Raw genomic sequence first — 57,671 nt, forward strand, 5'->3', positions numbered from 1 at the left:
AAAGGCTAAGGTAGCTGTTGATTCTTATGACGATCGTATTGATCCTGTAGGTGCCTGTGTAGGTATGAAAGGGTCAAGAATTCATGGTATTGTTCGTGAATTGGGTAATGAGAATATTGATGTGATTAACTGGACGGCAAATCCACAGTTGTTGGTTACTAGGGCATTGAGTCCGGCTAGGGTTTCTTCGGTGAAATTGAACGATGAGAAAATGACTGCCCAAGTGTACTTGAAACCTGAAGAGGTTTCTAAGGCAATTGGTAGAGGTGGTCATAACATTAGATTAGCTGGTCAATTAACTGGTTATGAAATAGATGTGTTCCGTGAAGGTGTAGAGGAAGATGTTGAATTAACAGAGTTCTCTGATGAAATCGATGCATGGATTATAGATGAGTTCAAGAAAATTGGATTCGATACAGCTCGTAGCGTCTTAGAGCAAGATGTTGACGATTTGGTGAAACGTACAGATTTAGAAGAGGAAACAATTTTAGAAGTTGTGCGTATCCTAAAAGAAGAATTAGAAGATTAGCTATATATTAGCACTTAAATAAAAGAACGGGAATCAGTATTTATGGCAGACAATGCGAAAATAAGGCTTAATAAAGTTCTTCGTGAACTTAATATTTCCTTGGACAGGGCAGTGGACTTTCTTAATGGGAAAGGGCATGATGTGGAAGCGAGGCCTACCACTAAAATTTCCGATGATGTTTATCAGGTTTTACTTGACGAATTCCAAACGGATAAAAGTAAAAAGGTTGCATCTAAGGAAGTTGGAGAGGAAAAACGTAAGGAGAAGGAGGCAATTCGAGTTCAATTGGAAAAAGAACAGGAAGATCGTCGCTTGGCCCGTGAGCGAAGAAATTCTGAAGCTGAAGACAAAACTTTGGTTGGCAAAGTAGAGTTGACAGGTCCTAAAATGGTCGGAAAAATTGACCTTAATCCAAAGAAAAAGGAAGAGGAAGAACCTGTGAAGGAAACTCCTAAGTCTGAAGAAAAGGTTGAAGAAAAAGCTGAGCCAAAGGCAGAGGTTAAAGAAACTAGAAAAGTTGTTCTTAAAGGTCCCAAAATAGTGTCTCAGCCTGTGCAAAAAACAGAGGACAAGAAAGAAACACCTAAAGTTGAGGCTCCAAAAGCTGAAAAGCCTAAAAAAGAAGAGCCTAAGAAAGAGGAGGCTAAAGCTGCTGAAACGGAATCTAATCCAGAGAATGAAGCACCAAAAACAATAGAGACTCAATATCAAAAATTATCGGGTCCTAAAATTGCAGGTGAAAAAATTGACCTAAGTAAGTTTGAGAAGCCTAAGAAGAAAAAAGAAGAAAAAAAGGCTTCAGATAAATCAAATACCGATCGTAAAAAGAGACGTAGAAGAATTGTTACAAAAAATCCTTCTGGTCCGGGTCAAAATAGAAACACTGGAAAACCAGGTGATAGAAATAAAGGTAGAGGTAGATTTGCACCAGTTGCAAAAGTAGAGCCTACCGAAGAAGATGTTCAAAAGCAAGTACGTGAGACCTTAGAAAAACTTCAGGGTAAATCTAAGAAAGGTAAGGGTGCTAAATATAGAAGAAGTAAAAGGGATCAGCACCGTGAACAGACGGAAAAAGATTTAGAGAAACAAGAATTAGAGAACAAAATTCTTAAGGTTACCGAGTTTGTTACGGCAAGCGAGGTTGCTACCATGATGGGTGTTTCTACGACCGAGATTATTTCGGCTTGTATGTCTTTAGGTATTATGGTGACCATGAACCAGCGTTTAGACGCCGAAACATTGTCTATCGTTGCTGAAGAATTTGGGTACGAAGTAGATTTCGTTACTGCAGATATTGAAGAAAGTATTGTTGAAGAGGAAGATGCTCCTGAAGATTTAGAACACAGGGCTCCTATCGTAACCGTAATGGGTCACGTGGATCATGGTAAAACTTCATTGTTGGATTACATACGTAAGGAAAATGTAATTGCTGGTGAAAGTGGTGGTATTACGCAACACATTGGTGCATATGGTGTTTCTTTGGAGAACGGAGAGCGTATAGCATTCTTGGATACACCAGGTCACGAGGCGTTTACCGCGATGCGTGCAAGAGGTGCTCAAGTGACTGATATTGCTATTATCGTTGTAGCGGCTGATGATGATATTATGCCACAAACGAAGGAAGCGATTAGTCATGCTCAGGCAGCTGGGGTTCCTATCATTTTTGCAATAAACAAGGTAGATAAGCCAACAGCTAATCCTGATAAAATTAAGGAAGGTTTAGCGCAAATGAACTTATTGGTAGAAGATTGGGGTGGTAAAATACAATCACATGATATTTCTGCTAAAACTGGTTTAGGTGTAAAAGAATTATTGGAAAAAGTATTGCTTGAGGCTGAATTATTGGAGCTGAAGGCAAATCCAGATAAACTTGCTACCGGTACGGTTGTGGAGGCTTTCCTTGATAAAGGAAAAGGTTATGTATCTACTGTGTTGGTGCAATCTGGTACACTTAAAATTGGAGATTATGTATTGGCCGGTACCACTAGTGGTAAGATAAAAGCTATGCAAGATGAAAGGGGTAATAATATTAAGTCCGCCGGTCCGTCTACTCCAATATCGATATTAGGTCTTGATGGTGCTTCGCAAGCGGGTGATAAGTTCTATGTATTGGAAGATGAGCGTGAGGCAAAACAAATAGCTTCAAGAAGATCTCAATTACAACGTGAGCAATCCGTAAGAACGCAGCGTCATATTACTTTAGATGAAATTGGACGTAGAATTGCGTTAGGTGATTTCAAAGAACTTAACATTATACTTAAAGGTGATGTGGATGGTTCTGTTGAAGCGCTTACCGATTCTTTCCAGAAATTGTCTACTGATGAAATTCAAGTTAATATTATACATAAAGCAGTAGGTCCTATTACGGAATCGGATGTGTTGTTAGCTTCTGCGTCAGATGCGGTAATTATTGGTTTTAATGTAAGACCGATGGGTAATGCTAAAGCAATTGCCGAGAAAGAGGAAATTGATATCCGTATGTATTCCATTATTTACTCTGCGATCAATGATCTTAAAGATGCAATGGAGGGTATGTTATCGCCTGAAATGAAAGAGGAGATTTCTGGTACTGCTGAAATTAGAGAGACATTTAAAATCTCGAAGGTGGGTACTATTGCTGGTTGTATGGTAACTAGTGGTAAAATCTTTAGAAATTCTAATATTAGATTGATACGTGACGGTGTAGTAATTTACACAGGTACATTGTCTTCTTTAAAACGATTTAAAGATGATGTTAGAGAAGTTGCTAAGGGTTACGATTGTGGACTTCAGATTAAGAATTACAATGATATCAATGAAGGTGATATTGTTGAGGCTTTCCAAGAGGTTGCTGTTAAGAAGAAGTTGAAATCCAAATAAATAATATCTAAAGAATTTAAACTCTAGGATATAAAGCAAAAAAAAAATCGACCTATTTGGTCGATTTTTTTGGTTTTAATAACATCGCATTAGGGTATTTGACCCTTACCTCATTAAATTTTCGCTCGGCGTCTAATTTCGAAGTAAACCTGCCAACTCTAACCCGGTATGTTGGTGAGTCGAAATCTATTTTTGAAACTAGGTCGGGGAAGTCTTCTTCTACATTTGCTTTAATTTCTTTTGCTTTTGCGTAATTACCAAAGCCAACCTGAATTCTATAATATTCATTATTACTTAAAGAAGTTTTATAAACTTCTAACAGTTCGTCTATTTTTTGATCTTGCTGAATAGTCACTTTAGCACCTTGTGCGTAGGTAAAATGAGTAATACATGCAAAAATTACGAGGGTACTTAGTGTTTTCATGATTTTTTTAGGGTTTTATTTTCCTTCATTGCAAAAGTAAATTATTAAGGTTCAAACAAATAAATCAATGTTTATTTAGAACATTTCTAAATTATAAATTATAGATACATTAACATTTTTCAAATAAAGTCTATGTCGTATTTTTGTCTCCGATTTAGGCATTTGGTGGATTTTAATTTGGTTTCATCTATGACCAAAATCATGCCAAGATTCCGATAGAAATATTCGATATATGAAAAAGGTTCCAAACCGAAATCAGTTTTCTAAAATTTTAGGTTTATCCCTAATTGCATTTTTGTTTTTTGCAAGTCCGTTAATAGCGCAGGATGATTCTGCTGCTGAACCTGCGGCTACTGAAGCCGAGGGTAGTGGAGATGCTAAAAAAGGTAAAGCTTTGTTCAACCAGAACTGTGCCGCTTGTCATGCGTTAAATCGCAAAATGACCGGTCCTGCGTTACAGAATGTAGAAAGCAGGTTAAGTGAAGAAGAAGGTTTAGATAGGGAGTGGTTGTATGCTTGGATTAAAAATAGTCCAGGTGTTATCAAATCAGGTGATGCTTATGCTAACAAAGTGTATGCTGAGTATAACCAAGCTGCGATGACCGCTTTTCCTACATTGTCCAATAGTGATATTGATGATATTTTGGCTTACACGGCTGCACCGCCACCTGCTGCGCCTGCCGCTGCTGCTGGAAGTGCTGAAACCGCTGCTGGTGGATCGGCGAATTCATCAGGTATTTCCAATGAAATCATTTTAGGTGCTTTAGTGCTTGTATTTGGTTTGTTGGTGGTAATGTTGTTATTGGTTAATAAAACTTTACAACGTATAGCACAAGCGAACGGAATTGTAGTTGAAAAAGCGGATGCTGCTAAAAGAACGCCTATTTGGAAAGCTTTTGCGCAAAATCAATTTTTGGTTCTGGTAACCGCAATAATATTATTATTGGGTAGTGCTTATTTTGCTTATGGTTGGATGATGCAGGTGGGAGTTGACCAAGGGTATGCTCCAATACAGCCAATTCATTATTCGCATAAGATCCACGCAGGTGATAATAAGATAGAATGTAAATATTGTCACTCTTCTGCAAGGGTTTCAAAGACGTCGGGAATTCCTTCATTGAACGTTTGTATGAATTGTCATAAATCAATTTATGAGTATACGGGTAATCCAGAAGGTCCATCTCAAGAAGATTTGGAGAACGGTTATACTAATGATTTTTACACTGGTGAGATAAAGAAGTTGTATAAAGCGGTTGGCTGGGATGAGCAAAACCAAAAGTATACAGGTGAAAGTCAACCGGTAGAATGGGTTCGTATTCATAACTTACCTGATTTCGCTTATTTTAACCACTCACAACACGTTTCGGTTGCTGGGGTTGAGTGTCAAACTTGTCACGGTCCTGTAGAGGAGATGGAAATTATGTATCAGTATTCTCCATTGACTATGGGTTGGTGTATTGATTGTCATAGAGAGACCAATGTAAAGGTCGAGGGCAATGAGTACTATGAGAAAATTCATGCTGAACTTTCTAAAAAGTACGGTGTGGAGAATTTAACAGCAGCACAGTTAGGTGGTCTGGAATGTGGTAAGTGTCACTATTAATAATAATTTAAGAAGCTAATTACAGATAATACGTATGGCATCAAACAAAAAGTATTGGAAGAACGAAGCGGAGTTAAATCCTAACGATTCCATTGTTGAGGCGCTTAAGCAGAATGAATTTGTGGAGCAGATTCCTGTTGAAGATTTCTTGGGTGATAAGGAAACATTGTCTTCTACAAATACAAATCGTAGAGATTTTTTAAAGTATGTTGGGTTTAGTACCGCAGCAGCTTCTTTGGCGGCTTGTGAAGGACCGGTTGTAAAATCTATTCCTTATGTGGTTTTGCCAGAAAATATAGTTCCTGGGGTTGCTAATTATTATGCAACAACAATTGCAAATGGTTTTGATTTTGCAAGTATATTGATAAAAACACGCGAAGGTCGTCCTATTAAAGTTGAGAATAACACTTTGGCTAAAATAGGTGGTACAGCAAATGCTAGAGTTCAAGGTTCTGTACTTTCTCTATATGATAGTACCAGATTGCAAGGGCCTTTGGCAAACGGCGAACCTGTTGAGTGGGATGTCTTAAAAGCTACGGTGAAATCTAAGATGGGTGTATTAAAAGGCTCTTCTAAGAAAATTGCTGTTTTGACACAGACTTACGCTAGTCCATCAACGGATCGTTTAATGTCAGATTTGGTGGCGGCTAATGAAAATGTAGTTCATGTTACTTATGATGCGATTTCTGAAGATGCGGCTTTAACTGCTTTTGAAAATAAGTATGGTGAGAGAGCTTTGGCTGATTATGACTTTGAAAAAGCTGAAGTAATTGTTTCTTTCGGTGCGGACTTTATTGCAGATTGGCAAGGAGGAGGATATGATGCAGCCTATTCTAGAGGTAGAGTTCCAAAGAACGGTAAAATGTCTAGGCATATACAGATAGAGGCAAATATGTCTTTGACAGGTGCAAACGCTGATAAGCGTGTAGCTATGAAGCCAAGTGTTCAGAAAGTTGTTTTAGCTAAGCTGTACGGTAAGTTAAATGGAACTACGGTTGGCGGTAATACATCTGAATATGATGCTTTAGTTGATTCTATTGCTACTGAAATTAAGAAGGCAGGTTCAAATGCTGTTGTTGTAACTGGTTTGGATGATGTTAACGCACAGTCGGTAGTATTGGCTATCAATGAAATGTTGGATAGTAAAGCGTACGACGCTTCAGCTCCTAAATATATAAGAAAAGGTAGTGTTAAGGCTGTAAATGCCTTAATTTCAGATATGAAAGCGGGTAGAGTGGGAGCTTTGTTAATAGACGGAGTTAATCCAATGTATTCTCTTCCAAATGCTGAAGATTTTAAAGAAGGTCTTACTAAAGTTGATCTTAGTGTAGCTTTCTCCACAAATTGGAATGAAACTACAGAGGCTGTACAGTACGTTGGTGCTTCTAATCATTATTTAGAGTCTTGGGGTGATTTTCAGGTTAAGAAAGGGCATTACAGTTTAATGCAGCCTACAATAAAAGAATTATTCGATACTAAGCAGTTTCAGTCAGTGATTTTAGAATTACTGGGAAGCGAGCAGACGTATTATGATTACATAAAAGAAACTTGGACTTCAAGTGTGCTTAACGGTGCAAGTTGGAACCAAGCATTGCAAGATGGTGTTTTTAGTGCCGATACGATGGTTGTTGGTGTTGAGGGTGCTGTTCAGAATGTTAGTATTGCAGAAGATAATGTAGAGGTGGTGTCTAACACCTCATTGTCATCCGCTGTGCGTAGTTTGGCTAATACTACTAGTGAGGGTATGGAGCTTACGCTTTACTCTAAAGTTGGTATGGGTGATGGTCAGCAGGCAAGTAACCCTTGGTTGCAAGAGTTTCCTGATCCAATTACAAGGGTGTCTTGGGATAACTACGTTACCGTTTCAAAAGCAGATGCTGCTGAATTGGGTGTTGAGAATGTAAATGTTGCTAATGGCGGTATGGATGGTAGCTATGTTAAGCTTACCGTTAACGGTGTTAGTCTTGATAAAGTTCCTGTTGTTGTTCAGCCAGGACAGGCAAAAGGAACGGTTGGTCTTTCCTTCGGTTATGGTAAAACGGTAGGTTTGAAAGAGGATATGCAAACAGGTGTTAATGCCTTCAAATTATATGATGGTTTTAGTAACATACAATCTGTAAGTGTAGAGAAAGTTGCAGGTAATCATGAGTTTGCTTGTATTCAATTGCATAAAACCCTAATGGGTAGAGGTGATATCATTAAAGAGACTACTTTGGAGATATTCAATACAAAGGATCATGCCGAGTGGAATGAAGTGCCGGTAGTATCATTGGATCACCAAGAAGTACCTGCAACATCTGTTGATTTGTGGGATAGCTTTGATCGTAGTATCGGACATCATTTTAATATGTCTATCGATTTAAATGCTTGTACTGGTTGTGGGTCTTGTGTTATTGCTTGTCATGCAGAGAATAATGTGCCTGTAGTAGGTAAAGCCGAAGTTAGAAAATCAAGAGATATGCACTGGTTGCGTATTGATAGATATTATTCTTCTGAAGAAACTTTTGAAGGCGATAATGCCAAAAAAGATGGATTTGATGGCTTGTCTGGCGACAATGGTTCATTAGGAGGCTTTGGTGAGTTAGAAGATCCTTCTGCTAATCCTCAGGTTGCTTTTCAGCCAGTAATGTGTCAGCACTGTAATCATGCACCTTGTGAAACTGTATGTCCTGTTGCGGCAACTTCACATGGTAGGCAAGGTCAGAATCAAATGGCTTATAACAGATGTGTTGGTACTAGATATTGTGCAAACAACTGTCCATATAAAGTACGTAGATTTAATTGGTTCTTATATAACAACAACGACGAATTTGATTTCCATATGAACAATGATTTGGGTAAAATGGTATTGAACCCAGATGTTAATGTTCGTTCTAGAGGTGTTATTGAAAAATGTTCTATGTGTATTCAAAAAACACAAAAGACTATTTTGGACGCTAAAAGAGATGGTCGTGTTATTGAGGATGGAGAATTCCAAACAGCTTGTTCTTCTGCATGTAGCAATGGAGCCATAGTATTTGGTGATGTGAACGATGAGAAGAGTAAAGTATCAGAATTAAAAAAGAGTGACCGTATGTATCATTTATTGGAGCATGTAGGTACTCAACCAAATGTTTTCTATCACGTTAAGGTTAGAAACACCAACGAAGCATAAACAATAGTAGAAAGTAATTATAACAAAAGTCTATGGCGTCGCATTACGAAGCACCTATACGTAAACCCCTAGTAACTGGAGACAAAGGCTACCACGATGTAACTGTGGATATAGCTGCTCCTGTGGAAGGCAGAGCTAACAAGCACTGGTGGATAGTTTTTTCCATTGCCTTAGTGGCATTTCTTTGGGGGGTAGGTTGTATTATTTATACGGTCTCTACCGGTATCGGTACTTGGGGTCTTAACAAATCTGTAAACTGGGCTTGGGATATTACCAACTTCGTTTGGTGGGTAGGTATCGGTCATGCCGGAACTCTTATTTCTGCGGTACTATTATTGTTCCGTCAAAAATGGAGAATGGCGATTAACCGTTCTGCTGAGGCAATGACTATTTTCTCGGTTGTTCAAGCAGGGTTGTTTCCAATTATCCATATGGGTCGTCCTTGGTTGGCATACTGGGTACTTCCTATTCCGAATCAATTTGGTTCGTTATGGGTAAACTTCAACTCTCCACTTCTTTGGGATGTATTTGCAATATCAACATATTTATCTGTTTCATTGGTATTCTGGTGGACAGGTCTTCTTCCTGATTTTGCTATGATCCGTGATAGAGCGGTGTTGCCTTTCCAGAAGAAAATATACAGTCTGTTAAGTTTTGGATGGAGTGGTCGTGCTAAAGATTGGCAACGATTTGAAGAGGTGTCTTTAGTACTTGCAGGTCTTGCAACACCACTTGTACTTTCTGTACATACCATTGTATCTTTTGACTTTGCTACTTCGGTAATACCAGGTTGGCATACAACTATATTCCCTCCGTACTTCGTTGCGGGTGCAATTTTCTCTGGTTTCGCAATGGTAAACACGCTGTTGATTATCATGAGAAAAGTGTGTCACTTAGAAAATTATATTACAGTTCAACACATAGAATTAATGAACATCGTTATAATGTTAACGGGTTCTATTGTTGGTTGTGCTTACATTACTGAGTTGTTCATGGCATGGTATTCTGGTGTTGAATACGAACAGTATGCGTTTTTAAATAGAGCAACCGGACCTTACTGGTGGGCATATTGGTCAATGATGACTTGTAATGTGTTCTCTCCGCAATTTATGTGGTTTAAGAAATTAAGAACTAGTATTATGTTCTCTTTCTTCATTTCAATTGTTGTAAACATTGGAATGTGGTTCGAAAGATTTGTAATTATAGTAACATCATTGCACAGAGATTATCTTCCTTCATCATGGACAATGTTCTCTCCAACTTTTGTTGATATTGGAATCTTTATTGGTACTATCGGTTTCTTCTTTGTATTGTTCTTATTATATTCTAGAACGTTCCCTGTAATTGCTCAGGCAGAGGTGAAATCTATTTTGAAATCATCAGGAGAAAAATACAAGGTTTTAAGAGATGCAGGTAAGCCTTTATATCAAATTTCAACAACACAAGTTGAAATAAAAGAACCTATTACCGACGATGTAGTTATGGGCGAAGTTGTACCTTCTGTAGGTGATAAAGTTGGAGTCTCTGATTTATTGAGTGCTGTTGGTACATTTGATGCTGCAACACAAGAGGCTGATGATTTAAAGAAAGTTAAAGGTATAGGACCTCAAATGGAGGCTACTTTGAACGAGATAGGAATTTATACATTTGCTCAAGTCGCTAGAATGACCGAAAGTGAGTATAATTTATTAGATTCTATAACAGGTTCTTTCCCAGGTAGAGCACAACGTGATGACTGGGCAGGACAAGCATCAATATTATTAAATAACAAAAGATAAATATGGCATCTAAAGTTATACATGCTTTTTACGACGATGATGATGTGCTAATGCTTGCCGTTAAAAAGGTTAAAGCGGCAAAGCTTCATATTGAAGAGGTTTATTGTCCTTTTCCGGTTCACGGACTTGATAAGGCTATGGGTTTAGCTCCTACTAGAATCGCTATTACGGCTTTTTTATATGGCTGTGTAGGTTTAACCGTTGCGGTTTTAATGATGAACTTTATCATGATCGAAGATTGGCCTCAAGATATAGGTGGTAAACCAAGTTTTAGCTATCTAGAGAATATGCCGGCTTTTGTTCCTATTATGTTTGAATTAACGGTTTTCTTTGCTGCACATCTTATGGTAATTACTTTTTACCTAAGAAGTAGATTGTGGCCTTTTAAAGAAGCTGAAAATCCTGATGTAAGAACAACGGATGATCATTTTTTAATGGAGATCGAAATCCATGACAACGAGCAAGAATTAAGAGATTTATTAATAAATACTGGTGCAGTAGAAATTAGTATATCAGAAAAAAACAGTCATTAAATATGAACAGTTTTAAGAAATTAGCATTAATATTCGGTATAGCTATTGTGGCAACTTCTTGCCAAGACGATAGTGTTCCCAATTATCAGTATATGCCTAATATGTATGAGTCCGTAGGTTATGAGGCTTATAGTGAGGCAGATTTTTTACCAAACCAGTCCGAAGCTTTATTGCCACCGGCAAATACGATTAATAGAGGTTGGTTGCCTTATGAAATAGAAAATTCTCCTGAGGGTAAAGAATTGGCTAGATTGCAATCTAGTCCATTAGATTCTATGAACGTAGAAACTAATTTGGCAAAAGGAGGTCAATTATATACAATATATTGTGCTATCTGTCATGGTGATAAAGGAGATGGGCAAGGTACACTTGTAAAAAGAGAAAAAATATTAGGTGTTCCAAGTTATGCCGACCCGGTAAGGAACTTGACTGTTGGATCTGCGTATTACACAATTCATTACGGATTGAATTCGATGGGGTCTTATGCTTCTCAAATGAATACCGAAGAGATGTGGCAAGTGTCGGAATATGTAATGAAATTGAAACAAGATTTAACCAAATAATAGGTAAGCAATACTATGTATACGTTTTCAAATAGACTAAAAATAGCTTCCATAGTTCTAATGATAGTAGGTGCATTAGGAATTATCGGCGGATTTGTTATGGCTCCTGGAACTATAGCAGAAGCGAAAGAAATGGTAGCAAGTCATGATGAAGGTCATGGTGATGCACATGGAGCTGAAGCAGAACACGCAACTAATGAGAATGATCATGCTGTTGCAGATAGTCATGGTGAAAGTCACGATGCTTCTCATGATCAACATTTGTTGGATCAGTTAAAGAATAGACCTTGGTCTGCGCTGTATGTTGCGGCTTTCTTTTTTATGATGATATCTCTTGGTGTGTTAGCGTTTTATGCAATACAAAGAGCGGCACAAGCGGGTTGGTCACCATTATTATTTAGAGTAATGGAAGGTATAACTGCTTATCTTGTTCCTGGTGGAATTATAGTGTTTGTAATACTGTTGCTATCTGTTTTGCATATGAACCATTTATTTATTTGGATGGATGCCGATGTTGTTGCGCATGATCATTTGTTACAAGGTAAAGCGGGTTATTTAAACCCAACGTTCTTCTTAATAAGAGCTGCTATCTTTTTAGCAGGTTGGATAGGGTATAGAGAATACTCTAGAAGATTATCTTTAGCTCAAGATGATTCTGATGATAATTCTAATTTTAAATTGAATTTCAGAATATCTGCCGCTTTCTTGGTTTTCTATCTAATTTCTGAATCAATCATGTCTTGGGACTGGATCATGAGTGTAGAACCACACTGGTTTAGTACTTTGTTCGGTTGGTATATATTTGCGAGTATGTTCGTATCTGGTATAACAGTTATCGCTATGGTAACTATTTATTTAAAGTCTAAAGGACTTTTGCCAGATGTTAACGATAGTCATATTCATGATTTAGCAAAATTTATGTTCGGTATCAGCATCTTTTGGACATATCTTTGGTTCTCACAGTTCATGTTGATATGGTATTCTAACATACCGGAAGAGGTTACTTATTATGTAACTAGAATAGCTGACTATAAACTTCCATTCTTTGGTATGGTTGCCATGAACTTTTTGTTCCCGGTATTATTACTGATGAATAGTGATTATAAGAGAATAAACTGGTTTGTTGTATTAACAGGTATTGTAATATTGGCAGGTCATTATATGGATATCTTTAACGCCATTATGCCTTCAACGGTTGGTGAAAATTGGTACATTGGTATCCCTGAAATAGGTTCTGTAATGTTTTTCGCTGGGTTATTCATATTCTGGGTATTCAGAGCACTATCAACGGCACCTTTGCAACCAAAAAGAAATCCATTTATTGAAGAAAGTAGACACTTTCACTATTAATAGATTAGTAAGTAAAGTATAACATTTATATATACGATGACGACATTATTGACTTTAGCTGTTCTTGTTCTTGTAGCGATTGCCATTTGGCAGTTGACTAAAATCTTCGAATTATCACAGCTTAAAACTAGTAAGTACGAGATAGCTACTGACGCTGATAATAAGAATAACGGTTACATGTTATTTGGATTCTTGGTTTTCATTTACGGAATTACCATTTTCAGTTTTTGGAAGTACGGTAAATTCTTATTACCTGAAGCGGGTTCTGCACATGGTGAAGAATATGACAACTTAATGTTGGTTTCTTTCATTATCATATTTATCGTTCAGACCATAACACAGGCGTTGCTTCATTATTTTGGTTATAAGTACGCAGGTAAAGAAGGTCAGAAAGCATTGTTCTATGCCGATAATGATCGTTTAGAGTTTATCTGGACAATTATACCGGTAATTGTATTAGCTGGACTTATCTTATGGGGTCTTTATACTTGGACAACAATTATGGATGTAAATGATGAAGATGATCCACTAATTGTAGAGTTATATGCACAGCAGTTTAATTGGACGGCTAGATACGGTGGTGATGATAACGTTCTAGGTGGTGCAAATGTAAGAATGATAGATATCGACAAGGCGAACGTGTTAGGTTTAGATGAAGCCGATACTTATGCTCATGATGATGTTATCGTAAAAGAATTACATTTACCAGTTGGTAGAAAAGTGAACTTTAAAATGCGTTCTCAAGATGTATTGCATTCAGCTTATATGCCGCATTTTAGAGCGCAAATGAACTGTGTGCCAGGTATGATAACAGAGTTTTCATTTACTCCAATATATACTACTGAAGAAATGAGAACTAATCCAGATGTTATGGATAAAGTTAAAAGAACCAATAAAATTAGAGCTGAGAAATCTGCTTCTGGCGAAGAGGCTTTAGACCCTTGGCAATTCGATTACATATTATTATGTAATAAAATATGTGGTAAATCTCACTATAATATGCAAATGAAAATTATAGTGGAGACCGAAGAGGAATATAATGAATGGATGAAGAGTCAATCTACATTTGCTGAAACAGTAATGAAAGATGAAAGTAGCCCAGAGGTACACTCATTAAGCGCAGTAACAGTAGGAGAGTAATCTTTTATTCTCAAGTCATTTTAGCTATTTAAAGAAAATTAATAAAAAATAAGATTTCGATTATGTCAGCAACAGCACATGCACATGTAGATGATCACGCACACGACGATCATGGACATCATCATAAAGAAACTTTTGTAACAAAGTATATCTTTAGCCAAGACCATAAAATGATTGCGAAGCAATATTTTATAATGGGTGTTTTGGTAATGGGTTTCATCGGTATTGCAATGTCATTATTGTTTAGAATGCAATTGGCTTGGCCGGGTGAGTCTTTTCCGATATTTGAGGCGTTACTAGGTAAATGGGCTCCTGGAGGAGTTATGGATGCTGATGTTTATCTTGCCTTGGTTACCATGCATGGTACTATCATGGTATTCTTTGTACTTACCCAAGGGTTAAGTGGTACTTTTAGTAACCTTTTGATTCCGCTACAGATTGGTGCACGCGATATGGCATCGGGCTTCTTGAACATGGTATCTTTTTGGATGTTCTTTGTATCAAGTATTATAATGATTATCTCATTGTTTGTTGAAGCTGGTCCAGCTGCAGCGGGTTGGACAATTTACCCACCGCTGAGTGCATTACCAATGGCTCAGCCTGGTTCAGGTATGGGTATGACTTTATGGTTGGTGTCTATGGCAATATTTATTGCCTCTTCATTAATTGGTTCTTTGAATTACATTGTAACGGTAATTAACCTAAGAACGAAAGGGATGTCTATGACTAGATTACCTTTAACTATTTGGGCATTTTTTATTACTGCTATTATTGGTGTAATTTCTTTCCCGGTATTATTGTCAGCAGCATTATTATTAATAATGGATAGAAGTTTTGGTACATCTTTCTTTCTATCGGATATTTTCATTCAAGGTGAAGTATTACACTATCAAGGTGGTTCACCGGTTTTATTTGAACACTTATTTTGGTTCTTAGGTCACCCTGAAGTTTATATTGTATTGTTACCTGCATTAGGTATTACTTCAGAGGTAATGTCTACCAATGCCCGAAAGCCAATTTTTGGTTATCGTGCAATGATTGCCTCTATTATGGCAATTGCATTCTTATCAACGATTGTATGGGGTCACCACATGTTTATTTCAGGTATGAATCCTTTCTTAGGATCTGTGTTTACCTTTACCACATTGTTGATTGCAATACCATCTGCGGTAAAAGCATTTAATTATATTACTACGTTATGGAAGGGTAACCTTCAATTGAATCCGGCAATGTTGTTTTCAATTGGTTTGGTATCTACCTTTATTACTGGTGGTTTAACTGGTATTGTTCTAGGGGATAGTACCTTGGATATTAATGTTCATGATACATATTTCGTAGTAGCTCACTTCCACTTGGTAATGGGTATATCTGCTTTATATGGTCTTTTTGCAGGTGTTTATCATTGGTTCCCAAAAATGTTTGAAGGAAAGTTGATGAACAAAAATCTTGGCTATGTTCACTTTTGGGTAACAGCGGTTTGTGCCTATGGGGTTTTCTTCCCAATGCACTTTGTTGGTATGGCTGGTGTTCCAAGAAGATATTATGAAAATACGGCTTTTCCAATGTTCGATGAATTAACCGATATTCAAGTATTGATGACAGTCTTTGCTATTATTGCAGCAGCTGCTCAGTTGGTATTCGTAGCTAACTTTATATATAGCATGTTCTACGGTAAAGTAGGTCCTAAGAATCCATGGAAATCTAATACTTTAGAGTGGACAACCGATCAGAAACACGTTCATGGTAATTGGGATGGTCCTATTCCTGAAGTTCATAGATGGGCATATGATTATAGTAAAGTGTACGAGAACGGAGAGTACATTATCGCTGGTCAAGATTTTGTGCCTCAGCATATTCCACTACAGGAAAATGAAGAAGAGTTAAATCATTAGAATACATTATAATTTTTTTAAAAGCCCAACTATACTTAGTTGGGCTTTTTTTGTAAAGCTCTTAAGATATTACTAAGTTGTTCTATTATTGCATAAATTTAAATACCTTCAATTTTTAAATAATGTTATCTATGAAAAAGTTCGCCATTCTGTTTGTAGCTTTAATTGTGGGAGTTACCACTTATTCTCAACGTAAGCCAAAAATAAAAGGTAATAGAAGTGTGGTGGAGCTGCGTGAGGATCTGGAGCCATTTTATGGTATTGAACTGGTCGATGATTTGGATATCGTACTCCAAAAAGCTTCACAAGAAGGTTATGCTCTTGAATTAGACGATAATCTTGTAGATGTACTAAAGTTTAAAGTAGATAACGGAGTATTGAAAATCTCATCCTTTTACAATATCACTTCTAAGAAAAAATTGGAGATTACTATCTTTTTTCAAGAATTAAGTAGCGTTAAGATGTTGAATGGTAAAATAAGTATGAAAGATGTTATCTCTACAGATAAACTGAGAGTTCAAACCTTAGGTACCTCTAGATTGGAGTTGAATGCAACCGCAGACGTCATAGATATTAACATGGAGGAAATAAGTTCTGGCGATTTTAATTTGGCTAGTGATTCTTTAAACATTGTTTTAAAAGACAGAATAGATGTTAAGTTGTATACAACGGGGGCCAGTAATAATATTTATATGTACAAGAATGCCTCTGCTAAAGTTGAAGGTACCTCAGATTTTTTAATGGCAAAATTATACGGTAATAGTGCTCTAAAAGCATCAAACTTGCAATCTAACGACGTACTCGTGGTAGCTGAAGATTCACCTGATGTAGAGGTTCGAGCTTTAAACACATTGCAACTTAGTTCAAAAGGTGCTACTAGAACTAAGTTGTATGGTGATGCTGAGATAACTATTTTAGATTTTCTTGATACTTCTAAGTTAGAAAAAGAGAAAAATTAATTGGCAATTGGTGCGGTCAATAGATAGTCTGGGATACCAAAACCATCGATCAAAGTGTTTAAATGTGGTCTAAGTTCTGTACATAGACGTTCTACTCGCTGACGAATAGCTTTAGACTTTGTTCCACCTATATATCCTTGTTCCAAATACCATGACGCATCTTTTCTAATTTCCTGCAAAGCATGTAGCGTTCCTATTTTTTCAAATAGTTCTTTATGATTGGCATCAGTAATCGTTTCAGTATGCTCTAAGAACGATTTATAAGCCAATTCTGCGCTATAGGCCTTACCAAGTGTCATTAAGTGAGTTTGCACCTTTAAAAAGGCTTGGTAAGAAGGAATTCCCTTTTTGATATATCCTCTAATACGCATAGCCAAAGTATAGGTCAATCTACGCGTTCTATGTTCTAAGGCATGAATATGAAATTTAGGATTGTATAAATGATCTTTATCCGTTTTGTTGGTGTAAAGAGGATTAATGGTAGATAGTTTGTCGCTTAATTGTGAACTTAATAGTTTTAATACCGTCGAGAAACCGGCACTATTGAATTCTGCTTTAAAATCAGATAGTACTCCTTTTGCCGCTAATTGTAAAAGAACATTGTTGTCGCCCTCAAACGTGGTAAAAATATCTACATCACCTTTTAAGTCTGCAATTCTATTTTCTAACAAGTAACCCTTACCGCCACACGCTTCTCTACATTCTTGAATGGTGTCGTTGGCATACCAAGTTATGATCGATTTTAAACCGGCAACCTGTGTTTCAATTTTTCTCTTATCGGGTTGAGATTCATCACAATATAGAGCCATCATTTTATCTAAGGTAATATGATAAACATATGCGTTGGCAACAAGTGGGGTCAAACGCAATTGGTGAGAAGGGTAGTCCATTAATAAGTCTTCTTGCACCTTTACACTATCATTGAATTGTCTTCTTTTTAAAGCATGCTTTATTGCCACAGTCAATGCAAATTTAGCACCACCCAATCCTGCTCTTGCTACACAGATTCTACCGCCCACCAAAGTACCTAGCATGGTAAAGAATCTTTTGTTTGGGTTTTTAATTTCTGAGTAGTAATCACCATTTGCTAAAATAGTGCCGTACTTGTTTAGTAGGTTTTCTTTAGGAACCTCTACTTGGTTGAACCAGATTTTGCCGTTATCAACTCCGTTGAGCCCAAGTTTGTAACCGTTGTCCTCTACGGTAATACCTGGTAATAATTCATGGTTCTTATTTCTCAATGGAACTAATATAGCATGAACTCCCTCGTTTTTTCCATTAACGATAAGTTGGGCAAAAACTGAAGCCATTTTAGAATGTATGGCATTGCCGATGTATTCTTTATTATCATTTTTACCTGGAGAGTGAATTACAATAGTTTCAGTGTCCTTATTGTAGGTAGCCGTTGTTTTAATACCACGTACGTTTGATCCATGACCCGTTTCGGTCATGGCAAAACATCCTAATAAATCTGCTTTCCCGGTTTTGGTCAAATATTTTTTATGGTGTTTTTTGGTTCCTAGCTTTTGAATGCTCCCTCCGAACAATCCAAATTGAACACCGAATTTTATGGTCAGACTTCCATCTGCCCATATCATATTTTCGAATATATGGGCATAACCTTCCATATTGTTCGTGCCACCATATTCTTTTGAATAAGCCATGGCGCCATATCCTTTCTCGGCTAGAAATTCTACTTGTTTTAAAACATGATTCCTAAATTCCTCTTTGTTACGACGAACTTGCCAAGAGAAAATAGAATCGTTCAAGGTGGCTCTAAATGTATTTATAGTATCGGCGTGTTTACCTTTGAGAATAGTATCGATTTCTTTGGCTGAATATTGAGATGATTTTTTGTCCACATCAATATGTACTTCAAATAGGTGATTGTAATGATTTGGCTGTATACCGAGGTTGATTTCAATATTTTTGATGCATTCATTAAATGGTATTTCACCATGATAGTGCGTAGCTACTTTTTCGCTAAAAGCGGTTAACGGATAGGTCTCGTGCTCCACCAACTTAACACCACTATTGATAATCAATTGTTTCCAAGTTTTGAATACGGAATTTTTAGGAGGATTTTTAACGTTCAACCATGATTTTAATAGCTTTTTATCTTCGGAAGACAAAGAGCTGTCATTGGAAATAGCATTCTCTGCAACATTGATTTCCGATGCTGATAATAGGTCATCTGACCAAATAATATAGAATACGGGAATATATTGTAATACTGATGCGGTGTAATTTTCTATTGTCATGCCATGAAATTACAATTTTTACTTGATAATGAATTGAACTAGACGAGCATTAAATATTTTCATTTTTTAAACCTTGTTTGCATAATCAAGAAGTGTAATTTATTAGTTAAGAACATTTTTTTGCTCTGATGAAAAATAGATTTAGAAAACTGACTTGACTTAAAGTTATCTTGTGTTTGTCTATCTTTGTTAGTGTATGAACGAGTATTTAGACCCATCTGCAGACGGTTTCTCAAATGAGGAGCTTGATATTGAAAGAGCTTTAAGACCTGTAAATTTTGACGATTTTACAGGCCAAGAACAAGTGCTTGAAAACCTTAAGGTTTTTGTTGAGGCTGCAAATAGAAGAGGTGAGGCATTGGATCACACCTTGTTTCATGGTCCTCCAGGGTTGGGTAAAACAACCTTGGCCAATATTTTAGCAAATGAACTTGGTGTCGGTATTAAGATTACGTCTGGCCCTGTGTTAGACAAACCTGGCGATTTAGCGGGTTTACTGACCAATTTAGAGGAAAGAGATGTGTTGTTCATTGATGAAATACACAGATTGAGCCCTATTGTAGAAGAATATTTGTATTCTGCTATGGAAGATTATAAAATCGATATTATGATCGAAACGGGTCCAAATGCCAGGTCTGTTCAGATAAATTTAAATCCGTTTACATTGATTGGTGCAACCACACGGTCAGGATTATTGACTGCGCCTATGCGTGCAAGATTTGGTATTCAAAGTAGGTTACAATACTATTCAACAGAGTTGTTGTCTACTATTGTAGAACGTAGTGCTGAGATTTTACGCGTGCCCATTGCCCATGATGCTGCAATTGAAATTGCCGGTAGAAGTAGGGGTACACCAAGAATTTGTAATGCACTTTTAAGAAGGGTGCGAGATTTTGCTGAAATTAAGGGTAATGGCGCTATAGATATGGAAATTTCTAAATTCAGTTTAAAGGCATTGAATGTAGATGCTCACGGATTGGATGAAATGGACAATAAGATCCTAACTACTATAATCGATAAATTTAAAGGCGGACCGGTAGGTATTACTACATTGGCTACTGCAGTTTCTGAAAGTGCAGAAACTATTGAAGAAGTATATGAACCTTTTTTAATTCAGCAAGGTTTTATTATGAGAACTCCGCGTGGTCGTGAAGTAACGGAAATGGCATATAAACATTTAGGAAGAATAAAAGGAGGAATTCAACCAGGGTTATTTTGAGTATAGATATAAAGTCTAAATGGACCAATAGTATAAAAACCGAAGCGCAACGCCTCGGTTTTTTATCATGTGGTATATCTAAAGCAGATTTTATAAGAGGGAAGAGCCTTGTATTGGAAAATGGCTTAATATGAATCTTTAAAGCTAAATTAAGTACCTGAAACTATTAAATAAATGGTTCTGCTCACAACTTTTAATAGAGATTTCGAGGTTTGGGTTTCTATTAATGCATTTTATAAATATTTCCTTCTAAATGGTTAATAATTTAATTTTTTCAATAAGTTTTCTTCGCTAGTTATCTTTTAGTAAATTGTTCTGTGCATTTGAGAAGTTCATTGCGCATATTCTAGCAAACCCCGATGCTTTTTCTTCATTATTTTAAAGAAGCAATTATGGGTTGGAGTGTTGAATTTAAAATTCTCAAGTTTTTCTTTTTTCCATTATCGTTAAGGTGTATTTCTTTAATAAGTACGCTTTTATTCCAATTATCTTTTCTTTATGCACAAGATGATGTACGTATAAAATATTATTCCTTAGAAGATGGTATTTCACAGGTTACGATAAACGAATTGTTAAAAGATAGTTTAGGATTTGTATGGATTGGAACTCAAGATGGACTCAATAGATTTGATGGAAAGAAGTTTAAAACTTATAAATACGACGAATCTGACGATGCTTCCATTTCTGGAAATCATGTAACTAGTTTGCTGGAAGATAAATCTGGTAATATATGGGTGGGGACACTTGGCAATGGATTGAATCTTTATGACTATGAACTAGATGTTTTTCGTTCAATAGACTTAGAGAACCTTGTGCCTAACGAGACAATTCTGGATATGGTTGTAGACCACAAAAGTAATGTCTGGATAACTACACGTAAGTCAGGACTATATAAGATTACTTCTGATGGTGAGAATTTTATCCAAGAGAATTTTCTCAAGAACACATCTTTAAATGGACTCTATTTCGATAACAGCCATATTTTATGGGTGGGAGGGTATAATGGGACTGTTTATAAATTTGATTTAAACACCGGTGCTTCATCAGCTATTTCATCTGATATAAGTGTGGAAGGTGATGTGCAAGCATTTTTTAGAAGTAACGAAAAATTATTTATTGGCACTGAAATCGGTATGTTCTTGTACGATATTAATTCAAAACAGCTCCAAAAAATCAATTTGAATAAATATGGTGGAAGCCCTACTAGACATGTTGTAACTTTTTTGAAAGCTGACGATTCCGCAGTTTGGGTTGGTACTGGGTCAGGTTTATTTTTGTTTGATGTATATGCACTTGAAGTAGTTCAAAACATTCAATATTCAGAAAATGAAACTGACGGATTAAGTAATAATACTGTTCAGTCATTGCTGAAAAATTCAGAAAATCAAATATTAGTAGGTACAGCAAACAATTTGAATCTCCTAGATTTTAAAAGTCCTTATTTTAAAAATATTTCCAAAAATAAGAGGGGCTCACAAGTATTAAATGATAATGTGATATTTTCAATTTTAAAGGATGGAAAAGACCTGTGGGTTGGTACTTCTGATGGGGGATTGAACCTTATTCGGGAAGATAATGTATATTATTTTCAAGAAAATCAAAACGACCCTTTCAATATTTCGGGTAATGTAGTTCGAGAAATTTGTAAGGATGAAGTGAATCAGCGAATCTGGATAGCCACAACTCGAGGGCTTAGCATGATAGATTTAAAGACTTTTGACGCTGAAAATCCTAAGTTCAAAATATTTAGACATGTAAAGAGTGACCCCAATACTATTAGTAATGATTTTCTTAAAGGAATCGCACTCGATTCATCTGGTATAGTTTGGGGAGCTACATTTGGTCACGGAATTTTCAGTTTGAAGATGGATTCAAATGGAAATGAAAAGATTTATAGATACAAGAACGAGAATGGTAATTCAAATTCTCTTATTAATGATTTTGCACAATGTATTACCATAGATAAAATAGGGGACATTTGGATCGGTTCTCAGGGTGGTCTTACTAGATTGAGCTTTAAAAACTATCCTAACCCCGTTTTTACAAATTATACACGAAATGATGATTTAGAGAATTCGTTATCCCATAATTCTGTTTACGATATTTTGGTAGATGACGAAGACAATAAATGGGTAGCAACACGTTACGGTTTAAATTTGTGGCAACAAGATGGTACATTTAAATCGTGGACAGAGCAAAATCAATTTACAAGTGCTATAATCTATGGAGTACAAGATGACCTTGATGGAAATCTTTGGCTGGGTACTACTGCTGGTATTGTTCATTTTAATCCAAGAAGCAACCAGTTTAAACAATATGGGGTTCAAGACGGTATTCAGAGTAACGAGTTTGATATTCATGCGAGATTTAGGGATGATCAGGGATTTATTTATTTGGGCGGTATTGATGGCCTCACCTATTTTCATCCTCGAGATTTAACCAGTATCGATGCACCACAACCACTTTATTTTTCTGAATTTCGGATTAAGGATCAAGTAATAAAAGCAAATAGCTCACCTAAAAGTGCCCTAAAGGAATCATTGTTAAAGACTAAAGAGTTAAAATTCAATAATAATCAATTCCCATTTTATCTTCAGTTTTCTTCTGTTGATTTCCGTTTAAACAAACAGATTGAATATGGGTATAAGTTATTGCCCAATAATAAAGAATGGAATATGCTTAAAGATCCGGAGATTCAATTTTTGAACCTTCCATCGGGTAATCATACGTTGCTGGTAAATGGTTTTTCAAGGGGTGTAGAATGGGATCAAGAGCCTCTTAAAATGAAGTTGCATGTAATTCCTCCATGGTGGTCAACCTGGTGGGCTTACATGCTATACGTCATTTTAGTGGTAGTATTAGCATATTTTTTCTATAAGTTTCAGGTTTCAAGAAAGTTGGCATTTGCTGAAAGTAACAGGCTTAAAGAAATAGACCAACTAAAGAATAGTCTTTATACGAATATTACGCATGAGTTTAGAACTCCTTTGACAGTAATATTGGGTATGGCCGAAACTATAAAGGAAAATCTTGGTGAAAAAGAATTTGTAAGGGTAAATAAACCTCTTGAGATAATTGCGCGTAATGGCAAAAGCCTATTGCATTTAGTTAATGAAATGCTAGAGCTTGCTAAGTTGGAAAGCGGAAATATAGAATTGCAACTCGTGAAGACCGATGTAATCTCATTTATTAAATACATCTGTGAAAGTTTTCAATCGTATGCCTATGAAAAAAATGTCAATTTAGTAGTATACTCAGAAGTAGACAGCTTAATAATGGATGTAGATGATAACAAATTACAGACCATTATATATAATCTGTTATCAAATGCAATCAAATTTTTAGGTGACGGGGATAAAATCATTGTACATCTTAACAGTACTGCGAAAAATGGCTCTAGTCAATTTCTGATAAAAGTTAAAGATAATGGTATGGGTATTTCAAAAGATGTCCTACCTCATATTTTTAATAGATTTTATCAAGCAGATGCATCCATTATTAGGTCGAGTAAAGGCACTGGTATAGGGCTATCGTTAACCAAAAATTTTATAGAGTTGATGGGTGGAAACATTACAGTGAAAAGTGAATTGGGTAAAGGAACGGAATTTACTTTTTATTTGCCCATATTCACCACCGCTAAAAGACAGGACTTAGCATTTAAAGATATTGAAATGCCGGTATATGAAATCGATGGGTTAAAAGAAGATGCAAAGCCACAATATCCTAAAGAAAGTAATTTGCCAATTGCATTGATCATAGAAGACAATGTCGATGTAGTTTATTTTTTGAAGAATTCGCTTGAAACCAAATATCGAACAGTTTGTGCAAATAATGGTAAGATTGGTGTTGAGAAAGCTCTAAGTGAAATTCCAGACATAATAATTTGCGATGTCATGATGCCGGTAATAGATGGTTATGAAGTTTGTAAAACTTTAAAATCAGATAAGCGTACAGATCATATACCAATTATAATGTTAACGGCGAAGTCTACTCAAAAAGACCGTATTGTAGGTCTATCACATGGTGCTGACGCATATTTGGTAAAGCCCTTTGAAAAAGCTGAGTTGTTTATAAGGTTAGATCAACTTATTGCATTACGTAAGAAAATGGTCAATAAGTTTGAAAGCGATGGTTTAGCTGTTTTTTTAAAAACTCAAACTAAGAACCCAAGAGTTCAATTCCTTCAAAAAGTGATTGAAATTATACAACATGAGATGGCTAATTCTAACTTCGGTCCAAAACAATTGGCATTTAAATTACAATTGAGCGAATCTCAAACGTATAGAAAAGTAAAAACTATCACTGATAAATCTACTGCGGTCTTTATACGCTCGGTCCGTTTGGATAGAGCAAAAGAAATGCTTTACGATTCTGATATGACTGTTTCGGAAATTGCATATAGCGTAGGTTTTAATGATCCTTCTTGGTTTAGCCGCGCTTTTAAGAATGAATTTGGTTATGCACCAAGTGCAATTGATAAGTAATTGAAATTAAGTGTTATACGTTTAATTTAAACTTTCATTATGCACAAATAGTGCTATACTAAATTCTCTTTTCATAAATACTACCAGACTTTGCCGGTATACTGAAAGCCCTTCACTAATTCTTGTATTAAAATTGCATGTATCCAGAAATAATTATTATCCCTTAGGGCAATATGTTGCAGTTAAATAAAACTAGATGATAGATATTGTTAATTCTGAACCTAGATGTTCGGCACAAGTACAGACTCCATTCTATTTGAAGCTTTTAATGAGTCTAAGCTTCATTTCTATTTTTCTGCTCTGTAGTTGTTTAGATAAGCCAACAGTTGAAAAAAGAATTGAAAATTCCTTGAGCAAAGATTACGATATGAGTTATGATATTTCTCAATTGGATGATTCAAAAGATAATGACTTAATACGATTTGGTTATGATCTTTTTCAAAACACCTCCAAGTATATCGGAAATGGTAGTAAAGCTAAAGGCGGTGTGTATGCAGGTAATAAATTGTCTTGTAATAATTGTCACCTCTGGTCAGGTACAAAAGCATACGCCGCTCCACTAGTTGGTATAATAAATCGTTTTCCTCAATATAGGGGAAGGGAGAATAAAATAGGCACAATAGAGGAGCGTATAAATGGATGCATGGAGCGCAGTATGAACGGAAAACCTATGCCTATAGAAAGTAAGGAAATGAAGGGGTTGTTAGCTTATATGAGTTGGCTTAGCAGGTATGCCCCTGAAGATGGAAAAATTTCAGGGCAAGGATTTGTGAAAATAGATATTCCCGACAGGGCGGTTGATATTAAACAAGGTAAAGCGGTTTTTAAGGCAAAATGTGTTTTATGTCATGCTGAAAACGGTCAAGGCTTAAAGGCGAAAGTAGGGTATGGATATCAATACCCACCGCTTTGGGGTAAGGATTCTTATAATGATGGAGCAGGTATGACCCGGGTAATTACGGCAGCAAGATTTATTAAAGCAAACATGCCATATGGCGCTACCTACGAGAATCCAATTTTGACCGATGAAGAGGCTTATGACGTTGCCGGATATATCAATGTACAAGATAGACCATCCAAAAAAAATCGCGAAAGAGATTTTCCCGATCTAAAAAAAAAGCCGGTATCAACTCCATATCCCCCGTATGCCGATACATTTTCAATACGGCAGCATCAAATAGGACCTTTTTTACCGATTATGGAATATTACAAAAGTGAATACAATATTGTTAAATCTAAATAAGTAAGTATGAAAACAGAAAACGAGAGTTCTAGAAGAAAGTTTATGGGTGCGGTGCTAATGGGGGCCACGGCAAGTACCTTGTCATTAATTACCGGACCGGTATATGCAGCAATGCCAAATTGCGATGATAAAAAAATGGCGGAAGCGGATGATTGGTTCAATAAAATTAAGGGTACCCATCGCATTGTTTATGATGGGTCTACGCCTCATGACGGATTTCCAATTATTTGGAATTGGGCTTTTTATCTAAGTAATAATGAAACGGGTTCAAAAGATGATGATATAACTGCCATGACAGTATTGCGCCATAATGCTATTCCTTTTGCATTGAAGTCAGAAGTTTGGAAAAAATATAAGTTAGGTGAAGTATTCGGAGTAAATGATAATACTACCAATGCTGCAGCTTTGCGCAATCCTTATTATGAGCCTCAAAATGGTGATTTTCCAATGCCGGTAATTCAAGGTATTAAAGAAATGCAAGAGCGTGGCGCAATGTTCTGTGTCTGTAATTTGGCACTATCAGTTTACAGTGGTGCTGTCGCAGAAAAAATGGGTTTGGATGCTAAGAAGGTATATCAAGAATGGGTAGATGCGGTTCACCCAGAAATACAGATTGTTCCCTCTGGTGTCTGGGCTTTGGGTAGAGCGCAGCAGAACGGATGTGGCTATATTTTTGCTGGAAACTAATTAATAAAAAATATAATAACATGAGAAATATAATAATATTTATAGCATTTTTTTCCCTGTCTTTAAACTTGTTTTCCCAAAAGGAACCTATTAAAGTTGTGTTTGATCTTACTAGTGGTAGTCCCGATGTACAACGCTCTACAGCGCGACATTTGAGATTGATGTCTGAATCATATCCAACTTCAGAATTTGAGTTGGTTGTTTATAGTAGTGCTTATTCAATGGTGGATAAAAATTCGTCAGTTGCAGGTGAAACTCTTCGCGAAATCATTAACAACGATAATATTTCTATCGTGGTTTGTCAAAACACGATGAAGCGAAATAAAAAAACGGAGAAAGATTTAATTCCGGGCGTAGGAACGGTTCCTGATGGTATTTATGAAATTATTTCTAAGCAAAAGCAAGGCTGGGGCTATATAAAAGAAGGTAAGTAAAAAACTTAATCATTAACAGAAGTGGAAATTACCCAAATATTAGGATATTTTGGTGCGTTGGCTATAGGGGTAGTTTTGGGACTGATTGGTAGTGGAGGTTCATTAATGGCAATTCCCATATTTACTTATTTTTTCCACATTGGTCCGGTAACGACCACAGCTTACTCTTTGTTTGTTGTTGGCACTTCGGCTACAATAGGCGCTTTAGGTAATTTAAAGAAGAAACTTGTAAATTTTAGGATAGTTGTATTTTTTGGTATTCCAACTTTTATTTCAGTGTTTCTGGTTCGTAAATTTCTCATTCCTATTATTCCAGAGGAACTATTTAGTCTTTTCGGTTATGTTGTAACACAACATTTTGCGATACTATTTTTACTGGCTGTTTTGATGTTGGTATCTGGGTATTCTATGATACATAATAATAAGGTCTATCATAACCCTTTTGAGCAGTTGTATTATAACTATCCAATAATGATAATAGCTGGGGTGCTGATAGGTGTTTTAACAGGTGTTATCGGTATAGGTGGCGGTTTTCTTATAGTTCCATCACTTGTAATCTGTTTGCGTTTACCAATGAAAAATGCAGTGGTCACTTCAATGTTCATTATAGCTTTAAAGTCCCTCATTGGTTTCTTGGGTGATATTCTCAGTGTTGAAATCAACTGGTCTTTTCTATTTGGCTTTACGTTGGTTTCTGTTTTAGGTATTCTCTTAGGAAGCTATTTCTCAACATTTGTAAAGGGCGAAAAGTTGAAAAAATATTTTGGTTGGTTCTTAATATATATTGTTCTATGTATAATGGTTAAAGAATTATTTTTTGGCGAAACATAGTTTATTTGAAATCAATTATGATTTATTAAAGTTAGATGAAAGATGAAATAATTGTAAACTGTGTAATAGGATGTTTTTCTCCGTATTTATGCAGGTATAGTGGGTTACCATAATTAATATAACAATGATAAATTGAATTAGAATGATAATCGTAATTTAGTTTTAAATTATTTGACCCTGAACTTAAAACAAAAGAATAGCGATCTTATAAAAACCGAAGCCAAACGCCTCGGTTTTTTATCATGTGGTATATCTAAAGCAGATTTTTTAGAAGAAGAAGCACCTAGGTTAGAAAAATGGCTCAATAAAAATATGCATGGTGAAATGGGCTATATGGAAAACCATTTCGATAAAAGGTTAGATCCAAGAAAATTGGTCGAAGGGTCTAAATCCGTTATTTCCCTTCTTTTAAATTATTACCCGGAAGAAACCCAGCGAGAAGATGCCTATAAAATTTCAAAATACGCCTACGGTCAAGACTATCATCACATTATAAAAAATAAACTTAGGCAATTACAAGAATTTATAACCGAAGAAATAGGTGAGGTCAATGGTCGTGCTTTTGTTGATTCTGCTCCGGTTTTAGATAAGGCATGGGCGGCAAAAAGCGGACTGGGGTGGATCGGTAAAAATAGTAACCTTTTGACCCAACAAGTAGGTTCCTTTTATTTTATAGCGGAATTAATAGTTGATATTGAGCTGGAGTACGATCATGCCGTTACCGATCACTGTGGTACTTGTACCGCTTGCTTAGATGCCTGCCCAACACAGGCAATTGTTGAACCTTACGTGGTAGATGGTAGTAAGTGCATATCGTATTTTACCATTGAGTTAAAAAATGAACTTCCAAATGAGATGAAAGGTTCTTTTGATGATTGGATGTTTGGTTGTGATGTTTGCCAAGATGTTTGCCCATGGAACCGTTTTTCTAAATCGCACAATGAGCCTTTATTCAATCCCCACCCTGAACTACTTTCTATGAGTAAAAAAGACTGGGAAGAAATTACCCTAGAGGTTTTTCAAAAGGTCTTCAAAAAATCTGCCGTTAAACGAACAAAGTTTAGTGGCCTTACTAGAAATATAGAGTTTCTTAAATAATTTCATTTTCTCAATCGTTTTCGTAGGCTTTTCCTTTAGATAATTAAGCAAAGGAGACTTATTTATATTATATTGGTTGCTACTTTAAATTATGTTTTTCTAAGTTATAGCATGATTTTTATATGAATATGTTAAAATTGACCATTAAATTATAAAAGTTTTCCTTGATGAAAATAACCAAACCCAGTCTTAGTTTTTGGCAGATATTTAATATGAATGTTGGATTTTTAGGAATCCAGTATAGTTTCGGATTACAGCAAACGGCTATTAACCCTATATTTCTTTATCTAGGCGCACCAGAAGATATGTTGCCTATTTTGAATATAGCGGGCCCTGTAACGGGTTTGATCGTTCAGCCAATTATTGGGGCAATGTCAGATAAAACTTGGTCTGCACGGTGGGGGAGAAGAAAACCTTATTTTTTGATTGGGGCAATTTTAGGTAGTTTGTGTCTTTTTGCATTTCCTACAAGTCCTGTTTTGTGGTTCGCCGTCGGACTTTTATGGATTTTAGACGTAGGTAATAATATGGCTATGGAACCCTATCGTGCTTTTGTAGGTGATAAGTTGCCCGAAAAGCAATTAAGTTTAGGCTACCAAATGCAAAGTCTATTCGTTGGGGCCGGTATTCTCTTGGCAAACGGATCTATTGTTTTGTTTCAATACTTGTTTGGAGGTGAATCTGTAGAAGTGGCAGGCACCATACCAACGTGGTTATATTATTCATTCTATATCGGTGCAATTCTGTCTATTACTACCATACTTTATTCGGTATTAAAAACACCTGAAATTCCTCCATCATCAATGGAGTTGGAAGAAATAAATGCGGCAAAGTCCAAACCGTTAATGGAACGGATAATGTTTCCATTCAAAGAAATTGCCGAGTCAATAAAAAGAATGCCCAAATTTATGTGGCGAGTAGGGGCGGTTTATTTATTTCAATGGTATGCATTGTTTATTTATTGGCAGTATACCACACCTCTTTTCAAGTTGACCATGGGGTATACTACTGGAGAAGCAGCATCGCAATCAGCGCAAATGAGTTTAACTTATAATGTTGTCACCATGTTAGTAGCTTTAGCTTTGGTACCTTTGACCTTGAAATTTGGAGGTAAAAAAGTATATGCGTTAAGCCTGTTTGGTACGGCGGTGTCCTTATTCTCTATTCCATTTATTACCGATCCTATTTTGGTTTTGGTGCCAATGGTTTTATTCGGTATTGGTTGGGCGGCAATGATGGGTATACCTTATACAATGGTGTCAAAAGTTGTGCCCCAAGATAGAAGGGGAGTATATATGGGTATTTTAAATATGATGATCGTAATACCTATGGGAATAGAGACTTTGACATTTGGACCTATATATAAATATGTACTAGGTAATAACGCAATAAATGCGATGTTGTTTGCAGGAGCATTCTTTGCAATTTCTGGTATGTTGGCGCTTAGATTAAATGTAAGGAGCAAAGCCCAGGTTATTGATCTGTAGTAAATATTCCACTTTTTCCTTTTTGTAAGGGTTCCATTTATTTTGTTTGCATAAATACCGTTACTATTTACACTTTTTTGAAGAATACCTTTAAATTTGACCTTTTAAAATAGAACGTATGAGCAAGGAGAAGCAAAGAAGGGAAGCATTGGTGTACCATGCTAAACCTCAACCAGGTAAGATAAAAATAGTTCCTACAAAACCATATAGTACCCAAAGAGATCTTGCCTTGGCTTACTCGCCAGGTGTGGCAGAACCTTGTTTAGAAATAGCTAAAGACAAGGATAATGCCTATAAATATACTTCCAAGGGTAATCTTGTAGCAATAATTTCTAACGGTACCGCTGTTTTAGGTCTAGGTAATATTGGTCCTGAAGCATCAAAACCTGTCATGGAAGGTAAAGGTCTGTTATTTAAGATTTTTGCCGATATCGATGGTATTGATATAGAAGTGGATACCGAAGATGTAGATAAGTTCATTGAGACCGTAAAGATGATCGCCCCAACTTTTGGAGGTATCAATCTTGAGGATATTAAAGCTCCAGAAGCTTTTGAAATAGAACGTAGATTAAAAGAGGAATTGGATATTCCTGTTATGCATGATGACCAGCACGGTACGGCAATTATATCTGCTGCAGCGTTATTGAACGCACTTGAAATAGCAGAAAAGAAAATTGAAGAAGTTCGTATTGTTATCAGTGGTGCCGGTGCCGCAGCAGTTTCTTGTACAAAGCTATATAAGGCTTTTGGTGCCAAGGCCGAAAATATCGTAATGTTAGATAGTAAGGGTGTTATTAGAAAAGACGCCGAAAATTTATCGGCTGCCAAAAAAGAATTTGCTACGGATAGAAAAATTGATACTCTTGATGAGGCAATGGTAGATGCCGATGTATTTATCGGACTTTCCATAGCTAATATCGTATCGCCTGATATGCTAAAGTCAATGGCGCCGAACCCAATTGTTTTTGCAATGGCAAATCCGGATCCTGAGATAGCTTATGATTTGGCCATAGATACCCGAAAAGATATTATTATGGCAACGGGTAGATCTGATCATCCTAACCAGGTTAATAACGTACTTGGGTTTCCGTTTATATTTAGGGGCGCGTTAGATGTTAGGGCTACTGCAATTAATGAAGCTATGAAGATGGCAGCGGTTAAGGCTTTGGCAGAATTGACCAAGCAACCCGTACCGGAACAGGTGAACATTGCATACGGTGAAACAAGATTGACTTTTGGTAGGGAATATATTATACCAAAACCTTTTGACCAGAGATTAATTCATGAAGTGCCACCGGCGGTTGCTAAAGCAGCAATGGAGAGCGGTGTGGCAAAAGCACCGATAGCCGATTGGGATAAGTACAAGGAAGAATTGATGCTTAGGTCGGGTAACGATAATAAAGTGGTTAGGTTATTGCACGGTCGAGCTCGTACGAACGCCAAAAAAATAGTTTTCGCAGAAGCAGATCATTTAGATGTATTGAAAGCTGCTCAGATCGTTCATGAAGAAGGTATTGCAATACCTATACTTTTGGGAAGAAAAGAGATTATTCTTGAGCTTAAAAAAGAATTGGAGTTTGATGCTGACCTTGTTATTATCGATCCAATGTCAGAAGACTTTGATGAGCGTCATGTTCGTTATGCTACTAAATACTGGGAAAGTAGAAAAAGAAGCGGAGTTACTTTTTACAGTGCAAAGATAAAAATGCGCGAGCGTAATTATTTTGGTGCAATGATGGTTCTTGAAGGTGATGCGGACGGAATGGTTTCTGGTTATTCAAGAGCATATCCTACAGTAGTAAAACCAATTTTAGAAGTTATCGGTAGGGCAACTGGGGTTAAAAAAGTGGCTACGGTGAATATTATGATAACCGAAAGGGGTCCTTTATTTTTAGCGGATACTTCTATAAATATAGAGCCTAATGCAGAAGAATTGGCAGACATTGCACAAATGACGGCCAATGTAGCGTCAACTTTTGGTTTTGACCCTGTACTTGCAATGTTGAGTTATGCCAATTTTGGCTCGTCAACGCATCCTAATGCCAAAAAAGTTAGGGAAGCGGTTCGTATTCTTCATGAAACTGCGCCCGATTTGGTTGTAGATGGTGAAATTCAAACAGATTTCGCGCTGAATAAAGAGTTGCATGAAAGCAAGTTCCCGTTTTCAAAATTAGCGGGTAGAAAGGTGAACACCTTAATTTTTCCGAATTTGGAATCTGCTAACATTACGTACAAGTTATTAAAAGAGCTAAACGGTGCAGACTCAATAGGCCCAATTATGGTTGGTTTAAGAAAAGCAGTTCACATTATGCAGTTGGGGGCAAGTGTAGATGAAATTGTGAATATGGCTGCCATTGCAGTAATAGATGCGCAAGAGAGAGAAAGAAGAAAGAAAGCAAAAAGTTCAAAATAAATTTTATTAAAAATAATTTAGCAAGTAAGGGAAATCGGTAATTATACTTATTTCCCTTTTAATTTTTAAGATTATGATACATCACTTAAAAGGAAAATTAGTAGAGAAAAACCCAACTCACGTAATTATTGAATGTGGTGGTGTTGGCTATTTTGTAAATATTTCTTTAAATACTTTTTCAAAGCTTCCAGAGCAGGAAAATATCTCTGTATTTACACACCTACAAGTGAAAGAAGATTCGCACACACTGTTTGGTTTTGTGGAGAAATCCGAGCGAGAAATATTTAGGTTGTTGCTGTCGGTTTCTGGTATTGGCTCAAGTATAGCAAGAACCATGCTTTCTTCTATGTCACCATCTCAAGTAAGGGATGCTATCGCAAATGGAGATGTTGCTGCTATACAGGCCGTAAAAGGGATCGGTGCCAAAACCGCACAAAGGGTAATTTTGGATCTTAGGGATAAGGTCTTAAAAGTTTACGATATAGACGAACTTTCGTTAAGTACAAACAATACAAATAAAGATGAAGCGTTATCTGCTTTAGAAGTTCTAGGCTTCGCACGTAAACAATCAGAGAGGGTTGTCGATAAAGTGCTAGGTCAAGATGCTTCTCTAAGCGTAGAGAATATAATTAAACTCGCGCTCAAAAATTTGTAATAAGTTTGAAAAACGGGGTAACTAAATTTCTTAAAATTTCTTTTAAGCACATCTTTGTATTCTTTATGTTTTTTGGTTCCATAACTACGGTAGTGGCACAAGAGACTGAAGAGCAGGAGATTGATTCTGTAAAAACTGGTTTTGATTTAGGAAGGATTCTAATTGAAAATCCAGATAGTATTGTTTCCAGGTATATTTATGATCCAGAAATGGATAGATATATCTATAATGAGAGTGTTGGCGATTTTAACATTGGATATCCGATTATTCTTACACCTGATCAATATTTTAAACTGATTCAAGAAGAGGGTATAAAATCTTACTTCAAAGAAAAATCTGATGCTTATTCGGGTAAAAAAGAAGGAAGTGAAGAGGCTCGAAAAAATTTACTGCCTAATTTTTATGTTAACAATGATTTCTTTTCTACCATTTTTGGTGGAAATACCATTGAGATAATACCACAAGGATCCGTAGCGATGGATTTGGGCGTTATTTGGCAAAAGAATGATAATCCTTCTTTATCCCCAAGAAATAGAACCAACCTATCGTTCGATTTTGATCAGCGTATTAGTCTAAGTATGTTGGGGAAAATCGGTGAACGCTTACAAGTAACGGCAAATTACGACACCGAGGCAACTTTCGATTTTCAAAACATCGTAAAGCTCGATTATACACCTACCGAAGATGATATAATTCAATCTATAGAAGTGGGTAACGTTAATATGCCTCTTAATAGTTCGCTAATATCGGGAGCTCAAAGTTTATTTGGTGTAAAAACAAAATTACAATTTGGTAAAACATCTGTAACGGCTGTTTTTTCTGAACAACGATCACAAAATAACACTGTAGTTGCCCAAGGTGGTGGAACTGTAAATGAATTCTCTTTATCTGCATTGGATTATGATGAAAACAGACACTTCTTCTTATCACAGTATTTTAGGGATAATTATGATAATGCACTTTCGTCTTACCCATATATACAGAGTCAGGTTCAAATTACCCGTATAGAAGTTTGGATTACGAATAGAACGCAACAAACATTGAATGTACGTAATGTTGTGGCTATTCAAGATTTAGGTGAGGCAGATATTACTAAGACCAGGGTGGGTCAAAATAATGGTAGTGCTGGCGGATTTTTTAATGGTCCTGCCGATTTAAGACCTAGAAACAACGCCAATGATTACGATCCTGCCTTGATACTTACAGGAAATGGAGCGTTAAACGATAACATTAGGGAGATTGCTACGGTAGAAAGCGGATTTAATGACGCTAGTTTTGCCGCTGGTTATACACCTAACCAAGGTTTTGATTATGCATACTTAGAAAATGCCAGAAAACTAGAAGAAGGAAGAGATTTTGATTATGATTCACAGCTAGGGTATATTTCTTTAAACCAACGACTAAGTAATGATGAGGTTTTGGGGGTTGCTTACCAATATACGTTTCAAGGGCAGGTTTATCAAGTAGGTGAATTTGCGAATGGAGGAATTGAAGCTACAACAGTAACTCAAGACGTAAGTACGGTTATTGAAAACAATACCTTAATACTTAAACTTCTTAAAAGTAATATTACCAACATTACTGATCCTATTTGGGATTTGATGATGAAGAATATCTATGCAACAGGGGCTTATAGTTTAAGTGAAGAGGATTTTAAGATGAACATCTTATATTCTGACCCTACGGCAAGAAATTATATTACACCCATAGAAGAAGGACCCGGTTCTGGTTGGCCCGAAGGTTTAGAGGAAGATATATTATTGAACGTCTTTAATTTAGATAGGTTAAATGTCTATAATGATATTCAGCCTGGTGGAGATGGTTTCTTTGATTTTATTAGTGGGCAAACCATTGATGTGCAGAACGGGCGTATAATATTTACCACGGTAGAACCTTTTGGAGAATATTTATATGAAAAATTGGAAAATGGTAACAGTGGTCAGTACGACGTAACATCTGGCTATAACGCCAATCAAGAGCAGTATGTATTTAGAGATATGTATGCCTTGACCAAAACGGCTGCTCTGCAAGACCCCGAAAAAAATAAGTTCTTATTAAAAGGTACATATAAATCAGAAGGTAGTAACGGTATTTCTATTGGTGCATTCAATGTACCACAGGGTTCTGTAACGGTTACCGCTAACGGAAGAACTTTACAAGAAGGTATAGATTATACGGTAAATTATCAATCGGGTACGGTTCAAATTTTAGATCCAAGTTTAGAGGCTTCAAATGTGCCTATTAATATATCCGTAGAGAATAATGCAGTTTTCGGGCAGCAAACGCGTCGTTTTACAGGTGTTAATGTAGAGCATCAGTTTAATGAGAAATTTGTATTAGGCGGTACATTGTTAAACTTGAACGAACGACCCTTAACTCAGAAATCTACATACGGAGTGGAGTCTGTAAACAATACCATTTTTGGGTTGAACACTAACTTTTCTACAGAGGTTCCTTTTTTGACCCGTATGGTAAACAAGTTACCTAATATAGATACCGATGTGCCTTCTAATATTTCCGTTAGGGCAGAAATGGCGGCTTTAATTCCTAGCTCACCTAAAAATGCCGATTTTGAAGGGGAAACTACCACATATTTAGATGATTTTGAAGGTGCACAGGCATTAATAGATATTAGAGCCTCGCTTGGGTGGTCACTCTCTAGTATGCCTTTGGAATTTGGTAATGATGATCAATCTTTTGGTAGTTCTCCAGAAGATGCAAATAACTTACTTAATGGTTATGGCAGGGCAAAATTGTCTTGGTATACTATTGATCCTATTTTTTATACTACGCAAAGACCTTCCACTGTTAGTGATGATGATATTTCAACTAACGCTACACGTAGAGTATATATTGATGAAGTTTTTCCAGAAACAGATGTAGCGCAAGGGCAAACACAGGTTCAAACTACCTTGGATATGGTGTATTATCCAGAAGTAAAAGGGCCTTACAATAATAATCCCGATTTTGAGACCGAAGCTCCGTCTGAAAAATGGGGCGGTATGATGCGTTCATTGAGTAGTACCGATTTTGAACAGAGTAATGTAGAATTTGTTCAGTTTTGGGTCATGGATCCATATGTAGACGGTATTGCAAATGGAGCAGGTGAGTTGGTGTTAAATTTAGGTAATATATCGGAAGATATTTTGCGCGATGGTAAAAAGCAATACGAAAACGGATTACCAGGTGTTGACAGTAACGATTTTGTTTCTCCTACTTCATGGGGTGAGGTGCCCGCTACACAGTCATTAGTATATGCTTTTGATGCAGACGAAAATAATAGAGTTTTACAGGATATAGGTTTTGATGGTTTGGATGATGCGCGTGAGGCCGATGTATATTCCAATAACGATGGAGATGATCCTGCTTTAGATAACTATGTATATTATTTGAATAGGGATGGAAGTATTCTTGAGAGGTATCAAGATTTTAATAATCCCCAAGGTAACTCGCCGGTTTCGGTAACCGATACCGATAGAGGCTCTACGACATTACCTGATGTTGAAGATGTCGATCGAGATTTGACAATGAATACCGTAAACAGTTATTATGAATATAGAATTGCCATAAAACCGAATACTACAATTAATGACGAGTATGTAACCGATATTATTGAGGGTACGGCTAGTGGAGATACACGAATTCCTAATGGAGATGATGTAAATTACCGTTGGATCCAATATAAGATTCCGTTAAGTGATTTTACCGATGCAGTTGGTGGTATTACAGATTTTAGGTCTATTAGTTTTATGCGTATGTATATGACAGGTTTCAATAGCCCTACCATTCTACGTTTTGCAACATTGGATTTGGTTAGGGGAGATTGGCGTACATATACCAATACGTTACAAGATACTGATATCGATAGTGATCCAACTAATGATGGTACCACTTTAGATGTAAATACGGTAAATATTGAAGAGAATAGCAGTAGAACACCTATACCTTATGTATTGCCACCTGGTGTTATTAGGGAGCAGTTGAACAACAACAATACTATTATTCGCCAAAATGAACAATCTCTTTCTTTAACGGTATCTAATTTAGAGTCTGAAGATTCTAGAGGGGTGTTCAAAAATTTGAATGTAGACATTCGTCAATATGAGAAATTGAAAATGTTTATTCACGCTGAAAAAATTGTGGATAGTGATTATGCAGATTCATCAACACCTTTGGTTGGTTTCTTAAGAATGGGTACAGATTTTACCCAAAACTACTATCAAATAGAATTGCCTTTGGAGTTCACCCCTTTTACAGCGGTATCCGATGAAGAAATATGGCCGGAGAACAATGAGATGAATATTGAGTTGAGCGATTTGACCAAGGTGAAATCGCAATGGATCGCAGATGGTGATCTAGATGATGTTCGGTTCTTTGAGATTGACAATGGGGAAGTAATTCCGGTTGGTGAGTTCGATGTTCGTACGCCAGGTAGACTTCGTATCGGTATTAAAGGTAACCCATCTTTAGGTAGTATACGTACTATGATGGTAGGTGTAAAGAATCAAGATATTTTACCGGCAAGAGGAGAGGTATGGTTTAATGAACTTCGTCTTGCGGGATTGGATAATAATGGTGGTTGGGCAGCAATTGCTGCGGTAGATGGTAATATTGCCGATTTTGCTAATTTTAGTGCAACCGGTAGTAAAAGTACTTCTGGTTTTGGTTCCATAGATCAAATGCCCAATGAACGTGCCCGTGAAGATGCAATTTCTTATGATGTGGTTACCAATGTTAATGTAGGTCAATTGCTTCCGAAGAAATGGGGAATTCAGTTGCCTTTTAATTATGGGGTTTCCGAGCAATTGATAACTCCTGAGTTTGATCCTGTGTATGATGATCTTAAATTAGAAGATAGAATTGCTGCCGAAGATACCCAAGAAGGTAAAGATGAGGTTCTGGAACAAGCGGAAGACTATACAAAACGAACCAGTATCAATTTAATAGGCGTAAGAAAAGATAGAGGAGAAGAGGCAGATGCCAATTTCTATGATATAGAAAACTTCACTTTTAACTACAGTTATAATGAAACTAACCATAGAGACTTTGAAATAGCCGAGTTAAAAGAGCAAAGTGTCAATACCGGTTTTGTATATAATCATAGTTTTGATCCTGTTGAAGTGGCGCCATTTGCTAAAAAAGATTCCCTTTTTACAGGTAAGTATTGGAAATGGTTAAAAGACCTTAATTTAAATTTATTGCCATCAAACATTGGGGTTACCTCTAATATCAATAGGCAGTTTAATGCGCAACGATTTAGAGATGTATACACCGATGGTGAGGATAGATTGGAGTTACCAGAATTGCAACAGCGTAACTATTTGTTCAATTGGCAATATGCTATAAATTATAATTTAACTAAATCACTACGTTTGAATTTGACAGGTTCTAACAACAATATCGTTAGAAATTACTTAAACGAAGATGAGCCTTTAGAATCTACGGATCGTATTATGAATGAATTGGGTATGTGGGACGGTTTCTTCGATGTTGGAGAACCTAATAGACATTCGCAACAAATGCAATTGAATTATGAAGTGCCTTTTTCAAAGATTCCTGCATTAGACTTTATTAGTACACAATATTCGTATACCAGTAATTTTGATTGGCAAAGAGGTGGTGATGCATTATTTGAGGTAGCCGGCGAATATATCAATACCGTGCAAAATGCAAATACACATACGTTAACGTCTTCATTGACCATGCAAAAGTTCTATGATATGTTAGGACTTAAAAAACGCGAAGCGCCTAAAGCAAATTCAAGAGGACCAATAAGAAGGGATAAATCTGGAGCGTTAGCGGAAGATCAGGAAAAAATAAAAAGTAAAACAAGTGACCTGTTCAATACAGTGGTTGATATTGTAACCATGGTAAAAAGAGTGAACTTGAATTATAGCGAAAATAATGGTACAGTGCTTCCGGGGTATACACAATCTGTAGGTTTTGTAGGTACAACTAAGCCTACTATAGGTTTCTTGTTCGGTAGTCAATCAGATGTTCGTTATGAGGCGGCAAGAAATGGATGGTTAACTGGGTTTGAAGATTTCAACGAGCAATTCATCCAAAGAACAAATAAACAACTGAATATTACCGCTACGGCTCAACCAACTAAGGATATTACCATTGACTTGGTGGCAGACAGGCAATACTCAGACAGTTATCAAGAAAACTTTAATGTTGTTGATCAAGAGTATAACCTACAGTTGGGTAATAACTATGGTAGTTTCAGTATCTCTACAATGATGATCGGTACTGCGTTTGGTAAAAGTGATGAGTTTGACTCCAGTACTTTTCAGCAGTTTAAAGATAATAGAATCACAATTGCCAATAGATTGGTGTCAGATAGATCGCAACCTATAGGTGATCTTGATGAAGACGGGTTTCCAGAATTATACGGTAAAACGCAACAAGAGGTATTGTTACCAGCGTTTTTTGCTGCGTATACCGGGCAAGATGCTGAGCGTGTAAACTTAGATACATTTAGAGATATTCCTATTCCTAACTGGAACATTAAGTACACCGGTTTAATGAAGAGTAAGTGGTTTAAAAAGAAATTCAAGCGTTTTTCATTGAGTCATGGGTATCGTGCATCATATAGTATAAACTCGTACCAAACAAACTTAGAGAAGGTACAGTTGCTTAAAGATAATCCGGGTGAGTTTGCAATAAATGAAGAGAATCTCGATATTCTACCCGATTTGATTTTGAACAATGTAGTACTTACGGATCAGTTTAATCCGTTGATACGTGTAGATTTTGAAATGATCAATTCGGTAAGTGTGTTGGCAGAGGTTAGAACAGATAGAGCATTGTCATTAAGTTTTGATAATGATTTAATGACCGAGATCAATGGTAAGGAATATACCGTTGGACTGGGATACCGTTTTAAAGATGTAAAATTCGTGACCAACATTGGTGGTAATAAGACTAGGTTGAAGGGCGATTTAAATTTAAAGGCAGATGTTACCCTGCGTGATAATATAACTATCATTAGAAATTTAGATATCAATAATAATCAAATTACTTCTGGTCAAAATTTAATGTCCTTAAAGTTTACTGCAGATTATGCGTTAAGTAAGAGTTTAAATGCATTGTTCTTTTATGATCACTCTTTCTCTAAATTCGCTGTTTCTACAGCCTTTCCGCAAACAACTATTAATACAGGATTTACAATTCGTTATAATTTCGGTAATTAATAAGGCGGTTTAATAAAAGTTGCCTGTAATAATTATGTAGACTTTTAAACAAACTATAACATGGGTAATTATTTTGATAACCTTAGTTGAAAACTTTACATTTGCCGAAGTAAAAAAATAATTAAAGAACATAATGAACATACCAGCTGAATTAAAATATACAAAAGACCACGAGTGGGTTAAGATAGATGGTGATATTGCTACGGTAGGTATTACAGATTTTGCACAAGGTGAATTAGGTGATATTGTTTATGTAGAAGTGGACACTTTAGATGAAACTTTAGATCGTGAGGCTATTTTTGGAACTGTTGAAGCGGTAAAAACGGTATCTGATTTATTCTCTCCTTTATCTGGTGAAATAGTTGAATTCAATGAAGGTTTAGAAGATGAGCCGGAAAAAGTGAATTCAGATCCTTATGGTGAAGGATGGATGGTAAAAATTAAGTTCAGTAACGCAAGTGAGCTAGAAGATTTGCTAAGCGATGTTGCGTATAAAGAGATTATAGGTGGTTAAAAACACTTTTTTTAAAGTACTTTTTGTAAGCTGGATCATGTTCGTAACATTTTCCAGCTTATTTTCTTTATCAGGTGTTGGTGCCTCTAGGTTCAATATACCGCATATGGATAAAGCTGTACATTTTACCTTTTACTCGGTTATGGTAGTTCTGGGGTACATGGCAATAAGGAATAAAACCGACCAACTCGAGAAGCGATCTAAGTTGTTGTGGTACATCGTTTTATTTGCTGTATTATACGGCATAATTATTGAGGTATTACAACATGTATTAACGACGGATAGGCATGGTGATCCTTTTGATGCATTGGCAAATTCAATAGGAGCATTTGTAGGAATGTTTGTAATAAGATTTCTGTTTTTTAGAACACCGTCGTTAAAATGAAAATTTTAGTTGCATTTTTATGGATTAATTAGTTAAATTAGCAATCACTAAATTGAATATATATGGAACCTAAAAAGAATCCAAAGGCGGATTTAACAAAGAACAGCAGTCTTTATTTCGTTATCGGTTTATTTGTAGTAATGTTATTTACTTTTATAGCATTTGAATGGAAAACCTATGATGAGGTAAATGATTATGATATTTCTATGAATGTGGATGATCTTTTAGATGAAGAAGTTCCAATGACAGAACAGATCAAAACTCCACCACCTCCACCGCCACCAGCTGCACCAGAAATTATTGAAGTTGTAGAAGATGAAGAAGAGGTTGAGGAAACTGTAATCGAGTCTACGGAAACTAGTCAAGAAGAAGAAATCGTTGAGGTTGAAGACGTTGTCGTAGAAGAAATCGAAGAGGATGTTGATGTACCTTTCGCAGTTATTGAAGATGTACCTGTATTTCCTGGTTGTGAAAACGAAAGCGATAAAAGAGCTTGTTTCAACAAAATGATTCAAAAGCACATTGGTAAAAACTTCCGTTATCCTGAAATTGCTCAAGAAATGGGTGTTCAAGGTAGAGTTAGTGTAATGTTCGTAATACAGAAAGACGGAAGTATTGGTAACGTTAGAATGCGTGGTCCAGATAAAAACCTAGAAAAAGAAGCTGCTAGAATTATCAGTAAATTGCCAAAGATGACTCCTGGTAAGCAAAGAGGTAGAGCGGTTCGTGTTCCTTTTAGTATTCCGATCAACTTTAAGCTACAATAAGATTATATTAGTATTTATATGTAAAAAGACCCTGAGCTTTGCTCAGGGTCTTTTTTTTTGCTCTAAACTTTTTTAATGAATACCCGTACAAACATCAACGGTATTTGGAGTTTTCTGCTATTTCTTTTTAAGTGCAAATTGTAGCTCCTTCAATAAAGCTAGAAATAAAGGTTTTAGGTTGCAGAAATATGACTAGGGCGTTATCTTTGCAGACCTATTTTAAAAAGTATGAAGACGGCCGTTGGTTCGGCAAAGAATAGTGCATTTGCATTGATTTTTGCCGATTTTAAGGAGATTACTAAAGCTAGATTAGCTATAAGTGTCGTTTTTTCATCCATTGCAGGTTATTTTTTAGGTGCTTACGAAATTCAATGGACACAAGTGCTGTTATTGGCATTTGGTGGATATTGTATGGTTGGGGCCAGTAATGCCTATAACCAGGTCATAGAAAAAGATTTGGATGCTTTAATGAAGCGGACACAAAATAGACCGATCCCAGCTGGGCGCATGTCTGTGAATATTGCCATGACCGTAGCAATTGTTCTTACAGTATTTGGGGTATTGTCTCTTTATCTATTAAACCCCAAAACTGCCATGTTCGGCGCTATTTCAATATTTCTATATACAAGCGTGTACACACCTTTAAAAACGATAACGCCATTGGCGGTATTTGTTGGTGCTATACCAGGTGCTATTCCTTTTATGTTAGGCTGGGTTGCAGCTACCGATGATTTTGGAATAGAACCCGGTACGTTATTTATGATTCAATTTTTTTGGCAGTTTCCACATTTTTGGGCGTTAGGTTGGATGTTAGATGAAGATTATAAAAATGGTGGTTTTAAAATGCTTCCAACAGGCAAAAAAGACGCGGCAACGGTGCTTCAGATAATAATGTATACTATTTGGATGATGGCGGTTTCGATAATTCCCGTATTTGGTATAACCGGTAGATTGCATTTATCGATTGTTTCTGCGGTAATTGTCTTTTTAATGGGGGCTGTAATGTTGGGTTATGCTTTTCAGTTATATAGAAAAAGGGATAATGTATCCGCAAGAAAATTAATGCTTGCAAGTGTTAGTTATATAACCTTGATGCAAATAGTATACGTAGTAGATAAATTTTTAGCTTAATTATGGATTTAACACAAGGAACGGAAGCAGAGAAAAGAGCTAGGGCAAAAAAAATGATGCTCTGGTTCGGTATTATAAGTCTTCTAATGAGTTTTGCAGGTTGGACAAGTGCTTATATCGTAAGTCGCTCAAGAGAAGATTGGATTAGTGAAATTCAATTGCCGAATGCTTTTTTATATAGTACCATCGTTATTATCATTAGTAGCTTTAGTTATATGCTTGCAAAAAAAGCAATTAAAGATGGTGAAGGTGCCAGTGGTACTAAATGGCTTTGGATAACGTTAGGTTTAGGTATTCTATTTGTGTTACTTCAGTTTTCTGGATTTTCACAAATGGTTGCTCAAGGATATTATTTTACGGGACCAACAAGTGGTATTAAAGTATCCTTTGTATTTTTAATAGCAATGGTGCATGTTGTGCATGTTGTAGCAGGTATGATATCTTTATTGGTGGTATTGTATAATCAAAACAAAGGAAAATATAGTCCAGAGAACTATTTAGGTGTTACCTTAGGGGCTACATTTTGGCATTTTTTAGATTTATTATGGATCTATTTAGTGTTATTTATGTTCTTTGTAAAATAAAAATTGAATCAAAATTAGTTTTGGGGCAAATTGCGTTTTTAAATAGTTCAAAAAGATGTAAATTTGCTAAAGTTTTATTAAAACGATAAATAATTATATGAATTCTACGGTGACTACGGGAACGGAAACAAGCGTATGGGGCGGAGGTAATCAACCCTTAGGGGCAAGCTATGGTAAAATGATGATGTGGTTTTTCATTGTTTCGGATGCTTTGACTTTCTCTGGATTTTTAGCAGCTTACGGCTTTTCAAGATTTAAGTTTATTGAAACATGGCCAATTGCGGACGAGGTGTTTACACACGTTCCTTTCTTTCATGGTAATTACCCCATGATTTATGTGGCTTTTATGACTTTTGTTTTAATTATGTCTTCTGTAACTATGGTATTAGCTGTGGATGCAGGTCATAAAATGAAGAAAAACGCCGTTATCTGGTACATGTTTGCTACCGTTATCGGAGGTATTATTTTCGTAGGTTCTCAAGCATGGGAATGGGGTACTTTTATAAAAGGTGATTACGGTGCCTTAGAAACTAAAGGTGGTAGAATATTACAGTTTGTAAAAGCTGATACTGGAGAAAGAGCAGCTATATCCGATTTCGCAGCATCGATTCCCGATTCAAGAGTTGTGCATGAAAAAAAGAACGGTATTTGGTTTTATCAAGAACCAGGTCTTACAAGCGTTTCTTTAAAAGAAGTGGTTGAAGGTTTTAAGGCTGATTCTAATATATTGATCAGAACCGAGACGATTAATGAAGAAGGTGAAAAAACACTTTTAGATAGAAAAGCTTCTTTGGCTAAATTGGCAGATGCTACCCAAGTGGTGGAAGGTGCTAACTTAATTCATAATGAATACGGTAGCAGATTATTTGCTGACTTCTTTTTCTTCATCACAGGTTTTCACGGTTTTCACGTATTTTCCGGTGTAGTGATCAATATTATTATTTGGTTCAATGTTATTCTTGGTACATACGAAAGAAGAGGGCATTATGAAATGGTAGAAAAAGTTGGTTTATACTGGCACTTTGTAGATTTAGTTTGGGTATTCGTATTTACCTTTTTCTACTTGGTATAATCCTTTTAACAATAAACAGCATTACTGTAAATAGAATTTTAGATTAAAGTAACATGGCAGACGGACATAAATTAGAGATTTTTAGAGGGCTTGTAAAGTTCAAATCTAACACACAGAAAATCTGGGGAGTATTAGCTTTTTTGACATTGATAACCGCCGTAGAAGTAGTTTTAGGTATCATTAAACCAGAGTCGTTAACAGATACTTATGTACTTGGAATGAAATTGATCAACTGGGTATTTATTATTTTGACCTTGGTTAAGGCATATTATATAGCATGGGATTTTATGCACTTGCGTGATGAAAAATCTTCTTTACGAAGAGCTATAGTCTGGACTCCGATTTTCTTAGTAGTTTATTTGACATTCATTCTCTTGGTAGAAGCAGATTATATTTATAATGTTTACAAGGATGGTTTTATAAGTTGGAACTTCTAGGTTATAATTAACAATATTAAAAGACGGTTTTATAACCGTCTTTTTTATTTTTGTATACTTTGTATTCAAAGTTTATTACATTGAAAACTATAGTGTATTTCAATAACTTGCCTTTTTAACTTATGAAAAAGACTTTTGTTCTTGTTGTCTTGTTTGTGCTTCCTATAGTAGCATATATGTTCTTTGCTTCTGGGGTTACTAACTTTGGTAAATTGTCTCAGTTGACCAAGAATGTTCAAGAACTGAACTTCTCTTCTGAAACCCAGTTAAAAGATAAAATTACGGTATTGGGTTTCTTAGGCTCTAATGTAGAAGGTAGAAAGGGCAATGCCTTTAACTTGAATCAAAAGATATATAAGCGCTTCTACGAGTTTAACGACTTTCAATTTGTTATGATGGTTGCTCCAGAAGATAAACCTCAAGTAGAAGAGCTTAAAAGGGAGTTGGCAACTTTAGCCGATAATGACAAGTGGAAATTTGTTTATGCAAATAGCAAACAAATAAATACTCTTTTTACCAGTCTAAAGACCGATATTGAATTAGATACTAAAAATAGTAGCCCTTATGTTTTTATCATAGATAAAGACTTGACTTTAAGAGGTAGGTCTGATGATGAAGATGACGGAACCAAATATGGCTTTAATTCAAATTCTGTTGCGGATCTAAATAATAAGATGGTAGATGATATTAAAATTATTTTGGCTGAATATCGTCTTGCCTTAAAAAAGAATAATGCAGATAGATCTAAGTAATGAATAAAAAATACACATACGTTTGGGTTTCGTTAATTGTTCTAATCTTTGGAATCATTGTAATTCCAAGAATAGTAAATAGATTATCTGATGGTTCGGTAGTTGAGAATGACCGTTTAAATACATCTAGCGAAATTGAAAACGAGAAACTTGGTTACATTTTGCTTAATGGTAAACGACGAAGAGTACCTTCTTTTCAATTTATAAATCAAGATAGTATTCAAGTTTCGAATAAGGATTACTTGGGTAAAGTATATGTTGTAGATTTCTTTTTTACAAGATGTCCAAGTATTTGCCCGGTGATGACAACGAATTTGGTGAACATTCAAAAACATTTTGAAAACGAAGAAGACTTCGCTATAGCATCTTTCAGTATTACCCCAAAATTTGATACCCCAGAAGTACTAAGGGAATATCAGGAAAAGTATAATATAAAAGAAGGTAATTGGAATTTAATGACAGGTGACCAAGAAGCTATTTATGATCTTGCAAATGCCGGTTTCAATATCTTTGCTGCAGAAATGCCAGATGCACCTGGTGGGTTTGAGCATTCGGGTTTATTTGCTTTGGTTGATAAAGAGGGCTATTTAAGATCTAGAATAGATGAATTTGGAAATCCTATTGTATATTACCGCGGTGCTATTTTAGAGGAAAAAGGAACCAATGATCATGGTGAAACGGAAGAAATAGGTATTCTAAAAGCCGATATAAAAAAGTTGTTAGAAGAATAAGAGTACAGATATGCAAGGGAAGGTTCAAGACGAGAAAAAATTTAATAGGCTTATTGCAGTGGTTTCTATAATTATACCCATAGTTGTAGCGGTGCTATTTGGGGTTAAATTACCCAATGTCGAACCTTTGTCATTTTTACCTCCTATTTATGCTGCTATAAATGGTTTAACGGCAGTTTTACTTTTAGTGGCTGTATGGGCTATAAAAAATGGTAATGAAAAATTACACCAGAATTTAATGACAACCAATATTGTGTTGTCCTTATTATTTCTGGTAATGTATATTGCTTACCACATGACTTCCGATTCAACGAGTTACGGTGGAGATGGTGCAAATAAATATGTGTATTATTTTATTTTGATAACACATATCGTATTGTCTATCGCATTGATCCCTTTAGTGTTAAGAACCTATGCGATGGCTTATTTGGGCAAGTTTGAAGATCATAGGGCTTTGGCAAAATATACTTTTCCTATATGGTTATATGTTGCTGTTACCGGTGTAGTGGTTTATTTAATGATATCTCCTTATTATGCGTACTAAACAAATATTTTGGATTTTGGCACTGGTTGTTTTTTTGGCTCCAATAGATGTTGAAGCTCAATGTGCTATGTGCAGGGCAGTTCTGGAAAGTGAATCTACCGGAAAAGCTGCAGAAGGAATAAATAACGGTATAGTTTATTTAATGGCAGTACCCTATGTTTTGGTCGCTGGTCTTTTCTATTTTATCTACAGAAAAATGAGAACTTAATACTCATTCTTAATTTTTTTCAAAAAAACTGTAACATTTTCATTATTGGTTAGTCTTATGATTGTGTGACACTTGTGTTACGCTCATCAATCAATCATACTAATCAATCAATCTTATGTTCGATCTAGAACGTTGGCAAGAAATTTTCGATACTATTCGCAAGAATAAACTACGTACGTTTCTTACCGGTCTTTCCGTAGCTTCCGGCATTTTCATTCTGGTTATTTTATTGGGTTTTGGTCAGGGCATGCAAAATGGTATCGCCAAAGAGTTTGAGCAAGATGCGGCTACAAGTGTTTGGGTTTGGCCTGGTGTAACTACAATTGGTTATAAGGGTATGAACCCCGGCAGACCTATTCAGTTTAGAAACGAGAATTATGATATGGCCGGTGTTTTGTTTCAGGAACAAATTGAAAACAAATCACCTAGATTATTTGTTAGAGATGTATTTGTCAATTATGGTAGCGAATCGTTGGCATATAATGTGCAAGGGGTGTCACATCAATTTCAGTTTATAGAGAATGAGTTTATGACCCTTGGCAGATTTCTTAATCAGCAAGATGGTGATGCAAAAGCCAAAGTTGCCATTATCAGTAACAAGATAAATAGGGAGGTGTTTCATGAATTGGAAAGTCCTATCGGCGAGTATTTAGATTTGTCCGGTATTCCTTTTAAGATTGTTGGGGTATATGGTGATATTGGCGGGGAGCGTGAAGAAGATAGAATATATATTCCCGTCAGTACTGCACAACAAGTTTTCAATGGGGCTGATCGTTTAAATAACCTTAGTTATACGCTTCCACCAATGGAAGACTTTGAAGCGGCGGTACAACAATCCATCAAATTTAAGAACGACTTAAAGTCTTATTTGCAAAAAGTACATACGGTAGCTCCAGAAGACACTAGTGCAATACAAGTGTACAACCCTATGGAAGAGGCTAAACGTTTTTATGCCTTAATGGGAGGTATAAAGTTCTTCTTTTGGTTTGTAGGGGTATGTACTATAATAGCTGGTATTGTAGGGGTAAGTAACATTATGCTGATAGTGGTTAAAGAACGCACTAGAGAGATAGGAATTCGAAAAGCACTAGGTGCAAAACCATGGTCTATTGTAGGTATGATTTTGCACGAAGCCATTTTTATTACTGCAATTGCCGGTTTTACGGGACTTATTTTGAGTATGGGGTTACTGGAAATCGTAGGTCCGCATGTAGAAGTAGATTATGTTTTAAATCCGTCTGTGAATTTCAATGTGGCTTTAACAACAGTTTTTGTGCTGATCGTAGCAGGTGCTATTGCTGGGTTTTTTCCGGCTTGGAGGGCTGCCAAAATTCATGTGATCGAAGCGCTTCGTGATGAATAGTTTAAAAGAATTAGGTGTAATTAATATGATATGACCAATGTTCAATAGAGACCGATGGAAGGAAATCTTGGAAGTTTTATCTAGCAATGTTTTTAGAACGTTGGCTACCTCTTTTGGTGTGGGTTGGGGAATTTTTATTTTGATTATTCTACTGGCCGCTGGCAAAGGTCTTGAGAACGGTATTAGGGCAGATTTTGGAGATATAGCTACAAATACAATGTTCATGTGGTCAAGGAATACTACAATGCCTTACAAAGGATTGCCTAAAGGAAGGCGTTTTAGTTTTAAACTGGAAGATGTACAAGCTATCAAAGACAATGTACCCAATTTACGCTTTATATCTCCTCGTAATCAATTAGGCGGTTTTAGAGGGGCGAATAATGTGGTTCGCGGATTGCGTACAGGAGCGTTTAATGTATATGGAGATTATCCTGAAATTATTAAACAAGAACCTATGACCATAACCTCGGGTAGGTTCGTTAACCATAATGATATTAAAGATAAAAGAAAGGTTGCCGTTATAGGCGACGGAGTAAGAAATGAACTTTACGATAAAGGTGAAACGGTATTAGGTACTTATATAAAAATACAAGGTGTCAACTTTATGGTTGTGGGTACGTACCAAAAGAAAGATGATGGTGGAGGTGAAGAGGGTCAAAAAGAAATTTATGTGCCGTTCACTGCTTTTTCACAAGCTTTTAATACCAGTAATGATGTGGGTTGGATGGCCATTACGGCCAATGATGGTAGCTCTATATCTAACCTAAAGGAAAAAATAGTGGGTGTAGTGAAGGAGAAAAGAAAGGTTCACCCAGATGATAAGCGTGCGGTAGGGTACTTTGACCTATACGAACAGTTTAACCGAGTTGAAAGTTTGTTTGGCGCGCTACGTTGGGTTGCCTACTTTGTGGGTGTACTGGTTTTACTTTCAGGAATTATTGGGGTAAGTAATATTATGCTTATCGTCATAAAAGAACGAACAAAAGAAATAGGTATTCGTAGGGCATTGGGAGAAGCACCTTGGTCCATAAAAAAGCAGATTTTAATGGAATCTATATTTCTAACCATCATTTCAGGAATGATCGGTATTGTTTTCGGTGCGGCATTTATTTATGGGGTAAATGCTGTGTTAGATTCCGTAGGTCCGGTAGATATGTTTATTAACCCAAGTGTAAGTTTGGCCGTTGTGGTCAGTGCACTGATCATTTTAGTGTTTTCTGGTTTACTGGCAGGTTTCATACCTGCACAAAGTGCCATTAAGATTAGACCAATAGAAGCATTAAAAACAGAATAATTCATCAACAAAATTTAATCGATCATAAAATGAAAAAGTCAACAACTATTATTGTACTCCTGGTTATTGTTTTCGCCTTTGGCGGATCAATGTTTTATCTCTATTCAAAAAATGCGGAAGACCCTGTTGTCTATTTAACCGAAGAACCTACCAAACAAACTATTATTAAGAAAACGATGGCAACAGGCAGTATTCTCCCTTTGGAAGAAGTGCTTATTAAACCAAATATTTCTGGAGTTATAGAAAAGATATTCGTGGAAGGGGGAGACTATGTGAAATCGGGTGATTTATTATGTACGATAAAGGTAGTCCCTAATTTAAGTGCCTTGAACGATGCTAGAAATAATATTGACGAAGCTAAAATTGATTTAGATGATCAATTACGTAATCTAGAGCGACAAAAGGGCCTTTTCTCTAAAGGGGTAATTTCAAAGGTAGATCTAGAACGTGCCCAGGTAAGTTATGATCAATCTAAACAGTCTTATGCAGCAGCTAATAAAAGATATGATATCGTAAAAACAGGTACAACTTCAGGGTATGGTAATGCTGCCAATACACAGATTAGGGCTACGGTGAGCGGTATGGTCTTAGAAGTGCCGGTAGAGGTAGGTAACCAAGTTATTGAAAGCAATAATTTTAATGAGGGTACTACTATAGCCGCTATTGCAGATGTTGATAAAATGATTTTTGAAGGAAAGGTCGATGAGTCTGAAGTGGGTAAAATAAAAGAGGATCTCCCGTTAGAAATAACCGTTGGTGCAATTGAGGATAAAATTTTTGATGCCGTATTGGATTATATCGCGCCAAAAGGAAATGAAGAAAACGGAGCCATACAATTTGAAATAAAGGGAACGCTCAAAAAACAAGATTCGGTATTTATTAGAGCGGGTCTAAGTGCCAATGCCTCTATTATTTTGGCACGTGCAGATAGTGTTCTGACCGTAAAAGAGGCCTTGGTTCAATTTGATGATGAAACCAAAAAGCCCTTTGTTGAAATCGAATCTGGCGATCAGCAATTTGAAAGACGTGATATTGAATTGGGTATTAGCGATGGTATTCATGTACAGATCAATTCTGGTATTGAGGAAGGGGAGAAAATTAAGGTGTGGAACGAGATAAAGCCCGATGAGCTTGCCGAGAATTAATAAAATAAAAAATATAGTTTAATTGATGTAACAAATTTATGACTGCATAGTCTAATGTATAGACAATGTAAAAATTGTTCAAAACAACAACCAACATGATTCAAATTAAAGATCTTCACAAGTCCTATAAAATGGGCAAGAATTCACTTCACGTTCTAAAAGGCATAAATTTTAATGTAGAAGAAGGGGAGTTGGTAGCTATCATGGGTTCTTCTGGTTCTGGTAAATCAACTTTGCTAAACATACTGGGTATGTTAGATAGTTCTGATTCTGGAGAGTATATACTGGATAATGTTCCAATCAAAAATCTAAATGAAACCAAGGCAGCTAGATATAGAAACAAGTTTTTAGGCTTTGTTTTTCAATCCTTCAATCTCATCAATTATAAAAGTGCTGCAGAGAATGTTGCCTTGCCTTTATACTATCAAAAAGTACCAAGAAAAGAACGTCAAGAAAAATCTTTAAAATACTTGCAGCAGGTTGGGTTGAAAGAATGGGCAGGTCATTTGCCAAGTGAACTTTCTGGTGGTCAAAAACAACGTGTGGCCATAGCAAGGGCATTGGCGGCCGAACCCAAGGTATTACTTGCCGATGAGCCTACCGGGGCATTGGATAGTAAAACATCATATGAGGTTATGGACTTGATACAGAAAATTAACGATGCTGGAAATACGATACTAATTGTTACGCACGAACCTGATATTGCCGATATGTGCAAGCGTATTGTTCATTTAAAGGATGGGATTATTATTGAGGATAAGAAAATAGAACAAGTAAGAGCCGAGCAGTATGTTTGATAGAGACATTTGGCAAGAAATATATCATAGTATAAGCAACAACAAGCTTAGAACTTTCCTGACCGGATTTTCTGTGGGCTGGGGTATATTTATTTTGGTACTGCTTTTAGCTTCTGTAAAAGGTATGCAGAATGGTTTTACCTTACAGTTCAACGATGATGCTACAAATTCAATTTTTGTTAGAACAGGAACGACCTCAATGGCATATGGAGGTTTTGAGGCAGGTAGAAGAGTTCAATTGACCAATGATGATATTGAATACATCAAAAGAAGTTTTCCAAATGATATAGAGTACATAAGCCCTAGAGTTTATCAAAATACATCGGCACGTTATAAGAGCGAAACGGGTAGTTATAATATTCAGGCCGTTTACCCAGATCACCAGGCAATAGAAAAAACCATAGTTAATAAAGGACGATTCATCAATACCAATGACTTGCTTAATGCCTCAAAGGTTGCGGTGATTGGTAGAAAGGTAGAGGAGGACTTGTTCAAGAACGAAGACGCTATAGGTAAATTTGTAGAGTTCAACGGTCTCCCGTTTAGGGTCATCGGCACATTTACCGATGACGGTGATGATAATGCAGAACGTAACATCTATGCACCTACAAGTACTTACCAAAGAATGTACGGTCAAACAGATCATATTGATCAAATAGCATTGACCTATAACCCAAACTACGATCTAACCGAAGCACTTGCTTTTTCAGATAGATTGGAGAGTGTTTTTAAAAGAAGATTTAAAATAGCTCCACAAGACCAAGCGGGTATAAGAGTCTTTAATTACGCAGAGGTATTTGAGAATATCAGCAATTTTACTGGTGGGTTAGATGTTGCAGTAATTATCGTTGGTCTGTTGATTTTGTTATCGGGTATTGTTGGTATCGGTAATATCATGGTATTCATAATCAAGGAAAGAACAAAAGAAATAGGTGTACGTAAAGCTTTGGGAGCAGAGCCATGGTCAATTATAAAGCTTGTATTGTTCGAGTCTGTTTTTATAACGGCATTGTCAGGTTTTATTGGTTTGGGTATAGCAACAGGCTTATTGGCCGCCATTGGTCCAAATATTCAGACCGATGCTTTTGCAAATCCGTCCGTAAGTATGTCTATGGTAGTAACAGCTACTATAATATTAGTAGTAGCAGGGGTGCTGGCAGGGTTGATTCCCGCAATGAAGGCAGCTAAAGTAAAACCGATCGTAGCATTAACCGATAAATAATATGTGGATACTAGATAGAGATTTATGGTCAGAGATTTTTGCCACATTAGGTAAAAACATGTTCCGGACATTTTTAACCATGTTAGGGGTTATTATTGCTATGGTCATATTAGTGCTTTTATTAGGTGGAGCCAACGGTATGAGTAATGGCTTTCAAAAAATATTCGCAGGTACGGCATCCAACAGTCTGTTCGTTTGGAGCCAAAGCACATCTGAACCCTATAAAGGATTTGAAAGAGGACGTAGAATTCAGTTTAAATTAGAAGATGCTACCATTCTTAAAAATCAAATACCTGAAATTGAAGTTCTGGCTCCCAGAATAGAATTAGGTAGTCATAGAGGTGTAGTTACGGTTTATAGAAAGGGACTTACCAGTGGTTCGGCGGTGTATGGAGATTATCCTAACATTGACGAAATCATGAAAAAGAAACTGGTTGAGGGTAGGTTTCTTAACGAGAATGATATGTCCGAGTCTAAAAAAGTATGTGTTATAGGTGAGGAAACTTATAAGTTACTTTTTGAAAAAGGAGAAAATGCCATTGGTGAAGATGTGCGTATCAACGGAGTGTTTTTCAATATCGTAGGGATATACAAACCAAATCAGAATATTAATATTGATGGCGAGAATTCAATTTATATTCCTTTTTCCACTTTTCAAAAAGCCTTTGGTTCGGGGGATAGAATGGGCTGGATGGCAATTTCGGTTGAGGCAGATTCTAAGGTGCCCGTTGTTGAAAGTAAAATCAAGCGATTATTAAAGAATAAATATGATATTAACCCTATTGATGAACGTGCTATCGGCAGTTTTGATATGTCTGAGGTTTTTAACAATGTATCTGCCTTTACCGGGGTGTTACAAGGGGTATCTTTTTTCGTAGGAATATTAACGTTACTTGCTGGGGTAATTGCCATAAGTAACATTCTCTTGATCACCGTAAAAGAACGAACAAAGGAAATAGGAATTAGACGTGCATTAGGGGCAACTCCAAAAGTGGTGAAAAGACAAATTGTTTTAGAATCTATCGTAATTACAGTATTTGCCGGTTTTGTTGGTTTCGCTATTGCCGTTGGTTTCTTGGCATTGGCAAATAATATGATAGGTGAAAATAGCGACATGCCATTTTATAACCTAATGATCAATATTCCGCAGTTCGTTGGTTCCTTTATTTTAATGGTAGGCTTAAGTGTTTTAATAGGATTGATTCCAGCAAACCGTGCCATCAGAATAAAACCGATTGACGCATTAAGAGAAGAGTAACAGACCAAATAAAAAAAGTAAATAACAATCAAATAGTTGAGCATGAACAAGTATGTAAAGTACACATTAATAGGGATATTGATTATAGGTATTCTGGCAGCAGTTGTCTATTTTCTAAAAAAGAATAGTACCCCTTTAAAAACATATGAAACTGAAACCGTAGAGAAAAGAGATATTACCAATAAGGTAGTTGTTACCGGTAAGGTTATACCTCAAGATGAAATTGAGATCAAACCTCAAATTTCAGGGATCATTCAAAAAGTATATTTAGAAGAAGGTGTACAGGTTAAGGCTGGAGATTTGATTGCAACAATTAAAGTTGTACCTAACGAGCAGTCATTGAACCAGGCACGTGGTAGGGTAAATAATGCTAAAATTGCATTGAACAATACAAAAATCGAATATGATCGTAATAAATCTTTGTTCGATAAAGGAGTAATCTCCAGTCAAGATTTCAATGCATTGCAACTTCAATATGATCAGGCTACGCAAGAGTTACAAAATGCACAGGCAGATTATCAAATTATTAGAGTTGGTTCTGCAGGAGGTTCTTCGAGTGCCAATACCAATATTAGAGCGACAGTAACCGGTACATTATTGGAGATACCTGTTGAAGTGGGTGATCAGGTTATTGAAAGTAACAATTTTAACGATGGTACCACAATTGCTTTTATCGCTGATATGTCAAAAATGATTTTTGAAGGTGAAGTAGATGAGGCAGAAGTTGGTAAGCTAAAAGTGGGCATGCCATTAGAGATTAGTATGGGTGCTTTGCAAGATGAGAAATTCGATGCAAAATTGAAATTCATAGCTCCCAAAGGTGTTGAAGAAGAAGGAGCCGTTCAATTTAGAATTGAAGGTGATCTTGCGGTTTCTGACAGTACAAATATAAGAGCGGGTTACAGTGCAAATGCGGCCATTGTTTTAGAAGAGAAAAAAGACGTGCTTTCTATTAAAGAAGCGTTGTTGCAGTTCGACAAGGAAACCAACAAACCTTATGTAGAAGTTGAAACGGGAGAGAACGAGTTTGAAAAAAGAGAGTTGGAACTTGGTGTTAGTGATGGTATTGACGTAGAAATACTTTCTGGTCTCGATGAAGACGCCAAGATAAAGGTCTGGAACAAATTAGAGGCTAAAAGCGACGGAGAGGGACCAAGGGAAGATTAAGAACAATCAATCAAATCAAAAAACGAATCGTTCAACCTATGTATAGGTTGTATTAAAAATGAATCAAATGAAAGTAAAAATCACAGGATTACTACTATTATGTTCTGTAGTGATGGGTATGGCGCAACAAAAGAAGTGGACACTAGAAGAGTGCGTTCTTTATGCTGTTGAGAACAACCTTACCGTAGAACAATATGAATTGGATTTAGAGAACGCTAAAATTGACGAGTCTGATGCCATTGGCGCACTTCTACCAAATTTAAACGGTTCAGTAAGTGCTTCGGCAAATACGGGACTTGCATTAGACCCAACGACAAATAACTTGGTGTCTGCCACAATTTTTTCTGCTTCGGGCAATATGACTTCATCGGTAACCTTATTTGATGGTTTACGAAATTATAACCGTATCGAAAAAGCAAAATTGAATGGTATTGCCAATCAGTACCGTTTAGATGATATAAAGGATGATATAAAATTAAATGTAGCCAATGCATATTTACAGGTGTTGTCCAATAAAGAATCTTTAAAGGTTTTTAAAGCGCAATTAGCGGTTACAGAGCAAGATTTAAAACGTACCAAAGAATTGGTGGAATCTGGTGTAGTGGCTCGTGGTGATTTATTGGAAATTGAAGCAACGGCTGCAGGTCAAGAACAGCAAATAATCAATGCGCAAAATTTAATATTGATTTCCAAGCTTAACTTGGCACAGTTACTTAGTATAACCGATTACGAAAATTTTGATATTGCAGATGAAGAGTTCGATATTCCTCCATCTGATATTTTAAATAATTCTGCCAAAATCATTTTTGATACGGCATTGACATTTAGAAATGATATTAAAATGGCTTTGTCTGGTGTTGAACTTGCGCAAAAAGATCTAGAGATTGCAAAAGGTGCTAAGTACCCAACAATAGATGCGTTTATTAATTACAATACTAGATATTCAGATCAAAACAATGATCCTTTTACAGGCGAGAAAATTCCGTTTAAAGATCAGCTGTATATCAACGATGGTATTTCTTATGGCGCACAAATGAGTATTCCGATATTTAATGGGTGGAGTGTTAGAAATAATATTAAAAGATCACAGATAGGTGTTGATTTAGCTCAAATAGAGTATGAAAGAACAAAACTACAATTAGAGACAGATGTGAACCAGGCATACGTAGATGTAACCAGTTTTTATAAGGCATATGAAGCTGCTCAGAAAACGTTGGAAGCAAGAAGCCTTGCCTATCAATATTCAAAAGAGCGTTTTGATGTAGGTTTGATGAATGCATTTGATTTTAGTCAAGCGCAGGCACGAGTAGATAATGCCGAAGCAGAAGTTATTAGAACGAAGTACGACTATATTTTTAGATTAAAAATATTGGAATTCTATTTTGGTATTCCTATTTCCTTAGAATGAATACAATAGTTAGTGATAATTAAGCCTGTAACATTTTAAAGTTACAGGCTTAATCATTTTGTAGTATGTAATACCTTTGTATTATGGGAATATTATTAAA

Annotated in this window: 44 protein-coding genes (2 of these 44 only partly in view); 42 read left to right on the plus strand and 2 right to left on the minus strand. The window is 36.2% G+C overall.

Annotation, left to right across the window (positions count from 1 at the left end; genetic code table 11):
• On the plus strand, positions 1-529 hold the final stretch of the coding sequence (gene nusA / locus DCS95_RS08070; protein ID WP_116770302.1) for a transcription termination factor NusA. It extends 704 nt beyond the left edge of the window; the window shows 529 of its 1,233 coding nt (coding positions 705-1,233); the start codon falls outside the window, past its left edge; its stop codon occupies positions 527-529.
• Positions 530-571: 42 nt separating this feature from the next.
• Positions 572-3,388: a translation initiation factor IF-2 gene (gene infB / locus DCS95_RS08075; RefSeq protein ID WP_116770303.1), complete on the plus strand. Its 2,817-nt coding sequence runs from the start codon at positions 572-574 to the stop codon at positions 3,386-3,388.
• Between the two features lie 52 nt (positions 3,389-3,440).
• Here infB and DCS95_RS08080 read toward each other — a convergent pair whose 3' ends face one another.
• Positions 3,441-3,812 carry an SPOR domain-containing protein gene (locus DCS95_RS08080; protein WP_116770304.1) on the minus strand — a complete coding sequence of 124 codons (372 nt, stop codon included), beginning with the start codon at positions 3,810-3,812 and terminating at the stop codon, positions 3,441-3,443.
• 232 nt (positions 3,813-4,044) lie between these two features.
• On the opposite strand from DCS95_RS08080, the gene DCS95_RS08085 reads away from it, so the two are divergent.
• From DCS95_RS08085 to DCS95_RS08125, 9 genes are all read left to right on the plus strand, one after another.
• Positions 4,045-5,415, plus strand: coding sequence for a c-type cytochrome (locus DCS95_RS08085; RefSeq protein WP_116770305.1), 1,371 nt, complete (start codon positions 4,045-4,047; stop codon positions 5,413-5,415).
• A 34-nt stretch (positions 5,416-5,449) separates the two neighbouring features.
• Positions 5,450-8,569 carry a TAT-variant-translocated molybdopterin oxidoreductase gene (locus DCS95_RS08090; RefSeq protein WP_116770306.1) on the plus strand — a complete coding sequence of 1,040 codons (3,120 nt, stop codon included), beginning with the start codon at positions 5,450-5,452 and terminating at the stop codon, positions 8,567-8,569.
• 32 nt (positions 8,570-8,601) lie between these two features.
• Positions 8,602-10,347: an NrfD/PsrC family molybdoenzyme membrane anchor subunit gene (gene nrfD / locus DCS95_RS08095; RefSeq protein ID WP_116770307.1), complete on the plus strand. Its 1,746-nt coding sequence runs from the start codon at positions 8,602-8,604 to the stop codon at positions 10,345-10,347.
• Between the two features lie 2 nt (positions 10,348-10,349).
• Positions 10,350-10,880 (plus strand): DUF3341 domain-containing protein, encoded by a 531-nt coding sequence (locus DCS95_RS08100; RefSeq protein WP_116770308.1) that lies wholly within the window; start codon positions 10,350-10,352, stop codon positions 10,878-10,880.
• Between the two features lie 2 nt (positions 10,881-10,882).
• Complete coding sequence (locus DCS95_RS08105; RefSeq protein WP_116770309.1) at positions 10,883-11,443, plus strand: c-type cytochrome; 561 nt, start codon at positions 10,883-10,885, stop codon at positions 11,441-11,443.
• Positions 11,444-11,458: 15 nt separating this feature from the next.
• On the plus strand, positions 11,459-12,793 hold the full coding sequence (locus DCS95_RS08110; RefSeq protein WP_116770310.1) for a quinol:cytochrome C oxidoreductase: 1,335 nt from the start codon (positions 11,459-11,461) through the stop codon (positions 12,791-12,793).
• Positions 12,794-12,829: 36 nt separating this feature from the next.
• Positions 12,830-13,933, plus strand: a complete 1,104-nt coding sequence (locus DCS95_RS08115; RefSeq protein ID WP_116770311.1) for a cytochrome c oxidase subunit II — start codon at positions 12,830-12,832, stop codon at positions 13,931-13,933.
• A 62-nt stretch (positions 13,934-13,995) separates the two neighbouring features.
• Positions 13,996-15,825, plus strand: coding sequence for a cytochrome c oxidase subunit I (locus DCS95_RS08120; RefSeq protein ID WP_116770312.1), 1,830 nt, complete (start codon positions 13,996-13,998; stop codon positions 15,823-15,825).
• Positions 15,826-15,956: 131 nt separating this feature from the next.
• Positions 15,957-16,784 carry a GIN domain-containing protein gene (locus DCS95_RS08125; protein WP_244178420.1) on the plus strand — a complete coding sequence of 276 codons (828 nt, stop codon included), beginning with the start codon at positions 15,957-15,959 and terminating at the stop codon, positions 16,782-16,784.
• On the opposite strand, the gene DCS95_RS08130 is transcribed toward DCS95_RS08125, so the two are convergent.
• Positions 16,781-19,045 carry an acyl-CoA dehydrogenase family protein gene (locus DCS95_RS08130; RefSeq protein WP_116770314.1) on the minus strand — a complete coding sequence of 755 codons (2,265 nt, stop codon included), beginning with the start codon at positions 19,043-19,045 and terminating at the stop codon, positions 16,781-16,783. The genes DCS95_RS08125 and DCS95_RS08130 overlap by 4 nt on opposite strands.
• Before the next feature lie 196 nt (positions 19,046-19,241).
• On the opposite strand from DCS95_RS08130, the gene ruvB reads away from it, so the two are divergent.
• From ruvB to tsaB, 31 genes are all read left to right on the plus strand, one after another.
• On the plus strand, positions 19,242-20,264 hold the full coding sequence (gene ruvB / locus DCS95_RS08135; protein ID WP_116770315.1) for a Holliday junction branch migration DNA helicase RuvB: 1,023 nt from the start codon (positions 19,242-19,244) through the stop codon (positions 20,262-20,264).
• A 359-nt stretch (positions 20,265-20,623) separates the two neighbouring features.
• The gene (locus DCS95_RS08140) at positions 20,624-24,748 is read left to right on the plus strand and encodes a hybrid sensor histidine kinase/response regulator transcription factor (protein WP_116770316.1); all 4,125 of its coding nucleotides are present in this window, start codon (positions 20,624-20,626) and stop codon (positions 24,746-24,748) included.
• A 196-nt stretch (positions 24,749-24,944) separates the two neighbouring features.
• On the plus strand, positions 24,945-25,991 hold the full coding sequence (locus DCS95_RS08145; RefSeq protein WP_244178421.1) for a c-type cytochrome: 1,047 nt from the start codon (positions 24,945-24,947) through the stop codon (positions 25,989-25,991).
• Positions 25,992-25,997: 6 nt separating this feature from the next.
• Positions 25,998-26,678, plus strand: a complete 681-nt coding sequence (locus DCS95_RS08150; RefSeq protein ID WP_116770317.1) for a Tat (twin-arginine translocation) pathway signal sequence containing protein — start codon at positions 25,998-26,000, stop codon at positions 26,676-26,678.
• A gap of 20 nt (positions 26,679-26,698) precedes the next feature.
• Entirely contained in the window at positions 26,699-27,112 is a 414-nt protein-coding gene (locus DCS95_RS08155) for a DsrE family protein (protein ID WP_116770318.1), read from the plus strand.
• A 21-nt stretch (positions 27,113-27,133) separates the two neighbouring features.
• Positions 27,134-27,943 carry a sulfite exporter TauE/SafE family protein gene (locus DCS95_RS08160; protein ID WP_116770319.1) on the plus strand — a complete coding sequence of 270 codons (810 nt, stop codon included), beginning with the start codon at positions 27,134-27,136 and terminating at the stop codon, positions 27,941-27,943.
• A gap of 177 nt (positions 27,944-28,120) precedes the next feature.
• On the plus strand, positions 28,121-29,041 hold the full coding sequence (queG, locus tag DCS95_RS08165; protein ID WP_116770916.1) for a tRNA epoxyqueuosine(34) reductase QueG: 921 nt from the start codon (positions 28,121-28,123) through the stop codon (positions 29,039-29,041).
• A gap of 167 nt (positions 29,042-29,208) precedes the next feature.
• Entirely contained in the window at positions 29,209-30,528 is a 1,320-nt protein-coding gene (locus DCS95_RS08170; protein WP_116770320.1) for an MFS transporter, read from the plus strand.
• Positions 30,529-30,646: 118 nt separating this feature from the next.
• Positions 30,647-32,941, plus strand: a complete 2,295-nt coding sequence (locus DCS95_RS08175; protein ID WP_116770321.1) for an NADP-dependent malic enzyme — start codon at positions 30,647-30,649, stop codon at positions 32,939-32,941.
• A 73-nt stretch (positions 32,942-33,014) separates the two neighbouring features.
• Positions 33,015-33,596 carry a Holliday junction branch migration protein RuvA gene (ruvA, locus tag DCS95_RS08180; RefSeq protein ID WP_116770322.1) on the plus strand — a complete coding sequence of 194 codons (582 nt, stop codon included), beginning with the start codon at positions 33,015-33,017 and terminating at the stop codon, positions 33,594-33,596.
• Between the two features lie 5 nt (positions 33,597-33,601).
• The gene (gene sov / locus DCS95_RS08185; RefSeq protein ID WP_425269155.1) at positions 33,602-40,792 is read left to right on the plus strand and encodes a T9SS outer membrane translocon Sov/SprA; all 7,191 of its coding nucleotides are present in this window, start codon (positions 33,602-33,604) and stop codon (positions 40,790-40,792) included.
• A gap of 133 nt (positions 40,793-40,925) precedes the next feature.
• Entirely contained in the window at positions 40,926-41,306 is a 381-nt protein-coding gene (gene gcvH, locus DCS95_RS08190; RefSeq protein ID WP_116770324.1) for a glycine cleavage system protein GcvH, read from the plus strand.
• A gap of 37 nt (positions 41,307-41,343) precedes the next feature.
• Complete coding sequence (locus tag DCS95_RS08195; protein ID WP_116770325.1) at positions 41,344-41,691, plus strand: VanZ family protein; 348 nt, start codon at positions 41,344-41,346, stop codon at positions 41,689-41,691.
• Between the two features lie 62 nt (positions 41,692-41,753).
• Positions 41,754-42,458, plus strand: coding sequence for an energy transducer TonB (locus tag DCS95_RS08200; protein WP_116770326.1), 705 nt, complete (start codon positions 41,754-41,756; stop codon positions 42,456-42,458).
• Between the two features lie 228 nt (positions 42,459-42,686).
• Complete coding sequence (cyoE, locus tag DCS95_RS08205; RefSeq protein WP_116770327.1) at positions 42,687-43,589, plus strand: heme o synthase; 903 nt, start codon at positions 42,687-42,689, stop codon at positions 43,587-43,589.
• A 2-nt stretch (positions 43,590-43,591) separates the two neighbouring features.
• Entirely contained in the window at positions 43,592-44,173 is a 582-nt protein-coding gene (locus DCS95_RS08210) for a cytochrome c oxidase subunit 3 (RefSeq protein ID WP_116770328.1), read from the plus strand.
• A gap of 97 nt (positions 44,174-44,270) precedes the next feature.
• Entirely contained in the window at positions 44,271-45,245 is a 975-nt protein-coding gene (locus tag DCS95_RS08215) for a cytochrome c oxidase subunit 3 (protein ID WP_116770329.1), read from the plus strand.
• Between the two features lie 53 nt (positions 45,246-45,298).
• Positions 45,299-45,682 (plus strand): cytochrome C oxidase subunit IV family protein, encoded by a 384-nt coding sequence (locus DCS95_RS08220; RefSeq protein ID WP_116770330.1) that lies wholly within the window; start codon positions 45,299-45,301, stop codon positions 45,680-45,682.
• A 122-nt stretch (positions 45,683-45,804) separates the two neighbouring features.
• On the plus strand, positions 45,805-46,434 hold the full coding sequence (locus DCS95_RS08225) for a hypothetical protein (RefSeq protein WP_116770331.1): 630 nt from the start codon (positions 45,805-45,807) through the stop codon (positions 46,432-46,434).
• Positions 46,434-47,165, plus strand: coding sequence for an SCO family protein (locus DCS95_RS08230; RefSeq protein ID WP_116770332.1), 732 nt, complete (start codon positions 46,434-46,436; stop codon positions 47,163-47,165). The genes DCS95_RS08225 and DCS95_RS08230 overlap by 1 nt, the downstream gene beginning before the upstream one ends.
• 10 nt (positions 47,166-47,175) lie before the next feature.
• Entirely contained in the window at positions 47,176-47,709 is a 534-nt protein-coding gene (locus DCS95_RS08235; protein WP_116770333.1) for a DUF420 domain-containing protein, read from the plus strand.
• Positions 47,699-47,917, plus strand: coding sequence for a hypothetical protein (locus tag DCS95_RS08240; RefSeq protein WP_116770334.1), 219 nt, complete (start codon positions 47,699-47,701; stop codon positions 47,915-47,917). The genes DCS95_RS08235 and DCS95_RS08240 overlap by 11 nt, the downstream gene beginning before the upstream one ends.
• A 115-nt stretch (positions 47,918-48,032) precedes the next feature.
• On the plus strand, positions 48,033-49,280 hold the full coding sequence (locus tag DCS95_RS08245) for an ABC transporter permease (RefSeq protein WP_116770335.1): 1,248 nt from the start codon (positions 48,033-48,035) through the stop codon (positions 49,278-49,280).
• 37 nt (positions 49,281-49,317) lie between these two features.
• On the plus strand, positions 49,318-50,574 hold the full coding sequence (locus DCS95_RS08250) for an ABC transporter permease (RefSeq protein WP_116770336.1): 1,257 nt from the start codon (positions 49,318-49,320) through the stop codon (positions 50,572-50,574).
• A 29-nt stretch (positions 50,575-50,603) separates the two neighbouring features.
• Positions 50,604-51,719, plus strand: a complete 1,116-nt coding sequence (locus DCS95_RS08255) for an efflux RND transporter periplasmic adaptor subunit (RefSeq protein WP_116770337.1) — start codon at positions 50,604-50,606, stop codon at positions 51,717-51,719.
• Between the two features lie 95 nt (positions 51,720-51,814).
• Complete coding sequence (locus DCS95_RS08260) at positions 51,815-52,516, plus strand: ABC transporter ATP-binding protein (RefSeq protein WP_116770338.1); 702 nt, start codon at positions 51,815-51,817, stop codon at positions 52,514-52,516.
• Positions 52,509-53,738, plus strand: a complete 1,230-nt coding sequence (locus DCS95_RS08265) for an ABC transporter permease (RefSeq protein WP_116770339.1) — start codon at positions 52,509-52,511, stop codon at positions 53,736-53,738. Before DCS95_RS08260 ends, DCS95_RS08265 begins: the two co-directional genes overlap by 8 nt.
• 1 nt (position 53,739) lies before the next feature.
• The gene (locus DCS95_RS08270) at positions 53,740-54,996 is read left to right on the plus strand and encodes an ABC transporter permease (protein WP_116770340.1); all 1,257 of its coding nucleotides are present in this window, start codon (positions 53,740-53,742) and stop codon (positions 54,994-54,996) included.
• 42 nt (positions 54,997-55,038) lie between these two features.
• On the plus strand, positions 55,039-56,163 hold the full coding sequence (locus DCS95_RS08275) for an efflux RND transporter periplasmic adaptor subunit (protein ID WP_116770341.1): 1,125 nt from the start codon (positions 55,039-55,041) through the stop codon (positions 56,161-56,163).
• Between the two features lie 67 nt (positions 56,164-56,230).
• Positions 56,231-57,571 (plus strand): TolC family protein, encoded by a 1,341-nt coding sequence (locus DCS95_RS08280; protein ID WP_116770917.1) that lies wholly within the window; start codon positions 56,231-56,233, stop codon positions 57,569-57,571.
• An 83-nt stretch (positions 57,572-57,654) separates the two neighbouring features.
• On the plus strand, positions 57,655-57,671 hold the beginning of the coding sequence (gene tsaB, locus DCS95_RS08285; protein WP_116770342.1) for a tRNA (adenosine(37)-N6)-threonylcarbamoyltransferase complex dimerization subunit type 1 TsaB. It continues 664 nt past the right edge of the window; the window shows 17 of its 681 coding nt (coding positions 1-17); its start codon is at positions 57,655-57,657; its stop codon lies off the right edge, out of view.

Source organism: Maribacter litoralis (assembly GCF_003075045.1).
Classification (GTDB): Bacteria; Bacteroidota; Bacteroidia; order Flavobacteriales; family Flavobacteriaceae; genus Maribacter; species Maribacter litoralis.

Bases quoted from the DNA above. Each gene is read 5' to 3' on its own strand.
- infB (WP_116770303.1), top strand. From the start codon at position 572: ATGGCAGACAATGCGAAAATAAGGCTTAATAAAGTTCTTCGTGAACTT.
- DCS95_RS08080 (WP_116770304.1), bottom strand. From the start codon at position 3,812: ATGAAAACACTAAGTACCCTCGTAATTTTTGCATGTATTACTCATTTT.
- DCS95_RS08085 (WP_116770305.1), top strand. From the start codon at position 4,045: ATGAAAAAGGTTCCAAACCGAAATCAGTTTTCTAAAATTTTAGGTTTA.
- DCS95_RS08090 (WP_116770306.1), top strand. From the start codon at position 5,450: ATGGCATCAAACAAAAAGTATTGGAAGAACGAAGCGGAGTTAAATCCT.
- nrfD (WP_116770307.1), top strand. From the start codon at position 8,602: ATGGCGTCGCATTACGAAGCACCTATACGTAAACCCCTAGTAACTGGA.
- DCS95_RS08100 (WP_116770308.1), top strand. From the start codon at position 10,350: ATGGCATCTAAAGTTATACATGCTTTTTACGACGATGATGATGTGCTA.
- DCS95_RS08105 (WP_116770309.1), top strand. From the start codon at position 10,883: ATGAACAGTTTTAAGAAATTAGCATTAATATTCGGTATAGCTATTGTG.
- DCS95_RS08110 (WP_116770310.1), top strand. From the start codon at position 11,459: ATGTATACGTTTTCAAATAGACTAAAAATAGCTTCCATAGTTCTAATG.
- DCS95_RS08115 (WP_116770311.1), top strand. From the start codon at position 12,830: ATGACGACATTATTGACTTTAGCTGTTCTTGTTCTTGTAGCGATTGCC.
- DCS95_RS08120 (WP_116770312.1), top strand. From the start codon at position 13,996: ATGTCAGCAACAGCACATGCACATGTAGATGATCACGCACACGACGAT.
- DCS95_RS08125 (WP_244178420.1), top strand. From the start codon at position 15,957: ATGAAAAAGTTCGCCATTCTGTTTGTAGCTTTAATTGTGGGAGTTACC.
- DCS95_RS08130 (WP_116770314.1), bottom strand. From the start codon at position 19,045: ATGACAATAGAAAATTACACCGCATCAGTATTACAATATATTCCCGTA.
- ruvB (WP_116770315.1), top strand. From the start codon at position 19,242: ATGAACGAGTATTTAGACCCATCTGCAGACGGTTTCTCAAATGAGGAG.
- DCS95_RS08140 (WP_116770316.1), top strand. From the start codon at position 20,624: ATGCTTTTTCTTCATTATTTTAAAGAAGCAATTATGGGTTGGAGTGTT.
- DCS95_RS08145 (WP_244178421.1), top strand. From the start codon at position 24,945: ATGATAGATATTGTTAATTCTGAACCTAGATGTTCGGCACAAGTACAG.
- DCS95_RS08150 (WP_116770317.1), top strand. From the start codon at position 25,998: ATGAAAACAGAAAACGAGAGTTCTAGAAGAAAGTTTATGGGTGCGGTG.
- DCS95_RS08155 (WP_116770318.1), top strand. From the start codon at position 26,699: ATGAGAAATATAATAATATTTATAGCATTTTTTTCCCTGTCTTTAAAC.
- DCS95_RS08170 (WP_116770320.1), top strand. From the start codon at position 29,209: ATGAAAATAACCAAACCCAGTCTTAGTTTTTGGCAGATATTTAATATG.
- DCS95_RS08175 (WP_116770321.1), top strand. From the start codon at position 30,647: ATGAGCAAGGAGAAGCAAAGAAGGGAAGCATTGGTGTACCATGCTAAA.
- ruvA (WP_116770322.1), top strand. From the start codon at position 33,015: ATGATACATCACTTAAAAGGAAAATTAGTAGAGAAAAACCCAACTCAC.
- gcvH (WP_116770324.1), top strand. From the start codon at position 40,926: ATGAACATACCAGCTGAATTAAAATATACAAAAGACCACGAGTGGGTT.
- DCS95_RS08195 (WP_116770325.1), top strand. From the start codon at position 41,344: ATGTTCGTAACATTTTCCAGCTTATTTTCTTTATCAGGTGTTGGTGCC.
- DCS95_RS08200 (WP_116770326.1), top strand. From the start codon at position 41,754: ATGGAACCTAAAAAGAATCCAAAGGCGGATTTAACAAAGAACAGCAGT.
- cyoE (WP_116770327.1), top strand. From the start codon at position 42,687: ATGAAGACGGCCGTTGGTTCGGCAAAGAATAGTGCATTTGCATTGATT.
- DCS95_RS08210 (WP_116770328.1), top strand. From the start codon at position 43,592: ATGGATTTAACACAAGGAACGGAAGCAGAGAAAAGAGCTAGGGCAAAA.
- DCS95_RS08215 (WP_116770329.1), top strand. From the start codon at position 44,271: ATGAATTCTACGGTGACTACGGGAACGGAAACAAGCGTATGGGGCGGA.
- DCS95_RS08220 (WP_116770330.1), top strand. From the start codon at position 45,299: ATGGCAGACGGACATAAATTAGAGATTTTTAGAGGGCTTGTAAAGTTC.
- DCS95_RS08225 (WP_116770331.1), top strand. From the start codon at position 45,805: ATGAAAAAGACTTTTGTTCTTGTTGTCTTGTTTGTGCTTCCTATAGTA.
- DCS95_RS08230 (WP_116770332.1), top strand. From the start codon at position 46,434: ATGAATAAAAAATACACATACGTTTGGGTTTCGTTAATTGTTCTAATC.
- DCS95_RS08235 (WP_116770333.1), top strand. From the start codon at position 47,176: ATGCAAGGGAAGGTTCAAGACGAGAAAAAATTTAATAGGCTTATTGCA.
- DCS95_RS08240 (WP_116770334.1), top strand. From the start codon at position 47,699: ATGCGTACTAAACAAATATTTTGGATTTTGGCACTGGTTGTTTTTTTG.
- DCS95_RS08245 (WP_116770335.1), top strand. From the start codon at position 48,033: ATGTTCGATCTAGAACGTTGGCAAGAAATTTTCGATACTATTCGCAAG.
- DCS95_RS08250 (WP_116770336.1), top strand. From the start codon at position 49,318: ATGTTCAATAGAGACCGATGGAAGGAAATCTTGGAAGTTTTATCTAGC.
- DCS95_RS08255 (WP_116770337.1), top strand. From the start codon at position 50,604: ATGAAAAAGTCAACAACTATTATTGTACTCCTGGTTATTGTTTTCGCC.
- DCS95_RS08260 (WP_116770338.1), top strand. From the start codon at position 51,815: ATGATTCAAATTAAAGATCTTCACAAGTCCTATAAAATGGGCAAGAAT.
- DCS95_RS08265 (WP_116770339.1), top strand. From the start codon at position 52,509: ATGTTTGATAGAGACATTTGGCAAGAAATATATCATAGTATAAGCAAC.
- DCS95_RS08270 (WP_116770340.1), top strand. From the start codon at position 53,740: ATGTGGATACTAGATAGAGATTTATGGTCAGAGATTTTTGCCACATTA.
- DCS95_RS08275 (WP_116770341.1), top strand. From the start codon at position 55,039: ATGAACAAGTATGTAAAGTACACATTAATAGGGATATTGATTATAGGT.
- DCS95_RS08280 (WP_116770917.1), top strand. From the start codon at position 56,231: ATGAAAGTAAAAATCACAGGATTACTACTATTATGTTCTGTAGTGATG.